55 protein-coding genes, 1 tRNA gene and 1 pseudogene (2 of these 57 only partly in view) are annotated in these 55,993 nt (G+C 57.6%); 44 read left to right on the plus strand and 13 right to left on the minus strand.

Annotated features, from left to right (window positions below; all coding sequences use genetic code 11):
- On the plus strand, positions 1–992 hold the 3' portion of the coding sequence (gene galE, locus AR306_RS00830; protein ID WP_101495657.1) for a UDP-glucose 4-epimerase GalE. It extends 25 nt beyond the left edge of the window; the window shows 992 of its 1,017 coding nt (coding positions 26–1,017); its start codon lies off the left edge, out of view; its stop codon occupies positions 990–992.
- Positions 993–1,231: 239 nt separating this feature from the next.
- Here the strand turns inward: galE and yjgA are convergent, their stop codons facing one another.
- Positions 1,232–1,744: a ribosome biogenesis factor YjgA gene (gene yjgA / locus AR306_RS00835; protein WP_101495658.1), complete on the minus strand. Its 513-nt coding sequence runs from the start codon at positions 1,742–1,744 to the stop codon at positions 1,232–1,234.
- Between the two features lie 184 nt (positions 1,745–1,928).
- Between yjgA and pmbA the strand changes: the two genes are divergently transcribed.
- Together pmbA and AR306_RS00845 are read left to right on the plus strand one after the other, a co-directional pair.
- Positions 1,929–3,275 (plus strand): metalloprotease PmbA, encoded by a 1,347-nt coding sequence (gene pmbA, locus AR306_RS00840; protein WP_101495659.1) that lies wholly within the window; start codon positions 1,929–1,931, stop codon positions 3,273–3,275.
- 16 nt (positions 3,276–3,291) lie between these two features.
- Positions 3,292–4,047, plus strand: a complete 756-nt coding sequence (locus AR306_RS00845) for a methyltransferase domain-containing protein (RefSeq protein WP_101495660.1) — start codon at positions 3,292–3,294, stop codon at positions 4,045–4,047.
- A gap of 600 nt (positions 4,048–4,647) precedes the next feature.
- Here the strand turns inward: AR306_RS00845 and AR306_RS00850 are convergent.
- Both AR306_RS00850 and AR306_RS00855 read right to left on the minus strand, forming a co-directional pair.
- Complete coding sequence (locus AR306_RS00850; protein WP_101495661.1) at positions 4,648–5,295, minus strand: DUF4124 domain-containing protein; 648 nt, start codon at positions 5,293–5,295, stop codon at positions 4,648–4,650.
- Positions 5,292–5,834 carry a DUF4124 domain-containing protein gene (locus tag AR306_RS00855; RefSeq protein WP_166627861.1) on the minus strand — a complete coding sequence of 181 codons (543 nt, stop codon included), beginning with the start codon at positions 5,832–5,834 and terminating at the stop codon, positions 5,292–5,294. The genes AR306_RS00850 and AR306_RS00855 overlap by 4 nt, the downstream gene beginning before the upstream one ends.
- 179 nt (positions 5,835–6,013) lie before the next feature.
- On the opposite strand from AR306_RS00855, the gene glnA reads away from it, so the two are divergent.
- The 3 genes from glnA to AR306_RS00870 all read left to right on the plus strand — a co-directional run bounded on the left by glnA (position 6,014) and on the right by AR306_RS00870 (position 8,893).
- Complete coding sequence (gene glnA, locus AR306_RS00860) at positions 6,014–7,417, plus strand: type I glutamate--ammonia ligase (protein WP_101495663.1); 1,404 nt, start codon at positions 6,014–6,016, stop codon at positions 7,415–7,417.
- A 93-nt stretch (positions 7,418–7,510) separates the two neighbouring features.
- Entirely contained in the window at positions 7,511–8,380 is an 870-nt protein-coding gene (locus AR306_RS00865) for a DMT family transporter (protein ID WP_101495664.1), read from the plus strand.
- Positions 8,381–8,509: 129 nt separating this feature from the next.
- Positions 8,510–8,893 carry a DUF3127 domain-containing protein gene (locus AR306_RS00870; RefSeq protein ID WP_101495665.1) on the plus strand — a complete coding sequence of 128 codons (384 nt, stop codon included), beginning with the start codon at positions 8,510–8,512 and terminating at the stop codon, positions 8,891–8,893.
- 18 nt (positions 8,894–8,911) lie between these two features.
- Here the strand turns inward: AR306_RS00870 and AR306_RS00875 are convergent, their stop codons facing one another.
- Both AR306_RS00875 and AR306_RS00880 read right to left on the minus strand, forming a co-directional pair.
- Positions 8,912–11,278, minus strand: a complete 2,367-nt coding sequence (locus tag AR306_RS00875; protein ID WP_101495666.1) for a restriction endonuclease-like protein — start codon at positions 11,276–11,278, stop codon at positions 8,912–8,914.
- 24 nt (positions 11,279–11,302) lie between these two features.
- Complete coding sequence (locus AR306_RS00880) at positions 11,303–12,877, minus strand: McrB family protein (RefSeq protein WP_206167933.1); 1,575 nt, start codon at positions 12,875–12,877, stop codon at positions 11,303–11,305.
- Between the two features lie 328 nt (positions 12,878–13,205).
- Here AR306_RS00880 and tnpA point away from each other — a divergent pair, with 328 nt between their 5' ends.
- Both tnpA and tnpB read left to right on the plus strand, forming a co-directional pair.
- Positions 13,206–13,517, plus strand: a complete 312-nt coding sequence (gene tnpA, locus AR306_RS00885) for an IS66 family insertion sequence element accessory protein TnpA (RefSeq protein WP_101495667.1) — start codon at positions 13,206–13,208, stop codon at positions 13,515–13,517.
- Positions 13,518–13,549: 32 nt separating this feature from the next.
- Positions 13,550–13,864 (plus strand): IS66 family insertion sequence element accessory protein TnpB, encoded by a 315-nt coding sequence (gene tnpB / locus AR306_RS00890; protein WP_166627862.1) that lies wholly within the window; start codon positions 13,550–13,552, stop codon positions 13,862–13,864.
- Between the two features lie 161 nt (positions 13,865–14,025).
- On the opposite strand, the gene AR306_RS00895 is transcribed toward tnpB, so the two are convergent.
- The gene (locus AR306_RS00895) at positions 14,026–14,352 is read right to left on the minus strand and encodes a PepSY domain-containing protein (RefSeq protein ID WP_101495669.1); all 327 of its coding nucleotides are present in this window, start codon (positions 14,350–14,352) and stop codon (positions 14,026–14,028) included.
- A 121-nt stretch (positions 14,353–14,473) separates the two neighbouring features.
- Here AR306_RS00895 and AR306_RS00900 point away from each other — a divergent pair, with 121 nt between their 5' ends.
- The 4 genes from AR306_RS00900 (at position 14,474) to AR306_RS00915 (ending at position 18,406) form a co-directional block, all read left to right on the plus strand.
- Positions 14,474–15,151 (plus strand): response regulator transcription factor, encoded by a 678-nt coding sequence (locus AR306_RS00900; protein ID WP_101495670.1) that lies wholly within the window; start codon positions 14,474–14,476, stop codon positions 15,149–15,151.
- The gene (locus AR306_RS00905; RefSeq protein ID WP_206167935.1) at positions 15,144–16,469 is read left to right on the plus strand and encodes an ATP-binding protein; all 1,326 of its coding nucleotides are present in this window, start codon (positions 15,144–15,146) and stop codon (positions 16,467–16,469) included. The genes AR306_RS00900 and AR306_RS00905 overlap by 8 nt, the downstream gene beginning before the upstream one ends.
- A 209-nt stretch (positions 16,470–16,678) precedes the next feature.
- A complete protein-coding gene (locus AR306_RS00910; RefSeq protein WP_101495672.1) occupies positions 16,679–16,948 on the plus strand; it encodes a PepSY domain-containing protein in 270 nt (89 codons plus the stop codon).
- 159 nt (positions 16,949–17,107) lie between these two features.
- A complete protein-coding gene (locus AR306_RS00915; RefSeq protein ID WP_101495753.1) occupies positions 17,108–18,406 on the plus strand; it encodes a ferredoxin reductase family protein in 1,299 nt (432 codons plus the stop codon).
- Between the two features lie 122 nt (positions 18,407–18,528).
- On the opposite strand, the gene AR306_RS00920 is transcribed toward AR306_RS00915, so the two are convergent.
- Positions 18,529–19,029: a hypothetical protein gene (locus AR306_RS00920; RefSeq protein ID WP_101495673.1), complete on the minus strand. Its 501-nt coding sequence runs from the start codon at positions 19,027–19,029 to the stop codon at positions 18,529–18,531.
- Positions 19,030–19,246: 217 nt separating this feature from the next.
- Here AR306_RS00920 and AR306_RS00925 point away from each other — a divergent pair, with 217 nt between their 5' ends.
- From AR306_RS00925 to AR306_RS00945, 5 genes are read left to right on the plus strand one after another with little or no spacing between them, the layout of a single operon-like run.
- Positions 19,247–19,855, plus strand: coding sequence for a TetR/AcrR family transcriptional regulator (locus AR306_RS00925; protein ID WP_101495674.1), 609 nt, complete (start codon positions 19,247–19,249; stop codon positions 19,853–19,855).
- The gene (hlyD, locus tag AR306_RS00930; RefSeq protein ID WP_101495675.1) at positions 19,852–20,856 is read left to right on the plus strand and encodes a secretion protein HlyD; all 1,005 of its coding nucleotides are present in this window, start codon (positions 19,852–19,854) and stop codon (positions 20,854–20,856) included. The genes AR306_RS00925 and hlyD overlap by 4 nt, the downstream gene beginning before the upstream one ends.
- Positions 20,849–22,600, plus strand: coding sequence for an ATP-binding cassette domain-containing protein (locus AR306_RS00935; protein WP_101495676.1), 1,752 nt, complete (start codon positions 20,849–20,851; stop codon positions 22,598–22,600). The genes hlyD and AR306_RS00935 overlap by 8 nt, the downstream gene beginning before the upstream one ends.
- On the plus strand, positions 22,597–23,715 hold the full coding sequence (locus AR306_RS00940; RefSeq protein ID WP_101495677.1) for an ABC transporter permease: 1,119 nt from the start codon (positions 22,597–22,599) through the stop codon (positions 23,713–23,715). The genes AR306_RS00935 and AR306_RS00940 overlap by 4 nt, the downstream gene beginning before the upstream one ends.
- A gap of 2 nt (positions 23,716–23,717) precedes the next feature.
- Entirely contained in the window at positions 23,718–24,833 is a 1,116-nt protein-coding gene (locus tag AR306_RS00945) for an ABC transporter permease (RefSeq protein ID WP_101495678.1), read from the plus strand.
- 214 nt (positions 24,834–25,047) lie between these two features.
- On the opposite strand, the gene AR306_RS00950 is transcribed toward AR306_RS00945, so the two are convergent.
- Both AR306_RS00950 and AR306_RS00955 read right to left on the minus strand, forming a co-directional pair.
- Positions 25,048–26,484 carry a Fic family protein gene (locus AR306_RS00950; protein ID WP_206167936.1) on the minus strand — a complete coding sequence of 479 codons (1,437 nt, stop codon included), beginning with the start codon at positions 26,482–26,484 and terminating at the stop codon, positions 25,048–25,050.
- 597 nt (positions 26,485–27,081) lie between these two features.
- Entirely contained in the window at positions 27,082–27,249 is a 168-nt protein-coding gene (locus tag AR306_RS00955; RefSeq protein ID WP_101495680.1) for a type II toxin-antitoxin system HicA family toxin, read from the minus strand.
- 298 nt (positions 27,250–27,547) lie between these two features.
- Here AR306_RS00955 and AR306_RS00960 point away from each other — a divergent pair, with 298 nt between their 5' ends.
- The 27 genes and pseudogenes from AR306_RS00960 to AR306_RS01085 all read left to right on the plus strand — a co-directional run bounded on the left by AR306_RS00960 (position 27,548) and on the right by AR306_RS01085 (position 50,981).
- The gene (locus AR306_RS00960; protein WP_101495681.1) at positions 27,548–28,972 is read left to right on the plus strand and encodes an undecaprenyl-phosphate glucose phosphotransferase; all 1,425 of its coding nucleotides are present in this window, start codon (positions 27,548–27,550) and stop codon (positions 28,970–28,972) included.
- Entirely contained in the window at positions 28,973–30,427 is a 1,455-nt protein-coding gene (locus tag AR306_RS00965; protein WP_101495682.1) for a mannose-1-phosphate guanylyltransferase/mannose-6-phosphate isomerase, read from the plus strand.
- On the plus strand, positions 30,427–31,338 hold the full coding sequence (locus tag AR306_RS00970; RefSeq protein WP_101495683.1) for a glycosyltransferase family 2 protein: 912 nt from the start codon (positions 30,427–30,429) through the stop codon (positions 31,336–31,338). The genes AR306_RS00965 and AR306_RS00970 overlap by 1 nt, the downstream gene beginning before the upstream one ends.
- A gap of 11 nt (positions 31,339–31,349) precedes the next feature.
- Complete coding sequence (locus tag AR306_RS00975; protein ID WP_407071170.1) at positions 31,350–32,144, plus strand: polysaccharide biosynthesis/export family protein; 795 nt, start codon at positions 31,350–31,352, stop codon at positions 32,142–32,144.
- A 158-nt stretch (positions 32,145–32,302) separates the two neighbouring features.
- Positions 32,303–34,294, plus strand: coding sequence for an exopolysaccharide transport family protein (locus AR306_RS00980; protein ID WP_101495684.1), 1,992 nt, complete (start codon positions 32,303–32,305; stop codon positions 34,292–34,294).
- Positions 34,294–35,469 carry a glycosyltransferase gene (locus tag AR306_RS00985; protein WP_101495685.1) on the plus strand — a complete coding sequence of 392 codons (1,176 nt, stop codon included), beginning with the start codon at positions 34,294–34,296 and terminating at the stop codon, positions 35,467–35,469. The genes AR306_RS00980 and AR306_RS00985 overlap by 1 nt, the downstream gene beginning before the upstream one ends.
- Positions 35,454–36,779 (plus strand): cellulase family glycosylhydrolase, encoded by a 1,326-nt coding sequence (locus tag AR306_RS00990; protein WP_101495686.1) that lies wholly within the window; start codon positions 35,454–35,456, stop codon positions 36,777–36,779. The genes AR306_RS00985 and AR306_RS00990 overlap by 16 nt, the downstream gene beginning before the upstream one ends.
- A gap of 5 nt (positions 36,780–36,784) precedes the next feature.
- On the plus strand, positions 36,785–37,984 hold the full coding sequence (locus AR306_RS00995) for a glycosyltransferase family 4 protein (RefSeq protein ID WP_101495755.1): 1,200 nt from the start codon (positions 36,785–36,787) through the stop codon (positions 37,982–37,984).
- Positions 37,981–39,084: a glycosyltransferase family 4 protein gene (locus AR306_RS01000; RefSeq protein WP_101495687.1), complete on the plus strand. Its 1,104-nt coding sequence runs from the start codon at positions 37,981–37,983 to the stop codon at positions 39,082–39,084. The genes AR306_RS00995 and AR306_RS01000 overlap by 4 nt, the downstream gene beginning before the upstream one ends.
- Positions 39,072–40,460, plus strand: coding sequence for an O-antigen ligase family protein (locus AR306_RS01005; protein ID WP_101495688.1), 1,389 nt, complete (start codon positions 39,072–39,074; stop codon positions 40,458–40,460). Before AR306_RS01000 ends, AR306_RS01005 begins: the two co-directional genes overlap by 13 nt.
- Entirely contained in the window at positions 40,457–41,269 is an 813-nt protein-coding gene (locus AR306_RS01010; RefSeq protein WP_101495689.1) for an acyltransferase, read from the plus strand. The genes AR306_RS01005 and AR306_RS01010 overlap by 4 nt, the downstream gene beginning before the upstream one ends.
- Before the next feature lie 4 nt (positions 41,270–41,273).
- Positions 41,274–42,683, plus strand: coding sequence for a murein biosynthesis integral membrane protein MurJ (murJ, locus tag AR306_RS01015; protein ID WP_101495690.1), 1,410 nt, complete (start codon positions 41,274–41,276; stop codon positions 42,681–42,683).
- Positions 42,684–42,868: 185 nt separating this feature from the next.
- Positions 42,869–43,060, plus strand: a pseudogene (locus AR306_RS13675) (integrase core domain-containing protein); the annotation flags it as partial.
- Complete coding sequence (locus AR306_RS13280) at positions 43,041–43,211, plus strand: hypothetical protein (RefSeq protein WP_166627859.1); 171 nt, start codon at positions 43,041–43,043, stop codon at positions 43,209–43,211. The pseudogene AR306_RS13675 and the gene AR306_RS13280, both read left to right, overlap by 20 nt.
- Before the next feature lie 271 nt (positions 43,212–43,482).
- Positions 43,483–44,817, plus strand: coding sequence for a tyrosine-type recombinase/integrase (locus tag AR306_RS01025; RefSeq protein WP_101495692.1), 1,335 nt, complete (start codon positions 43,483–43,485; stop codon positions 44,815–44,817).
- A gap of 97 nt (positions 44,818–44,914) precedes the next feature.
- Positions 44,915–45,634, plus strand: a complete 720-nt coding sequence (locus AR306_RS01030; RefSeq protein ID WP_101495693.1) for a hypothetical protein — start codon at positions 44,915–44,917, stop codon at positions 45,632–45,634.
- A 110-nt stretch (positions 45,635–45,744) separates the two neighbouring features.
- Positions 45,745–45,993, plus strand: coding sequence for a hypothetical protein (locus AR306_RS01035; protein WP_101495694.1), 249 nt, complete (start codon positions 45,745–45,747; stop codon positions 45,991–45,993).
- Between the two features lie 3 nt (positions 45,994–45,996).
- On the plus strand, positions 45,997–46,188 hold the full coding sequence (locus AR306_RS01040; RefSeq protein ID WP_101495695.1) for a hypothetical protein: 192 nt from the start codon (positions 45,997–45,999) through the stop codon (positions 46,186–46,188).
- Complete coding sequence (locus AR306_RS01045) at positions 46,185–46,565, plus strand: hypothetical protein (protein WP_101495696.1); 381 nt, start codon at positions 46,185–46,187, stop codon at positions 46,563–46,565. The genes AR306_RS01040 and AR306_RS01045 overlap by 4 nt, the downstream gene beginning before the upstream one ends.
- Positions 46,566–46,567: 2 nt before the next feature.
- The gene (locus AR306_RS01050) at positions 46,568–46,999 is read left to right on the plus strand and encodes a hypothetical protein (RefSeq protein WP_101495697.1); all 432 of its coding nucleotides are present in this window, start codon (positions 46,568–46,570) and stop codon (positions 46,997–46,999) included.
- Between the two features lie 338 nt (positions 47,000–47,337).
- The gene (locus AR306_RS01055) at positions 47,338–47,949 is read left to right on the plus strand and encodes a hypothetical protein (RefSeq protein ID WP_101495698.1); all 612 of its coding nucleotides are present in this window, start codon (positions 47,338–47,340) and stop codon (positions 47,947–47,949) included.
- Between the two features lie 1,304 nt (positions 47,950–49,253).
- Positions 49,254–49,442: a hypothetical protein gene (locus AR306_RS01065; protein WP_240622445.1), complete on the plus strand. Its 189-nt coding sequence runs from the start codon at positions 49,254–49,256 to the stop codon at positions 49,440–49,442.
- A complete protein-coding gene (locus AR306_RS01070) occupies positions 49,429–49,662 on the plus strand; it encodes a hypothetical protein (protein ID WP_101495700.1) in 234 nt (77 codons plus the stop codon). Before AR306_RS01065 ends, AR306_RS01070 begins: the two co-directional genes overlap by 14 nt.
- Positions 49,663–50,067: 405 nt before the next feature.
- Entirely contained in the window at positions 50,068–50,238 is a 171-nt protein-coding gene (locus AR306_RS13285; protein WP_166627863.1) for a hypothetical protein, read from the plus strand.
- Positions 50,235–50,450 (plus strand): hypothetical protein, encoded by a 216-nt coding sequence (locus tag AR306_RS01075; RefSeq protein WP_101495701.1) that lies wholly within the window; start codon positions 50,235–50,237, stop codon positions 50,448–50,450. Before AR306_RS13285 ends, AR306_RS01075 begins: the two co-directional genes overlap by 4 nt.
- Positions 50,447–50,680, plus strand: a complete 234-nt coding sequence (locus tag AR306_RS01080) for a hypothetical protein (protein ID WP_101495702.1) — start codon at positions 50,447–50,449, stop codon at positions 50,678–50,680. Before AR306_RS01075 ends, AR306_RS01080 begins: the two co-directional genes overlap by 4 nt.
- Positions 50,673–50,981 carry a DUF3077 domain-containing protein gene (locus tag AR306_RS01085; RefSeq protein ID WP_101495703.1) on the plus strand — a complete coding sequence of 103 codons (309 nt, stop codon included), beginning with the start codon at positions 50,673–50,675 and terminating at the stop codon, positions 50,979–50,981. Before AR306_RS01080 ends, AR306_RS01085 begins: the two co-directional genes overlap by 8 nt.
- A 955-nt stretch (positions 50,982–51,936) precedes the next feature.
- Here AR306_RS01085 and AR306_RS01090 read toward each other — a convergent pair.
- From AR306_RS01090 to dnaG, 4 genes are all read right to left on the minus strand, one after another.
- Positions 51,937–52,013: transfer RNA gene (locus AR306_RS01090), tRNA-Ile, on the minus strand.
- Between the two features lie 97 nt (positions 52,014–52,110).
- Positions 52,111–53,586 carry a DUF3360 family protein gene (locus tag AR306_RS01095; protein WP_101495704.1) on the minus strand — a complete coding sequence of 492 codons (1,476 nt, stop codon included), beginning with the start codon at positions 53,584–53,586 and terminating at the stop codon, positions 52,111–52,113.
- Positions 53,587–53,933: 347 nt separating this feature from the next.
- Entirely contained in the window at positions 53,934–55,793 is a 1,860-nt protein-coding gene (rpoD, locus tag AR306_RS01100; RefSeq protein WP_101495705.1) for an RNA polymerase sigma factor RpoD, read from the minus strand.
- A 65-nt stretch (positions 55,794–55,858) separates the two neighbouring features.
- Positions 55,859–55,993: the 3' end of a DNA primase gene (gene dnaG, locus AR306_RS01105; RefSeq protein ID WP_101495706.1), read on the minus strand. It continues 1,761 nt past the right edge of the window; 135 of the gene's 1,896 nt are visible here — the last part of the coding sequence; its start codon lies beyond the right edge, outside the window; the stop codon is at positions 55,859–55,861.

Here is a 55,993-nt window from a genome sequence, read left to right on the forward strand (position 1 = left end):
CCGGCGGTGCCGGTTACATTGGCTCGCATACCTGTGTCGAACTGCTGGAAGCCGGTTACCGGGTTCTGGTGCTGGACAACCTGTCCAATTCGTCGCCGGAATCCATGCGTCGCGTACAGCAGATTACCGGCAAGACGCTTGAGTTTGTCGAAGGCGACATTCGCTTGCTGGCGGATCTGGAAGCGGTGTTCGAGCGCTTCCCGGTCGAGGCAGTGGTACACTTTGCCGGACTCAAGGCGGTGGGTGAGTCGGTGGCCCAGCCGCTGCGCTACTATCAGAACAACGTCACAGGCACCCTCAACCTGTTACAGGTGATGGATGCCCACAACTGCCGCCGGCTGGTGTTCAGCTCGTCGGCCACTGTGTACGGCGATCCGGCATCAGTACCGATCCGTGAGGATTTTCCGCTGTCGGCCACCAACCCCTATGGCCGTTCCAAGCTGATCATTGAGGACATGCTGCGTGACCTGTGCCGCGCTGACGAGCGCTGGTCGGTGGCGCTGCTGCGCTACTTCAACCCGGTCGGAGCCCATGTGTCCGGGCTGATCGGCGAAGACCCGCGCGATATTCCCAACAACCTGATGCCCTATATCACCCAGGTCGCGGTCGGCAAGCGCGAGCGCCTGCAGGTATTCGGTGGCGACTACCCGACACCCGATGGTACGGGCGTACGTGATTACATCCATGTGGTCGATCTGGCCAAAGGGCACATCAAGGCACTGGCTGCGCTCGACCGACCGCGTCTGCTGACGGTCAACCTGGGTACCGGTCGCGGCTATTCGGTGCTGGAAATGGTTGCCGCGCTGGAACAGGCATCCGGCTGTGCTGTGCCCTACGAGATTGTGGCCCGTCGCCCCGGTGATGTCGCCCAGTGCTATGCCGACCCTGCGCTGGCGCTGGAATTGCTCGGTTGGCAGGCCGAGCTGGATCTGACCCGCATGTGCGAGGACAGCTGGCGCTGGCAAAGCAACAACCCGCAGGGCTATATGTAGGTGTGAATTCATTCGCACAAATACCGGCCGTATGCCTGGCCATACCGGGCAATGTTCGAATGAATTCGAACCTACAAAACCGGGCTGTTGTGTAGGTGCGAATTTATTCGCACAAATGCGGCCATGTTGCCCGGCGATGCCGGGCGCTGTTCGAATGAATTCGAACCTACAAAACCGGGCTGTTGTGTAGGTGCGAATTTATTCGCACAAATGCAGCCATGTTGCCCGGCAGGCGGGTTTTACAGGTTCTGTTCGGCCATTTCGCGCAGGTACTTGAACAGCTTGCGTGCTGCCAGCGGCGGCTTTTCGCGGGCGCGTTCGTGCTGGGCCTGACGGATCAGGCCGCGCAGGTGCTGGCTGTCAATGTCGGGATATTCCAGCATCAGCTCTTGCAGGGCATCGTCGCCCTCGTCCAGCAGGCGTTCACGCCAGCGCTCCAGCTGGTGAAAGCGGTTGTTGTATTCACGGCTGGCGCTGTCAAAATTGTCCAGCACGCTTTGGATGGCCTCGACGTCGTGGCCGCGCAGCAGCTTGCCCAGATACTGGTTATGGCGCTTGCGGGCAATGTGCTTGGTATGACGGGGGCTTTCTTCCAGCGCCTTGAGCAGGGCGTCATTGAGGGGCAGGCGGTTGAGAATGTCGGGTTTCAGTCCGGCCAGCCGTGCGCCCAGATCCTGCAAGGCAAGAAATTCGCGCTTGACCTGGGTTTTGCTTTTTTCTTCGATGAAATCGTCTTCAAGATGTTCGGACATGGTGCTTCCTGTGATTGAACAGCAACCGGGTGCATGGCCCGCGCCATGGCTCTGGGCGTCGTGCCATGCATGACAGTACCGGAAAAACGGTGGAACGCAGCATGCAGCCGATACGACTGTCGCGCCATGGTCCGGTATTTCTGGTAGTCTTTCCCGTTATTTTCTTTGCGGTGGAGTATACAGCATGAACGGCATTGAGCAGTCCGGCCCGGATGCAATTCCCGGCTTGCAGGCACAGGTTGAGCAAATTCTGGCCGAAGCCCGGCGTCAGGGTGCCAGTGCCTGCGAGGTGGCGGTCAGCGTGCAGGACGGCCTCACCGCCAGTGTGCGCCAGCGCGAAGTGGAGTCGATCGAGTTTATCCGCGACCAGGGCTTTTCCATTACGGTGTACAGCGGGCAGCGCAAAGGCTCGGCCAGCACCACGGTGATGGGCGATGCCGCCGTGCGTGAAACCGTGGCCGCGGCGCTGGCGATTGCCCGGCACACCTCGGAAGACGATTGCGCCGGCCTGGCCGATGCCTCGCTGATGGCCACAGAGCTGCCCGAGCTGGACTTGTGGCACCCCTGGGACGTATCACCGGAACAGGCCATCGAGCTGGCGCTGGAATGTGAAGCCGCCGCTTTCGCCGCCGACCAGCGCATCACCAATGCTGACGGTACCAGCGTGGACACCAGTCGGGGCTGCACGGTATATGGCAACAGCCACGGCTTTATTGGCGGCTATGCCGGCACCTCGCACAGCATCAGCTGCGTGATGATCGCCGGTGAGGGCGAGCAGATGCAGCGCGATTACTGGTATGACCACGCCCGCCGTGCCGACCTGCTGGCCAGCGCACAAAGCATTGGCCAGCACGCGGCGCTGCGTACGGTCAGCCGGCTTGGTGCCCGTCCGGTACCGACCTGCAACGTGCCGGTGCTGTTTGCCGCTGAAGTGGCTGGCGGCCTGCTTGGGCATCTACTGGGCGCGATTTCCGGTGGCAACCTGTACCGCAAATCAAGCTTCCTGCTGGATGCACTGGGCGAGCAACTGTTTCCTGACTGGTTCACCCTGGACGAGCGGCCCCTGTTGCCGGGCGGGCTGGCCAGCAGCGCATTCGACGGTGATGGCCTGGCCACCCGCAACCAGCCGTTCGTCAAGGACGGCCAGCTGGTCAGCTACCTGCTTAGCACCTATTCCGGCCGCAAGCTGGGCCTGCCCAGCACCGCCAACGCCGGCGGCGCACGCAATGTCTTTGTCAGCCATGGCCAGCAGGATCAGGCGGCACTGCTCAAGCAGATGGGTACTGGCCTGCTGGTCACCGAACTGATGGGGCAGGGTCTGAACATGGTCACTGGCGATTACTCCCGTGGTGCTGGCGGTTACTGGGTGGAAAACGGCGAGATCCGGTTTCCGGTGCAAGAAGTGACCATCGCCGGCAACCTGCGGGACATGTACCGCAATCTGGTCGCCATCGGCTCCGATCTGGACACGCGCGGCAGCATCCGTACCGGCTCGGTCCTGCTGGAACAGATGAAAGTGGCCGGCAGCTGACCGGGCAACAAACTCCATGCAAGACCAGCATTTTGACGACCTGGCGGTGCGCTTTGCCCGCAAGATCTACGGCAACAACAAGGGAGCCATCCGCCTGGCCGTGTTGCAGGCGGATTTACAGGAAGTGCTGCCGCAGCGGCCGCTCAGGGTGCTCGATATTGGTGCCGGGCTGGGCCACATGGCGTTATGGCTGGCCCGGCAAGGGCATCAGGTAACCCTCGCCGAGCCCAGTGCGCCGATGCTGGCAGCGGCACGTAGCAGCTTTGCCGAAGCAGGCATCAAAGCGCAATTCATCCAGTGTGACTGGCAGCAGCTGGTGGCGAGCAAGCCGGAGCCCTACGACCTGGTCCTGTGCCATGCGGTACTGGAATGGCTGGCCGAACCGGCGGCCTTGCTGGCGGCGCTGAAGCCGGTTCTCAAGGCCGATGGCTGGCTGTCACTGGCGTTCTACAACAAGGATGCGCTGGTGCTGCACAACCTGATCAAGGGCAACCTGCGCAAGCTGGCCAAAGAGCATTTTGCCGGTGACCAGGGCGGCTTGACGCCGCAACAGCCGCTTGACCCGCGCGAGCTGGAACAGCTGCTGGTCGGGCATGGCTGGCAGGTTGACCAGCGCAGTGGCATCCGGGTGTTTCATGACTACATGCAGCCAAGGTTTCGCGACAAGATCGCCGACAACGAGCTGGTGGCAACCGAGTTGCTTTACCGGAAACACCCGACGCTGGGGCCGCTGGGCCGTTATCTGCACTGGCTGTGCCGTCACTCCGCCTGAGCAGGTTAAACCTGTAGGTTCGAATTTATTCGAACAATTCCGGCTCAGCCGGGTTATAGGGCCATGTGCGAATGAATTCGCACCTGCACAACAGCCCGGTTTTGTAGGTTCGAATTCGTTCGAACAGCGCCCGGCATCGCCGGGCAACATGGCCGCATTTGTGCGAATAAATTCGCACCTACACAACGGCCCGGTTTTGTAGGTTCGAATTCGTTCGAACAGCGCCCGGCATCGCCGGGCAACATGGCCGCATTTGTGCGAATAAATTCGCACCTACACAACGGCCCGGTTTTGTAGGTTCGAATTCGTTCGAACAGCGCCCGGCATCGCCGGGCAACATGGCCGCATTTGTGCGAATAAATTCGCACCTACACAACGGCCCGGTTTTGTAGGTTCGAATTCGTTCGAACAGCGCCCGGCATCGCCGGGCAACATGGCCGCATTTGTGCGAATGAATTCGCACCTACAACGACGGGGTTATCCGAATAGGTGGGCGTGCCGGGGGGCGTTTGTGCGAATAAATTCGCACCTACAGAGTGCGGCTTGGTACATGCTCTGTGCGAAGGGGCTTGCCCACCCTTGTCGGGGGCAAGTCTGCTTCTATAATCCCAGCCGCCACCAGCTCTTCTTTTCTTCCGGCTTGTCAGCCAGCGGGCATTCGGGACGCTTGCCGTAATCATCCTTCTCGCAAGGACGAATCCGGCGACGCTCGGCCAGGCTGGTCTGCTTGACGTGGATGGTGATCGCGGGGGTTTGCATCAGTGTCTTTCCGTTCTCGTCCAGCAGTTGCACGGCAAGCTGGTGGCTGCCACGCTCCACATCGCGGATTTGCCATTGGGCTTGTGTGCTGGCGCTGCCATGGGCGGCTCCATCCAGCCATGCCTGATAATGATGGCCAGGCAGTAGCTGCGGCGTACTGCTGGCGTGGATATCGATGACGGTTCCGGTATTGCGCAGGGTGTCATCCTGTACCGGACTGACCAGCTGCAGGGCCTGATAGAGCGGTGGTGGCGGAGCCAACTGCTGCTTCAGCTCCGCCGGTGCCTGCAGTTTGATGATGCGCTGGCCGGCGGGCATGCGGTTGACTGGTGGGATCTCGACTTTTGTGCTGTCGGCAGTTGCCGGAGGGCGGTCAGTGAACACGCGCTGGCCGCTTTCGTCCACGTAACTGTAGATCTGTGCCAGGGCGGCATGCGGCCCGGCCAGCATTGTCAGGGTAAGCAGAACGGCCAGGATTGCAGGCTTCATTGGCGGCGACGTGCGGGCGCGTTGACGTGGGTGCGTTGAATGGTAATCGGGTAGGTGGCGCTTTGCTGCAACACCCGCTCACCGGACAGAACCTGCACGGCAAGACTGTGCTCGCCACGGTCCAGATTGCTGGCCCGTAGCAGAATGCTGCGCACCGGCTGGCCGTGGGGCTGGCCGTCCACCAGCAGTTGCAGTCTGTGCTGCAGCATCAGGCGTGGCTGCACCTGTACCTGTACCTGGATATCGCCACTGTTGGCGCGGAAGGTGCCATCCTCGGGCAGTCCGGTGAGCGCCAGCTGCCGGTAAGGCGGAGCGGCAGGTGCATCATCGGCCGCCTCCTGTTGCCCCGCCGGACGTGCTGCCGGGGCCGGCATTTGCGTGCGGTTGACTTCCGGCAGGTGTACTTCCTCGGCATCCACATGCAGTGGCGGCTTGTCGGTAAAGACACGGTTGCCGTGCTCGTCGATGTACTGGTAAACCTCGGCTGCCTGACTGGCACAGGCCAGACTGGCAAGCAGTAATAACCATGGATGACGCATGCTTGACCTCCGCCGGTACGGGCAGTACCTGATGTTGATAACGGGGGCGGGCAGAAGTGCAGTTGCTTCCTGTTCGCCATTTTTGGCAGCAGACCTCTGGTATTTGGCGCTGTCAGGGTCCAGAATATCACGATTGCTGCCCGCTCTGTTGTGGGCCGTTAGTCGTTTTGGAGACCCAGATGTTGAAGTCGCTCGCATTAATAGAACAACACCATGTGAAATGGATTGACCTTCGTTTTACCGATATTCGCGGGCAGCAACATCACCTCACCCTCCCGGCACGCAACCTGGATGAAGACTTTTTCGAGCAGGGTGCCATGTTTGACGGCTCTTCCATGCCCGGCTGGAAAGGTATCGAAGCCTCCGACATGCTGTTGCTGCCGGATGACGACAGCGCGGTACTCGATCCCTTCACCGAAGAAAGAACCCTGATCCTGATGTGTGACGTGATCGAGCCTTCGACCATGCAGGGCTATGACCGTGACCCGCGTGCGTTGGCCCAGCGCGCCGAGGACTACCTCAAGGCCACGGGCATCGGCGACAGCTTCTGGGTCGGCCCGGAGCCGGAGTTCTTCATCTTTGACCAGGTGCAATACAAGGCTGAAATGTCTGGCGCCATGTTCAAGATCCACTCCGCGCAGGCGGCCTGGAACAGCGATGCCGAGCTGGAAGGTGGTAACCGTGGCCATCGCATTGCCGTGCGCGGCGGCTACATGCCGGTAGCGCCCAACGACCCCGACCACGAAATTCGCACCGCGATGTGCAACGCGCTGGAAGAAATGGGCCAGGAAGTCGAGGTGCACCACCATGAGGTGGCCACCGCCGGCCAGAACGAAATCGGCGTCAGGTTCAACACCCTGGTGACCAAGGCCGACGAGGTGCAAACCCTCAAATACGTGGTGCGCAACGTCGCTGATGCCTACGGCCGCACCGCCACCTTCATGCCCAAACCGCTGCACGGCGACAACGGTTCCGGCATGCACGTACACATGTCGATCACCGCCGACGGCAAGAACATCTTTGCCGGCGAAGGCTATTCCGGCCTGTCCGACGCGGCGCTGTACTTCATCGGCGGCATCATCAAGCATGCCAAGGCGCTGAACGCCCTGACCAACCCCTCGACCAACTCCTACAAGCGCCTGGTGCCGGGTTTCGAAGCTCCGGTGATGCTGGCCTACTCGGCACGCAACCGCTCGGCTTCCGTGCGCATTCCCTACGTCACCAGCCCGCGTGCCCGCCGCATCGAAGCCCGTTTTCCCGACCCGTCCGCCAACCCCTATCTGGCCTTTGCCGCGCTGCTGATGGCCGGGCTGGACGGCATCCAGAACCGCATCCACCCCGGTGATCCGGCCGACAAGAACCTGTACGATCTGCCACCGGAAGAGTCACGGCACATTCCGCAGGTGTGTGGCAGCCTCAAGGAAGCGCTGGATGCGCTGGATCAGGATCGCGACTTCCTGCTGCGCGGCGGCGTGTTCAGCAACGATTTCATTGATGCCTACATCGAACTGAAGGCCGCTGAAGAGCTGCGCGTGCGCACCTTCGTTCACCCGCTGGAATACGAGCTGTACTACAGCTGCTGATACTGCCACAACCGGTCTTGCAGGCCGGTAACTGATCCGGCCTGCATTCACTTGCGCCCGTGCGGTGCTGCTTTGCTGTAATACCCTATCCTCATGCATTACATTTTTCCGTTGCTGGCCGTGCTGTCCTGGGCCGGCAACACTGTCATCACCAAAATGTCCGCCAGCAGCATCGAGCCGACCGAAATCGGCTTTTACCGCTGGCTCCTGGCCTGGCTGTTGATGACTCCCTTCATGCTGCGCCCGACGCTGCGCAACTGGTGGCGCATCCGCCCGCACCTGGGCAAGATCTTCATCATGGGCACCCTGGGCATGGCCATGTTCCAGAGCCTGATGTACTTTGCCGCCCAGTACACCACAGCGGCCAACATCGGCATCATCCAGGCGCTGATTCCTGGCATCTCGCTGGTACTGGCCCTCATGCTGCTCAGGCAACGGCTGACCCCGGCGGCCATCGTTGGTGCCGCCACCGCCTTTATCGGCGTGCTGCTGGTGGTGTCCAACGGCCAGCTGGGGCAACTGGTGCAACAGGGGCTCAACCGTGGCGATGCCCTGATGGTTGGCGCGGTGTTGTCCTATGCCCTGTACAGCACCCTGCTCAAGCACTGGCAGGTAGCAATCTCCGCCATGCAGATGATGTACCTGCAAATGCTGGCCGCCATCATCGTGCAGCTGCCATTGTTCTTGTTGCAGCCGAAAACCGGGCTGAACATGGACAACATCCCGCTGGTGCTCTACGCCTGCCTGGCCGCCTCGATGATCGCGCCGCTGGCCTGGATGCATGGCGTGCGCCTGATGGGCCCGAGCCGCATTGCCATCTTCTTCAACCTGATGCCGATCCTCAGCCTGTTCATTGCCGCCCTGACGCTGGGCGAGGCGATCGAGCTGTACCACTGGATCGGCACCGCCATCATCCTGCTGGGCGTGTTCCTTGCCGAACGCTGGAAGGGCAAGCCGGCCTGAGCCAGCGCGACGCGGCGGCAATCTTGCATGTTGACGCATGGCTTGTTAGGGTTCACGGCAAAACACCCGCAACACCGACGTGCGGGTTTTTGTTTTAAACGCGACTGATATCAGGTACTGGAAAACAGCATGGCAAGTTTTGATATTCAAGGTGAAATACACAGCATCGACGAAACGCGCACCTACGGCCAGAACGGCTTCACCAAGCGTGAATTTGTCATCAAACTGACCGGCGAGGGCGAAAACCCCAGCTACCCCAACTATGTGGCGCTGGAGCTGGTCAAGGACAAATGTGCGCTGCTCGACAGCTACCGGCAAGGCGACGAGGTCAAGGTGGCCTTCAACCTCGGGGGCCGGCTGTGGAGCGCACCGGGCAAGCCGGAAAAATGCTTTGTCAGCCTGCAGGCCTGGCGTATCGAAAAAACGTCTGGAGTGGCCAGCCAGGATACGGCTGATGGCTGGGGAGGCTTCGATCAGACGCCACCGCCGAATGATGATGATTTTCCGTTCTGATGCGGCGAAACAGGCGGATCAGGGCTGGTTGAGGGTGTGGGGGTAAACCGCAGGCAGCTGGCTGAACAGGCTCTGCTGCTCCAGCAGCTTGAGCGTGGTCAGCTTCATAGAAGGCCGAATGGCGTGCGGGACTCTGTAGATCGGCTGATGCAGGGTCAGCGGCCGGCCCAGTTTGAACAGGTAATAGGCAGTGTCCGAGGTTGATGCCTTGCCGGCCATGGCCGCAGTAATGGCATGACGTGGTCCGAGGCGGACCCCCAGTACCGGCCAGATGCGGTCAATCTGTTTGCTGTTGCTATCGCTCGGAGAAGTACGGGCCAGCGCCAGATAGCGGATTTCCTCCACCACATGCTGCTCGAATTTGCCGACAAAGGTTGCTTGCGGCATGTGATACCAGCCAGCCGTTCCCTGCTCAAAACGCTCGAAATAGTCCCGGTCACGCTCTCTTGCACCACCCAGCGAAATCGTCATGCACAGGTCGGGGTAAAGCACCTGCTTCATGCCATGCACTGGAATACGGGCGGCATCCTGTACAAACAGGGCATCAGCCATTTCATGGGTGTAATTGCCGGTATCACCGATCTGGCTGCGCAGATAATCCAGCAGCCAGCCATCACTGGACGCGCCGGGCAGCAAGGGAAACGCGCCAATGCCAATTTCTTTGATGGCATCAGCGTAAGGGTTGTAATCGTCTTGTGCAAAATGCCCCGGATAAAGCGCGAATGCGCCAAATACAGGGCGGCTTTTGCGCTGATTGTCGGTGGATGAATCATGCAGGGCGATCAGCGCATCACGATAGCGGTGCATCTGGTTGATGGCGTCGTCCGGTACAAAATCCGTGCTGTCGATATCATCTTCTTCGTATTGATTTCGTTCAGTCTTGATACGGTATTTGGCGTCGAACAGCCAGATAAAACGCCGCTCTTTGTCGCGAGTACCGCCAGGCAGGCATACCTCCAGCACGATATCCGGCTTCTGTGTCACCAGGTAAGAGCGGATCGAAACACCTTTGCGCGTGAATCTCGGCTCGTGGGCCAGAGAGGCGGTTACGCCATCCGAACGCTTGAAGCGGAATGCACCGGCAAAGCCGTCTTGCAGGCGGTATTCAAAAAACTCGTTGAGCTCCAGGCCGGACTTTTTGGCTGCCACTTCCTCAAAGCCCAGGTCATCCAGCAGCATCTGGCGGATACGCAGAAAGCACCAGATCTCGTAAATTTCCGCTACCGACTTCATCGACACTTCGGACTGGCCGGCCAGCACGTCCAGATAAAATTTCAGCTCCTGCCAGACGCGGTAAACACTGCTGTAACCGGTTTTTTGCTGCAACACCAGTGACTCGCCGTTCATGCCGGTGTAGTCACCAACTTCCTGCAAAAAGCTGCGATCGAGCATCTTTTGCATCGGTTTTTGCCAGTTGTTCAGTTCCTGCAGAAAGGCATCCGACAGGCGCTGGCGGTCCGGTACCTGATTGCCGAGGCGCAGGCGCTGTTCAAGTCCGGCCAGTTGCTGGCGGCTCTTGCTGACCACCATCTTGATGAAGCGGTTTTCCGGCGTGTCCACGCTGAGCCGTTTTTTCTCCACTCGATAGCGGCGGTCAGTGCGCTGGCTGGCCAGATCATCACGTACCCGCTCGCCCAGCCGATGCGGAATACGGCCCTTGAGCCGGTCAGCACGGCTGTAGCGGACATCTGCCTGCAAGCGGCTGTGTGGTGCCAGGCGGATGACCTGTAACCCCTGCTCGAACTTCTCGCGCAAACGGGCAAACTGGGCCAGCCACAACAACGGAAAGTTGCCGCGCTGGCGGCTGCTGGCCGCATCCTGGCCGGTTTTCTCTACCAGGCTGAAACGCCACAGCGGAAAGCTCTGGTCGATTACCTCATACATGGCGGGCAGATCACGCTGCAGCAGCATCTTGGTGGGCAGCACCTCGACCGCCAGCGCATGCTGGAGCGCTCTGCCGTGGCGCGTATAGCTCACGGGCAAGCGCAGCCAGCCGACATCATTGCCGGTTTGTACATTACCGGTTAGTCGCGCCGGCATCGAGCCGCGTGCTGGAGCAAAGCGGAAACCGTCATTCAGTTGCCGGCTGCGATGAGTCAGTTCGGCACTGGTCACGTCCTCGTGGAAGATCCACTCAAACTGGTATTCGGTATTTTCGAAAAACAGAGGCCGGGGCAGCTCTAGCACAGACACTGGCTCGCCTTCGACTTCTTCACCCTGAACGCGCAGCGTCAGCGCCGCTGACGACAGGCGCACGCCGGCTGCCTGACTTTGCTGGCCATGGTTTTTTAATGTGTTGTCATGGGTTTGCTGGCGTGCAGAAATATCCCTGCTCCAGACAGTCAGCTCGAAGTCTTCAGTGATGATCTGCAACAGCTCGGGCATGCATCAGCCTCCAGGCGAAAACCGTTACGGCCAGAAGCTGGTAAAGCCGGAGCTGTTAAGACGATCCAGCATCCACTGTAATTTGATTCTGGAACGACAGGCTGTACGTGCTGGCTGGTCATTTTCCAGACGGTAAAAATCGGTGCGGATCTTGTCATCAGCCCAGATATCAATTAGTTGTACTTCCAGAACTTCGTGCAAACGGGTCAGCAGGTTATGGTCGCCATTGCTCTGCAACTTGTCGGCATCACCCTCGATACGGGGCAAAACCTTCTGCATCAGGAAGTCATCCCACACTGCCTGCAGGTCTGCGCCCGGCTTGGGCGTGCCATGGCAATGTACCGCCAGCAACAGCTCGTTGAGTGCGCGGTAAGCTAGCTCAAACGGTGAGCCTTTCAGCACGCTGTTGACGGCCTTGAGAAACTCGATGCTGGCTTCGGTATCGATTTTTTCAATAGCCTCTTTACCGCTGGAATGACGGGGGAACGTCAGCGGAACATGGCTGATGCTGCCTGCATAAAAGTCGTCAAAGTCGTTGGGGAAGAACTCGCCAAAGTCAAAACTCATGGCGCGATCGATCACCTTGCGTGAAAAACCATGGGTGGTTTCGTCCATGTTTACCGTGCCGGCCACGATCAGGTTGGGCGGAATGGCAATGCCATGTTCGAGAAAGTGCTGCCACAGTAAATGATCGGTGCCGGACTCGTCTTCCGTTTCTAGCTGCAGCGTGCGGGCTAGTGCCTCCTGTTGTTCCGGCTCCAGCTCACCAAGTGCCGAGGCATTGAGCAGGGCATCGCAGCCGTATTCGAAGTCGTCTGCGTCCCAGCTCCAGTCACGGGTTTCGGTTAGGGCCAGATAGTCGGCAAAGTACTGCTCCACAGGCGCTAGGTTCATTTCATCCAGACACAGCCAGAAGGGCACTGCCGCATCCAGTTGGCTGCTGTTTCCCGTCAGCAGGGTGCGGCTACCATCTCCCTCCAGTGCAAAGCCCTGTTGCAACAAATCGCGCCATGCCGCTACCAGAAAGCGCAGCACATCCGTGGCTACATACTCGGTTTTGCCCGATAGCCGCGAACTGTAACCCAGCAAATCACTAGGTTCGTGCCAGTCGGGACGTACCGCAACCAGACAGAAGTTGTTGTTTTGTGGATGAAATTTGGCTTGTTCGCGTACAAAGCGAGACTTGCCTGTGCCGGAGATTCCGGCGAGGAGCAGGAAGGGTTTGGGTACAGAAACTGAGTTACTAGAACGGCTTTCTATGAACAGGTCTGCCTCTGCGGGGTTCTCTAGAATGTATTCGCAGAGCTTTTGAAAGGTAGCATCATAGCCAAGTGCAAACTTATCGTAGTTTAGTTTCAACTCATCGAATAAATGAGGTAGCCCAGCGTCAGATCGATATTTTCTAGAAATATCTTGAATGGTGATTTGGTTGGTCCTGAGTGCTTCGACGAGATCGCGCAGAATAGCGGTTGGAATAAACCGCAGCGGGTTGTTTTCCTGCGATGTTCGAACGTGAATTAGTTCGTTTGTTGCTTTTTCAACCACAAAGGAGCGAGCACCATCGCCAATGGTGAGTCCTGGCTTCAAATTGAATTTCATCTGTCGGCCTGAGTGCGGGGCTTGGCTATCGAAGTTTACCAGGGTAATAGGTGTGCGATTAGCATGCAAATTTTGAAAGAGCCTCAAATTAGTGATTGTTTCGGTTTAGATTATTTCAGGGAAGCGCTGAATAAAACCGCTCAAGTCAGAGGATTCATGTAATTTCAAAAATCAGCACTGAAAACTCGGCTCCAGAGCCAAAAATACAGTTTTTATTTACGGTTTTACCCGTTTTGCTGCTTTTCCGTAAGCGCCCCTAAATCCGCATCTTCCCCTTCGGCACTCTGCTGCCCACACTGGCCTCCGTACTTTTTTCGGAGGTTTTTCAATGTCCAACCAAGAGCTTCGCGCCACCTGGCAGCAGCGGATTGAGCAACACCAGGCTTCGGGCCTGTCCATCAAGCAGTTTGCCGAGCAGAATGCGCTCAACTATCACCAGTTTTGCTATTGGCGCAAGAAGTTTGCGGATGAGCAGCAGGCCGGTGCGGCGGGCTTTGCCCGTGTGACACGCCGGCATGATTTATCCGCTGGCCAGCCCGGTGGCCATGGTTTGTGCATTCACCTGGCCGGCGGCCTGAGCATCACCGGCATCGGCCATGACAATCTCGGTGTATTGCTATCCCTATTGAGGCAGCTGTGATGAGGCCGCGTTATCTGAGGCCGGCGCAGAACATGCCGCAGATTTATCTGTACCGCGCGCCGGTGGATTTTCGCCTGCAGGCCTTTGGGCTGGCCGCACTGGTCGAGCGCGAGCTGGGCCACAACCCGTTTTCCGGTGCGCTGTACGCCTTTACCAACCGCCGGCGCAACAAGATCAAGTGCGTGATGTGGGAAGACAACGGCTTTGTCCTCTATTACAAGATGCACTGCTGCAAAGCTGGCCGCTGGCGGCAGGATTTCTGGACTATTTGCATGGCAATACACAGCAGACAGGCTGCGAGTCCGTCGACAAGGATCAGTAGTTTCCTGATGCAGCTTGGCGGCTGAGTGCCATCGCTCAAGCGCCAATGCCGCCAGCCAGTCATGGGGCTGGAAAAAGCCGGGAATGATGCTGGTCATGAACAGTACCGGTCCGACCATCAGAGGCCTGTCCAGCATTTTGTGCCGGACAGACGCTGTTTGTTGCCACAGCCGGATGCGGCCAACTGCTATTGGTTGCCGGTGACCTGTTTGCGTGGCAGATAGCGGGAAATGTCGGCATTGGGCTGAAAGCTGACTTCGAGCTTTTGCACGGCCAGCGTTGCCGGTTCAATCTCCAGTTCCACCCGGTTGCCGTCCACATCGCGGCCGTGGATTTCATAACAGCCATCATCCACCTTCAGGCGCTCTGTGGTTATGCCCAGCTCGCTCACGAAGGCGGTAACGCTTTCGCGCGGATGCCATTCGGACATCGGGCTGCGACAGTCATCATCTGCATGGGCAAGGCCGGAAACCGTCAGGGCTGTCACTGCCGCGGTCAGCACTAAAATGTTCATTGCTATTCTCCTGCAAGGTTGACAGCAGCATACTCGCTCTCCAATCTGACAGCACCCTGAAGAAATGAAAAAATTTCAGTCCGGGACAAAACATCATCTCGTTCAGCCGGGAGATTGAACGATGCGCATATTACTGATTGAGGATGATCTGGTTCTTGGCTCGGCCATACAGGACCAGCTGGCAAGCGAGGGCTACTCAGTTGATCGCGTGGAGCGTCTGGGGGCGGCAGAAAGCGCGTTGTCCGTTGCCTCCTATGATCTGATCCTGCTGGACCTGATGCTGCCTGACGGTCGGGGTATTCCATTCCTGCGCACGCTTCGCAAGCAAGGGCAGAACACTCCGGTGATCATCCTCACGGCCATGGATCAGATATCCGATCGTATTGAAGGGCTGAATGCCGGAGCAGATGATTATCTGGTCAAGCCGTTCGATCTTAGCGAGCTGACTGCACGCATTGGTTCTGTGGCCCGCCGTTACAGCGGCAATCCCAACCCGCTGATCACTGTTGGAGAGCTGCAGATTGACCTGGCGGCACGCAAGATTTTGCGCAATCAGCAGCCTGTTGCCCTGACCGGTCGCGAGTGGGCACTGCTGGAGGCGTTCCTTGGCAGTCCGGGGCAGTTACTGTCCAAGGCCAAGCTGGAGGACAAGCTGTACTCCTTCGATGCGGAAATCGAAAGTAACACCATTGAAGTGCTGGTCAGCCGTTTGCGCAAGAAACTCGGGGCGGGCCTGATTCTTACCGAGCGCGGACTGGGCTATCGCTTGGGCCCGGCTCAGGATGCAGCCAGTGAATAGTTTGCAAGGTCGCATCGCCCTGTTGCTGGGCGTGTTGTTTCTTGCACTCTGGGCGGCTTCTGCAGTGTTGACCAGCCGGCAGATACGTACCGAAATCGAGAGTGTATTCGATTCGGCCCTGCAGGAAACGGCACAGCGTATTTTACCGCTGGCGGTGGCGGACATCCTCGAAAACGAACAACAGGATACACCCAGGCGCCTGGCCACCATTCACAGCCACAACGAGCTGCTTACCTACCTGGTTCGCGACCCGCAGGGCAGGATTCTGTTGCGATCCCATGATGCCGTGCCGGAGCAGTTTCCCGCCTGGGACGGTTCTGGTTTTCGGCAAACAGAGACGCATCGCATCTATAACGAAGACAGCCTGCAAGGCTCGATCCGCATCAGTCTGGCCGAGCCGCTGGCGCATCGACAGGCAATGATTCGCAACATACAGCTTTCCCTGGGACTGCCGGTGTTGATCTTCATGCCGCTGGCCCTGCTGGCCATCATCCTGGTCATACGTACCAGCCTGGTTTCCCTGAACAGGTTCCGTGATCGGCTGGCGCACCGGGATGAGCATGACTTGTCCCTGTTGCCAACCGACGGGCTGCCTGCCGAAATTACACCCATTGCCAATACCCTGAATGAAGTGCTGGCCAAACTGGCCAGTGCCTTTGCTGCCGAACGCGGTTTCACCGCCAATGCGGCACACGAGTTGCGTACTCCCCTGGCTGGCGCAATAGCACAGGCACAGCTGTTGCAACGCGAGACACAAGAAGACCGGAGCCGCCAGCGCGCACTGGATATTGAAAGTACCCTGAAACGCCTGACGGTCATGTCCGAGCGGCTGATGCAGCTGGCCCGTGCTGAAGGCAGTCAGCTGTTTCTGGACAGGGCCGGGGATTTGCGTCCGGTCATGGAGCTGCTTGGCATGGATCTGACCCGCAATGGCAATGCGGGGCGGTTGATTCTGGATCTGCCAGAGCGGCCGGTGCAGTCGAATCTGGATCCGGATCTGTTTGCCATCCTGTACCGCAACCTGCTGGAAAACGCACTGCGTCACGGCACGGCAGGAACTCCCGTGCATGTCCGTCTTGATGACAGTGGGCTTCTGTCGGTCAGCAACGACTGCGACATCATTCCTGAACAGGTATTGCAGCAGCTAACCCGGCGTTTCGAGCGTGGCCAGGCCAGGGCCACGGGTAGTGGTTTGGGGCTGGCCATCGTTCAGGCCATCTGTTTGCGCATAGGTACCCGGCTGGAATTAAGCTCCCCGGCACGGGACCGGGAGCGCGGCTTTGAAGCACGTCTGATGCTGCCGGTACAGGCAGGCTGACTCCAGCTTTCGACACTGAAAAGCAGCCAATCGAATTTATTTTCACTCTGTCAGCTTGCTGTCAGCTTGCGACGATAAATTGAAACTGCCCACCCAAAGTAGCCCGGAGCTGATAGCCAGCACATCTTTCCGGCCTTGGTCCGGGCACTCGATGGCTTGCAGCAACCACTGCTGTATGCCGGGTGAATTTTCCACTTAGGAGCTTTGTCATGAAAACTGAAATTTTTGCTATCGCTGTTGCCGGTCTGATGTCCGTTATGCCTCTGGCCCATGCCGGTGAACATCCGGATGCCCAGCAACGTGCGGCACTGGAAACTGCCCTGACCACTGCCGGCTTTGTCAGCTGGGGTGAGATTGAAATGGAAAAAGGCTTCTGGGAAGTCGATGGCGCCCGCAAGGAGCTGGGTGCCAAACTGAAGTTCGAGCTCAAGCTGGACCCGACCACCATGCTGGTGGTTGAAGAGAAGGTCGACGACTGAGTCTGTACCAAAGCCTGTTGCACAGGTCGCACCCGAGTTCAGGTGCGACCTGGTTATACCGATTCCATGTGCCTGCCTTAAACCAAGTTGAATTGCCCATTAAGTTTGCTTTAAGGCATGGCTTTTATCCTGCAGCCATCTGAAGAGAGGATGTTTGCCATGAAAAAACTGATTTGGGGCACTGTACTGGTTGGCATGGCCGCCTGGCTGCTGCCTTCCATCGGACTGCTGCCAGACTGGGATGTGTGGGCCTGGCGCAAACAGCTGATCTATTTCAGCGGGCTGGCTTCTTTTATGTTGATGACAGTGGTCATGCTGCTGGCCATCCGTCCGCACTGGCTGGAAAAACCGCTGGGCGGTCTGGACAAGATGTACAGCCTGCACAAGTGGGCCGGCATCTGGTCGGTGGTGTTTGCGTTGTTGCACTATGGCATCAAACTGGCCAAGGGGCCGATGCTGATGCTGTTTGGCGAGGCAACCAAAGGACCGCGCATAGAGACTTTTCTGGACGTGTTCCGTGGCAGCGCCAAGGATCTTGGCGAGTGGTCACTGTGGATCTTTGCCGCCATGGTGCTGGTGGCCCTGTGGCAGCGCTTTCCGTATCACCTGTGGCGCTATGTGCACAAGGCGCTTGCCGTGTTCTATCTGATTATCGTGTTCCACAGCATTGTGCTGACTCCGGCACAGTGGTGGTTGCAGCCGACCGGCATGCTGATTGCGCTGGCTTCGGTTCTGGGTACCTACGCAGCATTGGTGAGCCTGAGTGGCCGCATTGGCCGCAGCCGTACTCACAGTGGCAAGCTGCTGGAAGTACGTCACCTGCAGTCAGACATGGTTGAGCTGGTGTGCCAGCTGGATGGTCGCTGGCAGCATGAGCCCGGTCAGTTCGCCTTTGTCCGCTTTGAGGGCATTGCAGACCCGCACCCCTTCACCATTGCCAGCGCCGACCAGGGCAATGGCCAGCTGCACTTTGCCATCAAGGCGCTGGGTGATCATACCCGTCAGCTGGTGCGCGAGCTTCAGCCCGGTCAGTCAGTGCGTGTCGAAGGTCCCTATGGTCGCTTCGATCTGCCGCAACAAAAAGGTGACGAGGAACAGGTCTGGGTGGCAGCCGGTATTGGTGTGACTCCTTTCATTGCCTGGCTGGAAGGTCTGCAAGAGCGGCCGGAACAGGCACCAGTAGCCAGCCTGCATTACTGCGCCAACAATGAACAGGAAGCGGTGTTTGCCGATCGACTGCAGCAGCTGTGCGAGAAGCTGCCCAGCATCCGCCTGCATGTTCACCTCAGCCAGCGTGATGGCAAGCTGGACTCCAGCCAGCTGTTGGCCGGACGGGGTGACAACACCAGGGTGTGGTTCTGTGGGCCGGAAGGTTTTGCCGACAGCATTGCACAGGCTATGAACCAGCTGGGCATGAACCCGCACAACCTGCACAGGGAGCTGTTCAGAATGCGTTAACCACTCGGCTGTTCATCCAGGCGCATACAGTTTGGGTGACTGCCAGCTAAAACAAAGCCCGGATTAGATAAGAGTCCGGGCTTTGTGTGTTTTGGGCAAGGTTGTTGCGATCAGCGTAGATATCAGTGTGACAGGTCGATCGCTTGCCAGCCCTGGTGGTCGAAGAAGTCGCCGTAGCTGTTCAACATCTGTGCAATGCTGACTACCGCATCGGTAGGTGATTTGTCTTCGGCCTTGCCTTCAACGGCTTCCAGGTCATGCATGACATTGGCCAGCACTATATGCAGCTGGGCATCAGCATCTGCCGGCAGCTCGCAGTTTTCGAAGATATACGCCAGCTGTTCGTTGATCTCTGTGGTCAGCTGCTGATAGCCGCTGGCTGACATCTGGTTTGCGTGGATTTGCTCAATTGCACCGGCAACACTGCCGTGAATTGCATTCATGCCCTGGCGCAGCGGCGCATCAATGGCCCATTTTTGGCCCTGATTCAGTTCCAGGGTAGCGCTGGACAGGTCGTGGTGGTCATGTGCGTCGGCATCTGCCCAGACAGGCTGGGTAGCAAAAGCGAAAAGCAGTGGAGCAGACAAAATGGTTGTCCGGGTAAAGAGCTTGATGTTTTTCATTGGTACTCCTTGAGTAGTCAAGTAAGGGGTGCTTGATATTTCGGGTTCCGGTTAAAGCCAGGCTGGGCCTTTGCAGAAAATAACACAATGATCTGAGCAATCAGTTGTTTGTGCGCATCCATCAGGGTGCGCTTCATTTTCTGACCGGTTCGTATTGCAAAAACCTGGTATCACCGATAAGTTAGTAATAGCTTACTTACTTTACTATGAAGACCATATGAATACCAAACCCAGACAGCTTACTGCCGCCGAGCGCAAAGAGCTGACCATAGAGACGGTGGTCGAGCTGGCGGCCGAACAGAACCCGGCAGAAATCACCACCACTGCAATTGCCCAGCGCATGGGGCTGACTCAGGGAGCACTATTTCGGCACTTCAGCAGCAAAGAGATGCTGCTGGAAGCCACCATGCAGTGGGTCAGCCAGCGCTTGCTGGACCGGGTGGACCGCGCTGCCGCCAAAGCAGGTTGTCCACTTGCTGCACTGGAAGCGATGTTCATGGCTCATACCAGCTTTGTTGCCCGGCACCCGGGTGTGCCGCGCCTGTTGTTTGGAGAACTGCAGCGTCCCGGTAAAACGCTGATCAAGTCCATGGTGGAAACCCTGCTGCAGGAGTACAGCCAGCGCTTGCAACTCCATTTGCAGCAGGGCATTGAGCAGGGTGTCTTTTATCCGCAGCTGAACACCCGGGCCGCGGCCAGTCTGTATATCGGCAGCATTCAGGCGCTGGTCATTCAGGCGACGGTAAGTGGTGAGGCACAGTTGATCAGCCAGCAGGCCCCTGCAGCTTTTGCACTGTTTCGACGTAGCCTGGAGGTTCACCCATGAGTGCTGTCAAACGCAGGCTTCCCGTTGTTTTATTGATACTGCTGGCAGTTGCGGCAGTGCTGTTTTATCTGTGGCAGCAGCAGGCTGAGGACCGCAGTGATCGTCTGTTGCTGTACGGCAATGTGGATATCCGTGAGGTGCAACTGGCGTTTCGTCAGCCGGGCCGCTTGCAGACCCTGAATTTTGATGAGGGTGACCGGGTTGCCGAAGGCACCTTGCTGGCCGAGCTGGATGCCCAGCCCTACCGGGAGGCGCTGGCGGTTGCCAGTGCCAATACCTTGCTGGCCCGTACCGAGCTGAACAAGCTGCAGGCCGGTTTGCGCCCGCAGGAAGTCGAGCAGGCGCGGGCTGCGTTGAACCAGGCACAGGCGGTTGCCCGTGATGCCCGGGCCAATCATCAGCGCCAGCAGGTGCTGGTCAAGGATGGGGCTGTCAGCCGCAGCATGGCGGATGCGGCACAGGCTGCCCACGAGCAGGCGCAAGCCCGGGTCCATTCCGCACAGGCAGCTTTGTCGCAGGCGATCGAAGGCTTTCGACAAGAAGACATTGCCGCGGCGCAGGCCCGGCTGACCGCTGCCGAGGCTGCCGAGGCCCAGGCAGAAACCGCCCTGGCTGATACCCGCCTGCTGGCACCGGCCGATGGCGTTATCCTGGCACGGGTACGGGAAGCCGGCAGCATGTTGGTCAGCCAAGCTGCTGTGTATACATTGAGCCTTGAGCATCCGGTGTATGTACGTGCCTATGTGGGCGAGCCCGATCTGGGCCAGGTAGTGCCCGGACGCCAGGTGCTGATACACAGCGATAGCAGTGAGCGTGTCTATCAGGGCCAGATCGGTTTTGTTTCGCCACGTGCCGAATTCACCCCGAAAACGGTAGAAACCACTGACCTGAGAACCGAGCTGGTATACCGGCTGCGGATTGTGGTCAGTGATGCCGATGATGCCTTGCGTCAGGGCATGCCGGTTACCGTCGAGCTGCAGAGAACCGGCGCGGATGAATGATCTGCTGGCGAGCAACAGTGCACCTGCGGTGCAGCTGACGGAGCTGAGCAAGAGTTTTGGCCCCGTGCAGGCCCTGCATAGCCTGAGTGCGCGAGTGGAATACGGACGTCTGACCGGGCTGGTCGGGCCGGATGGCGCCGGCAAGACCACCCTGATGCGCATCCTGATCGGCTTGCTGCATCCTGACAGTGGCCAGGCCAGTGTCGCCGGTCTGGATACGGTGCGTGAGGCCGAGGCGATCCATGCGGCAACCGGCTACATGCCGCAACGCTTTGGCCTGTATGAAGACCTGAGCGTGCTGGAAAACCTGCGCCTCTATGCGCGGCTGCGTGGTCTGGATGCGGGTCAGCAGAGCGGCTTGTTCAAGGAGCTGCTGGACTTCACCCGGCTGGCACCTTTTACCGCCCGTCTGGCCGGTCAACTGTCGGGTGGAATGAAACAAAAGCTGGGACTGGCCTGTGCCCTGATGGCGCGGCCACGGGTACTGTTGCTGGATGAACCCGGCGTTGGTGTGGATCCGGTCAGCCGTCAGGATCTGTGGCGCATGGTGCAGACGCTGACCGATGAGGGCATGGCGGTGATCTGGGCGACCGCCTATCTGGATGAAGCGGAGCGCTGTGAGTCGGTGTTGCTGCTGGATCAGGGCCAGCTGCTCTATCAGGGCGCGCCTGAACAATTGACCCGGCGCCTGCGTGGTCGCAGTTATCGGCTGGAAAATCTGGACAGCCAGCGCCGGCAACTGCTGAGCGAGGCGCTGGATTTGCCATCGGTCAGCGATGGCGTGATCCAGGGGGCTGGTGTGCGTGTGGTACTGCGTGATGGAGCCGGGCGCACGGACATTGAAGCGCTGGCCAGCCGGGCAGGGGTGCCGTTGCAAGCTGTCGAACCCCGTTTTGAAGATGCCTTCATTGATTTGCTTGGCGGCGGACCAGGTGGAACCTCAGCGCTGGCCGAACGACTGGAACCGGTCCGGCTGGCTTCGGACATTGCCGTATCCTGCAATCAGCTGACCAAGCGCTTTGGCAATTTTACCGCCACCGACGTGGTCAGTTTCGAGGTACGCAAGGGCGAAATCTTCGGTTTGCTCGGCCCCAATGGGGCCGGTAAGTCCACCACCTTCAAGATGCTGTGCGGACTGCTCAAGCCGACTTCGGGCGAGGCCCGGGTGGTAGGGCTGGACCTGCGTCGTGCCAGCGGTGCCGCCAAGGGGCAGCTGGGCTACATGGCGCAGAAATTTTCCCTGTATGGCCTGTTGTCGGTCCGGCAGAACCTGGAGTTTTCAGCCGGCGTGTATGGCCTGGAAGGCAACGAAAAGAACCAGCGCATTGCCCAGATGGTGGAAACCTTTGATCTGGAGCCCTGGCTCGACAGCGCGCCGGATGCATTGCCACTGGGCCACAAGCAGCGCCTGGCACTGGCCTGCGCCTTGATGCACCGTCCGCCGGTGCTGTTTCTGGATGAGCCGACTTCCGGTGTGGACCCCATCACCCGGCGTGAGTTCTGGACCCATATCAACGGGCTGGCACGCAAGGGCGTCACCATCATGGTGACCACCCATTTCATGGACGAGGCGGAGTATTGCGACCGCGTCGCCATGCTGTCCCAGGCACGGCTGATTGCCCTGGATACGCCTGATGCGCTTAAACGTCAGGCCGCCACGACCGATAACCCGGACCCCAGCATGGAAGATGCCTTCATTCATCTGGTTGAAACCGCCGCGCAGGCGACGCAGGTGCAGCCATGAGTCATCGTCGTTTATGGGCGCTGGTGCACAAGGAAAGCCTGCAGGCAGTGCGTGACCCGTCCACCCTGTTGATTGCGCTGGTACTGCCGCTGATCTTGCTGCTGCTGTTTGCCTATGCCGTATCGCTGGACGCGAAAAATGTGCCGGTTGCAGTGGTCAACGAGTCAAGCAGTGCCAAGGCGCAGCAGTTGGCCGCTGCGCTGGCGGCAACAGCCTATTTGCAGCCGGAGTTTGTGCAGGACCGGCGCACGGCAATGCCTGCACTGGTCTCGGGGCAGGTGCGTGGCTACATCGTCATTCCCGCCGACTTCGAACAGCGTTTGTCTCAGCGAGGCGAACAACCCTTGCTGCAGGTGCTGACCGACGGCTCACAACCGAATACGGCCAACTATGTCGAAAACTACACTCTGGGCGTGCTGCAAAGCTGGCGGGCCGGTTTGCCGGAAGCTGCCGCGGCGCAGCAGGGCGGTATTCAGCTGGAGCCAAGATTCTGGTTCAACCCGGAGCTGGAAAGCCGGCGGGCGCTGGTGCCCGGCGCCATTGCCATTGTCATGACCATTATCGGCACCCTGCTCACCGCGCTGGTGGTCGCCAGGGAATGGGAGCGCGGCACCATGGAGGCCATCATGTCGACACCGGCCTCGGTCAACCAGATCCTGATCGGCAAGCTGCTGCCGTATTTTGTGCTGGCCATGCTCTCCATGCTGGGTGCTACCCTGCTGGCGGTGCAGGTGTTTGACGTACCGTTACGCGGTTCACTGTGGGCGCTATTGCTGTTGTCGGCAGTGTTCATGATTCCGGCGCTGGGACAGGGATTGCTGATTTCCTCGCTGACGCGTAACCAGTTTCTGGCTTCACAGATCGCCCTGTTTTCCGGCTATTTGCCGGCCTTTATCCTGTCGGGCTTCTTGTTTGAAATTGATGCAATGCCCGCTGTCGTTCGTGCTCTGACCTATGTGATTCCGGCCCGTTATTTCGTGGATTCGTTAAAGACAGTGTTTCTTGCGGGTGATGTCTGGGCGGTATTTTTGCCCAATCTGTTGGCCATGGCAGGCATAGGGCTATTGTTCTTCGCCCTGGCCAGGCGGGCCACCCGCAAGAATCTAGAGGGTTGAATATGCGAGGCATCATTGTCTGGCCGCGCTTGCGTGCCCAGTTCATCAAGGAAGTGCTGAGTATCCTGCGTGATCCGCGCAGTCGCATGGTGGTGTTTGTCCCCCCGATTTTTCAGCTGCTGGTGTTTGCCTTCGCGGCCACCCTGGAAGTACGCAATATCGAGCTGGCGGTATATAACCAAGACCACGGCCGCTGGTCGGTCGAGTATCTGCAACAGCTGCATGGGGCCGGTTTTGTCAGCCGCATCCATCAGGCACAGAGCCAGCAGCATCTGGGCCAGATGCTGGAGCGGGGGGAGGTGATTGCCGCGCTGAGTTTTCCGGCGGACTTTTCCCGCTCCATCAGTGCCGGCGAGCCGGCCAGCGTACAGGTGCTGGTCGATGGCCGGCGCAGCAACGCAGGGCAGATCAGCCTGGCCTATCTCAACCGGATCGCGGCCTCGGTCAATGCACAAACTCAGCACGAGCTGAGCGTTCCCGAGCCGGCCGCGGTGCGCCACCTGTTCAATCCGAACCTGATCTATCGCTGGTTCACCGTACCCGGGCTGACCGGTATTCTGGCGCTGTTCAGTGCACTGCTGATCACCTCGCTTTCCATTGCCCGCGAGCGGGAAATGGGCACCTTTGACCAGCTGCTGGTGTCACCCACCACAACCACCGAAATCATCCTGGCCAAGTCATTGCCTGCCTTGCTGATCGGCACCCTGCTCGGGCTGGTAATGATCGCCGCCGGGGTCTTCCTGTTTGGCATTCCCTTTACCGGATCATTTGGCTGGCTGCTGTTGAGCCTGACCCTGTTCATCCTGTCGGTGGTTGGCATCGGGCTGATGCTGTCGGCCATCAGCATGACGCAGCAGCAGGCGATTCTGGCGGCTTTTGCTGTTGGCATTCCGGCTGTGCTGATGTCAGGTTTTGCCACCCCGGTGGAAAACATGCCACAGGTATTGCAGTGGCTGGCCCAGCTGATTCCGTTGACGCACTTTCTGATCATTGTCGAGGGCAGCTTTCTCAAGGGGCTGCCCACGCGGGATGTGCTGCACAGCCTGTGGCCGCTGGCCTGCATTGCGGCAACCTGCCTGGGAGCCGCGGTATGGCTGGTGCGCGGGCGTCTGCAATAAATGCATCAAGCCCGCTACGCTTGCTTGAGGAAGCGCTGAATAATGTTGGCGAGGCAGTCAGGGCAAGGCAAAAAATGGCGAAAAAGCGCAGTTTACAAGTTGTAAATGAGCATTTTATTCGCTTCGCTCACTGCTACGCAGCCGTGCTAAAGCACGTTCAACCCAAGGGTTGTGAGTCAGTTTTTAACACAGCCCTGACAACGCAGGTAATTATTCAGTGTTTCCTCAGAAAAATCCTTTGCCAAGCCGCCTCTATCATCTCAACCTCGCTGGCCGTCAGTTTGGCAAACTCTTTGTTGTGGGCACGTTGTGACAGCTTGCCCTCGCCTGACTGCAAAAAGCGCAGCAGCAGGTTCATCAGCGATGCAGGCATATCCAGGGTCTGGCTGACTAGGCCGACAAATTCATCGTGTTTTTCCAGATAGGCGATTTCTTCAGGCAGGGTTTTGTCCACGGTCGTAGCAATGCACTGGTACAGGAATTCCGCCTGCTGTGTGGCATCGAAATATCGATACAAATCCAGCGTTTCGTTGGTGACGGCCACGTTGTAGCGTTCGGTAGGTTGCCAGTCGATACATTCAAGCCGCGGCAGGGAGTAAGCCTGCAAGACATGGCGATAGTCTTCGATACGCTCAAGCAGCACACTGGATACCGGAAAGCGGACTTTTTCGGGCACAAAACGGGTTGCGGCCAGAGCGTGGTGAATCAGATAGCGGTGCAGTCTGCCGTTACCGTCTTCGTAGGGGTGAATAAACACGAAACCAAAAGCCAGGGCGGCGGCAGTCAGCACTGGCGGATAATCAGACTCGCTCAGCAGCTGCCAGGCATCCAGCAAGCCTTGCATAAGTTTGGGCAGGTCTTCAGCTTTTGCCGAGATGTGTTCCGGTAAGGGAAGCCCGCTGCGCCGGTCGTGCTGGCCAATAAAACCGCCTTCTGTACGCAGACCGGCGGTAACAAAGCGATCATCGGCAAGGACAATACGCTGCAGGTTTTCCAGGTGGACAAGGCTGAGGGGGTGCTTGCCGGCCTCGCCCAAAATGCGACCCCAGCGTTCAATACGGGTATGCGGAGGTTGCTCGCCCTCAATGACATAGGATGATTTGGAGTCAGCCAGCAGCAAAAACGCGGCGGCTCTGGCCAGAACATCCGGATGGCATTGGTTGGCAATGGCGTTGGCCTGTTGCGACAGATCCCGCTCCAACCACTTTTCCAGTTCGGCTGTACGATCAATCATGGGACAAAAGTTCTGCACGCCGGGCAGGTTGTTGTTGATGCGTTGTCGCTTTGCCTTGCGGACAGGGCCGGGGAATTGCAGTTTATCGTCCACAAGGGAGACATAATTTCCGCCTTGGCAGTCATCCAGTGGTAGCAGGCAATCCATCAGCCATTCATACAGGAACCAGATACGTCTGCTGTAGGCACCGGTAGGCTGGTCTTTGACCCATGCAACGATTTCACTGGAGTTCAGCTGCTGAAACAGGGGCCGCAAAATGTGCAGCTGGATGCCTTGATATTTCAGGGCAAAGGTAAGCTGACCACGCAGGTCGTTGCTGGGTGCATAGCGTGGCGATAGCACCGTGCAGCCGGGCTGCTGCCGAACGCTCTGTGTGCTGCCTGTGGCATAGGTCTTGGTCAGTGCGGGTACGCGCAAGGCGTAATGCCCAACCAGGGCGGCGTAACCAGCAGGGACTAGGGGTTTAGGATTCGGCATATTTATGAAAAACGATTATCTGCTGTGAAAAACGATTATATTTGTCGAAATCTATGGAAATCAATTTGAAGTGATATTTTTTGGGTTATCGCTAAGAAAGCGATTGGGCGCAGCGAAAATGCTACGGCAGCGGAGGAAGAACTGGAGGAAGGGCGCAAGGGCGGCTGTCTGGTTTAAGTCCAATCATGTTGACGGTCGTGCATGCAGTTCGATGTCCAGCGCCTGTATCACTAGCGGTTACGGCATTGGGTATATCGGGGACGGATGCCATATGTGGTTTCATCGCTGCCCCGTTCGATCCAGCTTGGATATTGCATGTTCGCCTCCACTGACTGGATCTGTGCGTCATACACAGGGTTTGTCATACCAGACCTGCCTGATTTTTGATTGATTTAGTGGCCTGTTTGGTTAATTCCATTAGTCAGTTTCGGCGTCTGAGATTCCGATGCTACGTTGCTATACCTCGCAATAGCCCCGCTATGATTCGTCACAGCGCCTTGTCTCGAAACCTCAGTCATCCGAACTCGAATTAACGAACTAACCGCACAGGCCACTAGCTGTTCCGGCTGGTAAATCTTTCTTCGGACGCGGCTCAGGCAGGGGCAGCTTGTGATCCGGATGTCTAAATATGTGATGACTCCCCTTGGTGCGCTGAAGGGGCCAGCTGGCTGGTTCCAACTCCTTGATCAATTTCCTGCTGTGCATTGGCTCTTCCTTGGCTCGATTACTATTTTGGATGGTAACTCTAGGGTTATGTGTTTTCAATGCGTTTGGGTTTGTTTGCACTTGGGTGATTTACTGAGTGCTGTGTTTTTGACATAAACTTGAACTGCTTACTTATTTTTGACATTGATGGCTGGTATGATGGCGCGCTCGTATCGCAAGATGCCCGGGGCTCGGGGTATCGTGCAGGGTCGCCCTTTTGTCGGTCAGGATGGGCGCATAGCGGATTCAGTGACAAACAAGGCTCCATGGAAGGTTATGGGGCAGTGAGGCAGGCTTGATGAAGGCGTTACAGTATAAAACATCACGGCTGTCGGGCAATAGTCTTGCGCGGTATGCCCTTTTTTTGTCCAGGCTGCTGCATGCCATGGCAGTAGGGTTGCCAGTTTGCTTGCTGCTTCGTCAGGCAGGCACCGATGTTTACTATGCGTTTTATGCGGGCCTCAGTTTTTCCGCAATAGCACTGCTGGTTTTTCAGGTGCTGGGTATTTACTCCAATAGTTTTTTTACCAATAACTATCGCTTCAAGAAGACCGTGCTGTCCTGGAGTGCCGCGTTTTTGGCATTGGTCATCCTCATGCAGGGTGTTGGCCAGGCTCAGGGGCTTGAAACGATGCATTATGTCATCTGGTTTGTTGTCACCCTGATTGCACTGGTTGGTTTGCGCCTGCTGACCTTGCGTGTGTTTCGGTGGTTGATGCGTGCTGGTGCTTACCTGCACCGCTCGGTGATCTGGGGATGCACCCTGAGCGGGTGCGAGCTGGCCAGGTATTTGCGGCAAAAGCAGGATATCCGTTCAGGCTTGCTGGGCTTTGTTGACGACAGGATAGGGCGACTTGACCCCGTGGTTGAAGGGATTCCTGTGCTGGGTGATACGAAAGAGCTGGTCAGTTTGATACAGGGCAGAAAAGTAGATCAGGTGCTGGTGGCGCTGCCGTGGGCAGCGGCGCACCGGATGGAGCAAATCATGGCTGTTTTACGCAGCTATTCCGTTGAGGTTTTGCTGGTGCCGGACATGTCGGCATTCCGCTATGCCGGGAACCGGATTTCGGAAGTGGGTGGCATGCCGATGTTCAACGTGTCCGACTTTCCGCTGCGCGGCTGGTCGCCTGTTCTCAAGAGGGCTGAAGACCTAGTGATTGGTTCGATCATGCTGGTTGCCCTGATGCCTTTGTTACTGCTTATTGCCTTGTTGATCAAGCTGGATTCAAAAGGCCCGGTGCTGTTCAAGCAAAAGCGCTATGGCTATAACAATGTCCTGATCAAGGTGTACAAGTTCAGGACGATGTATCACGCCGAGCGTGACATGGACGCCAGCCAGCAAACGGTCAAGGGTGATGCCAGGGTTACCCGGATTGGGCGCTGGCTAAGGCGCAGCAGTCTGGACGAGTTGCCGCAATTGCTTAACGTGCTGAGTGGAAGAATGTCGCTGGTGGGGCCAAGGCCGCATGCAACAGCCACGAAGGCTGCTGGAGTGCTGTTTGAAAATGCCGTGCAAAACTACGCCGCCAGGCACCGTGTAAAGCCCGGCATTACCGGCTGGGCGCAGGTTAACGGTTATCGCGGTGAAACAGACACCCTGCAAAAAATTGAAAAAAGGGTTGAGTACGACCTTGAGTACATAGAGAACTGGTCTATTCTTTTTGACCTGTACATCTTGCTGCGAACCATTCCTTCCGTACTGTTTTCCAAAGAGGCTTATTAAGTGTCGAGTAATCTTGTTCCATGCATTATTGCTGGTGGCTCGGGCACCCGTTTGTGGCCGGTTTCACGCTACACCATGCCCAAACCTTTTATCCGGTTGCATGATGACGAAACCCTGCTGCAAAAAACCTTGCGCCGGGCCGCAGCAGTTACCGACAGCGGCAAACTTCTGACTGTGGTCAATCGCGAGCTCCTGTTCAGGTTTCTGGATGATTACCGAGCGTTGCAACTGCAGGAAGATTGCGAGCTGGTGCTTGAGCCTTTTGGGCGCAACACGGCAGCTGCGGTATTACTCTGTGCTTTGCGTGTGCGTGAATTGTGTGGCGGGCAGGCGCAGCTGCTGGTTTTGCCGGCAGATCACCTGATACAGGACGAGCCGGCCTTTGCTGAAGCGGTCAGGCGTGCGCAGGAGCTGGCAGGGCAGGGCTATCTGGTTACTTTTGGCTTGCAGCCGGAGTATCCGGAAACCGGCTTTGGTTATATCCGTACCGGAGATGCTCTTGGCGAGGCGGGTTATCAGGTAGCCGAGTTTTTGGAGAAACCTGAATTGGAGCTGGCGCAGGAGTTTGTTGCCAGCGGTAGCCATCTGTGGAACTCGGGCATGTTTTGTATGAGCGTTGACACCTTGCTGACCGAAGCAGAGCGTTATGTGCCCAGTTTGCTGCAGAGCGTGGAGGCCTGCTGGCAGCAGGGGCAGCATGCAAGCGGCCAGGATTATGAGCAGGTTGAGCTGGATGCCGAAACCTTTGCCATGGTGGAAGATGTTTCCATTGATATTGCGTTGATGGAACGTTCAGACAGGGTGGCAGTTGTACCCTGCCGCCTGGGCTGGAGCGATATCGGCTCGTGGCAGGCGGTAAGCAGCCTGGCACCGGCGGATGAGCAGGGTAACCGTATCCAGGGCGAGGTCATACTGCATGACACCCGTAACTGCTATATCGACAGCCCGTCACGCCTGACGGCGGCTGTGGGCGTAGAGGGACTAATGGTGGTGGATACGCCCGATGCGCTACTGATTGCGCATGAAGACCGGAGCCAGGAAGTCAAGGTCATAGCCGAGCGACTCAAGGAGAAGGGGCATCCGGCTTTTCTTGGGCATCTGACTACGGTTCGGCCATGGGGCACCTATACAGTTCTCAGAGACGATGACGGCTACAAGATAAAAAGAATTGTGGTTAAACCCGGGGCTTCGCTGTCCTTGCAGGCTCATCACCACCGTAGTGAACACTGGATAGTGGTCAGCGGTACTGCAGAGGTGGTCAATGGCGAGCACAGTTTTTTGTTGCGCACCAATGAGTCCACTTTTATCCGTATTGGTGAAAAGCACAGGTTGAGCAATCCCGGGCTGATTGAGCTGGTACTGATCGAGGTCCAGTGTGGTGAGTACCTTGGTGAAGATGACATTGTCCGCTATGAAGATGTGTATGGACGTGACACTTCGGGGGAGCCGGTTTGATGCGTGCTGCACTGATTATCCCCGTGCGTAACGCCGGGCCCTGGCTGGATCGCTTGCTGCCGGCGCTGGCTGCGCAAACGGTCCGGCCGGATCAGTGGTTGGTGGTGGATAGCAGTTCGTCGGACGATACGGTCGAGCGTTTTGAAGCTGCGGGCGCAGACGTGCATGTAATTTCTGCCAGCGAGTTTAATCATGGTGGTACCCGGGAGTGGGCACGGCGGCAGGTTGCTGCCGATGTGATTTTCATGCTGACCCAGGATGCCATTCCCGAGCCGGACTGCTTTGAACGATTGCTGGAAGCGTTTGAAAACCCCGAGGTGGCTGTTGCCTATGCACGCCAGCTGCCCAGGCCGGGAAGCGGATTGTTTGAACGGCATGCGCGGCTCTACAACTATGGAGCAGAGAGCCGCCTAAAAAGCCTTGCGGATGCGGCTGAGCTGGGGGTGAAAACCTGCTTCAGCTCGGACTCCTGCTCGGCTTATCGCGCAAGTGTTCTGGAGCAGCTGGGCGGCTTTCCGCAGGATGTCATTGGCAGTGAAGATGCATATGTGGCTGGCAAGGTCTTGCTGGCCGGGCACAAAGTGCATTACGTGGCGGAAGCCAGGGTGGAGCACTCACATCACTACAGCATTCTGGAAGAATTTCGGCGCTATTTTGATATTGGCGTGTTTTATGGGCGTGAGCGCTGGATTGACGAGCACTTTGGTGCAGCTACCGGAGAGGGGCGCCGGTTTGTTTCAAGCGAAATGAAAATGGCACTGCAGGATGGGCAGTGGTACTTGTTGCCGAGCGCATTTGTGAGAAATGGTTGCAAGCTGATTGGATACAAGCTTGGCCGGACTGAGGCGTATTTGCCGAACTGGCTGAAACGCAGGGTTGGCATGTTTTTTGGTTATTGGGTGAAGCAATGAAAAGAACGATAATGATGGCGTTGTTCGCCGGTGCGGGCCTGGTGCTTGCCGGCTGCAGTACACCGGCGCATGTGTCGGTTCCTGGCGGTAAAACTGCGGATGCATATCAGCAGGAAGGCATGGCCTTGGCCGACTTGCCGCCGCCCCGGCTGGTAATTCTCAGTGGCGATACGTTGCGCATAGTCCGTGATGCTCGCGAGCCGGCCGAAGCCGATGACATGACATTGTTCCAGGTTCGGCCCGACGGTTACATTTCCGTTCCCGACGTGGGCACACTGAAGGTTGCGGGCCTGTCACCGGAGGAAGTGGCCGAGCTGGTAACCCGTGAATATGCAAAGGTTTATCGTGAGCCCAGGGCCACGGTAAATATCGCCATTGCACCCAGCAACCGGGTTTTTGTCGGGGGCGCAGTTCCCAATCCGGATTTCTTTGACCTGACTGGTACTGCAACCATTGAGCAGGTGTTGATGTCGTCGGGCGGGGTACTGCCCACGGCGGACATGCGCAAGGTGGCTTTGCTCAGGCTGGATGAAGAGGGCCGATACGGCATGTACTTTTTTGACATGTCGGCAATGCTCAAAAAACCGGGCCGTCAGGCGGTTGTAATGCAGCGTGGGGACCTGATTTATGTTCCCCAGTCGGGCATCGGGCGCACGGTTGAGGCCATCGATATGTACTTTACGCGGCTGTTCCCGATCAACAAGGGAATTGGTGTGGGCTTCAACTACGACCTGAACAACAAGGGCGTCAAGAATAGTGGTAATACCAACTACATAAATAATGGGCCTGTAAGTGTTACTCCCTGATTATGCTGTTATAGAAAACAAGAAAGCCTGATTGTTTGCCGGTTTGGTGGCGTGACTGCCGGACCGGCACGGCTAAGATGAAGTTGGTCAGCATGTTTCGCTAATGCGGGCTTTGTTGGACAGGGCTTTTGTCCTGGTTAATTGATGAGACAAAAATCATGATAGAAATCCGTTCGTTCAGAGACCTTCTCAGGCTCTTTTTCATCTTCCGGCGCGAGGCCCGTACGGCGTTTCTGGTAACGCTGGTCATAGTGGTGCTGGGGGCATTTTTGCTGCCTTCGAAATATGAGGCCAATGCACGTCTGCTGGTCAAGCCCGGGCGGGACAACTCGACCATGCCGATTGAGGTTTCCAACCGCCAGGCGCTGATTTCGCCCAGCACCCAGAGGGACCCTGTGGTCGATGAAGAAAAATTGCTGACGGGCAAAGGGCTGGCCCGCCTGCTGGCCCGGGATGTTTTGGCAGAGCTGGATAAGTATGAACCTGAAGGAACCTGGGAAGCTTTCAAGTACAAGTTGAAGCAAGTGGCCGGTTCGGCCAAGGAAGGGGTGCGCAATCTGTTAGTGCTGGCCCAGATACTGGAGCCCAAGCCTGTGGAAGAGCGTCTGGCCGAGCGCTTGCTGAAAGGCTTTACGGTCAGTCATGACACAGGTTCCAACGTGATGGAACTCAGGCTGGTATGGGGCAACCCGCGTCTGGCCGGGTATATTCTGGAGCGTTGGGTTGACCTTTATCTCGAGGAGCGTACACGCAGCCTTGGGCGAACCAGTCTGCAGGGGTTTTATGAGCGTGAACTGGCGCGACAGGATGAGCACATCAAACAGCTGAAAGCCCAGTTGCAGGAGCACTACAGAGGCATCAACTCTGCGGGCGTAAGGGAGCGCATTGAGCACCTGATGGATCAAACCCATCGCTTGCGTGACCTGCGCATGGAAAAAACCAATGAAATGGCCGGCCTGACCCGCCTGATAGCCGAAGCCACCAACCAGATTGGCCAGCACCCTGGAGAGGTTGTTGTTGAGCGCGAACTGTCACTTAACCCTACCCAGCTGGACCTGAAACTGAAACTGAACCGCCTGCAGGAAGAGCGTACGGCAATGTTGCGTACCTACCTGGAGGATGCGCCGCAAATCAGGCGGCTGGATGAAAGCATTGCCAGCATGCGCAAGCTGGTTGCTGGCGAAGCTGAAAGGCTTGAGCGTTCCCAGAACCGCGCCCCCAACAGCCTGGTGGTGAACATTCGTCAGGAAATGCTGGATGCGGGCCTGCGGCTGGAGCGCCTTAAACAGGAAGTCGAGGATATTGACCAGCAGCTGCAGACCCTTGCGGAAGAGCGTAATGCAACGTTGGCAAAGGAGCCTGAAATCACCCGTCTGGCCATGCAGCTGGAAACGGCAGAAAAAAGCTATGTGCTGTATTCCGACAGTCTTGAACAGGCGCGTATTGATAAAGCCCTGGACGACAGCCTGATCAGCAACATCAGCATTGTAGAGCGGGCCAACAGCAGCGCCGGGCGCATTTTTCCGAAAACACTTGTTTTGTTGCTGCTTGCAGTGCCGTTTGCGGCCAGCTGTGGTTTGTTGACCATTTATCTGTGCTATCTGATTGATCAGCGTATTCATGATGGCAGCAAGCTTGAGGAGCGCTTTGGTGTGCCGGTGTGGGGTGTTTTGCCGGAGCTGGATAACCCGCAGCGCTCTTCTGCGGTTTTTGAGGCAGGCCTGTACCGGATCCTGAGCATGCTGTCGTTGCAACAGCTTCGCGAGCAGGGAGGTTCACTGGCTGTTGCTTCGGCGCATGCTGGCACCGGCTCCAGATTTGTCATTGAGCGTTTGAAAGAGCTGCTGAAAACACAGGGGTTGGAAGTACTGGATGAAGTGCCGAGAGGACAGCTGCAGCCTGGTCAGATTGCTGTTGTTGATGCCGGTTCGCTGGTGGAAAACCCGGAAGCCTTGCTGGTGATGAATAATGTGCAGAAGAGGGTTGTCATGATCCGCGCACGCCGGACTACCGTCCCTATGCTGGGTAATGCCCTGTCGGTACTGTCGACAGCTTTTGGCAAGGTCGATGGTGTGGTGCTGAATGGCCGGCAGTATGAAGTGCCGGCGTCCGTATTGAAGCGCTTTGAGGGGGCCAGGGGGTCGGTCTGATGAAAATTGCGCTCTTGTCTCCACTGCCGCCCGAACAGTCAGGAATTGCTGACTATGCGCAGGTTTTTAAGAACCACTTGTCGGCTTGCGGTGTAATTGTTGAAACACCCTTGAAGGCAGTAAGCCGGGACGCGCTTGAGAGTGCAATGAAAAAAACGGACTGGAGCCGCTATGACGTGGTCCATGCAGAGCTGGGCGGCGGAGGCTTGCAGGAGTTTGCCGCTTTGCAGTGGCTGATGCGCAACAGGCCAGAACTTGCACTGACTGCCACTGTGCATGATCCGGAACGTTTGGTGTGGCGGCCGCTACGCTTTCCTCTCGGGTTCGATAAGCTGGCACAAAACTGGTCTTTGGCAGACAGGCTGTTGACGGTGCTGCTCGACCCCTTGACGTTAAGGGCAGAAAGAGCGTTGGCAGGACACTTGAAAAAGGTGATTACACTGACGCACACGGGCGGACAGGTTTTACGCAAACGCATGCGGATTGATGAGTCGGCCAGTGTTGTCATTCCTCACGGCGTGGTACAGGTGGAAAATCGCCCGCCTCCGCCTATAGATACTTTGTACCTGCTGTATTTCGGTTTCATTTATCGTGGCAAGGGGATTGAAGATATTCTTCAGGCCCTGGCGCTTTTGCTGGAGCGTCAGCCAGAGCTGAAAAAAAAGGTACGCCTGACCCTGGCTGGTGGCACAGAACCGGCAATGGCCTTCAAACCAGGCGGAGCTTACATTGATGGCCTGGCCGAGAGCATCCGGCAGCTTGGGCTGGAACAAAACATTGACTGGCAACTGGACGTGCCTGAACAGCAGATAGCAGAGCTGATCCAGGCTCATCACTGTATGGTGTTGCCGTACCGCGAGTCACGAAAACTGGCCTTGCTGGGGCAAATGAGAGGGACCAGTGGTGCGCTGGCGTGGGCAACTGCCTGTGGACGCGGGGTTCTGGCCTCGGATGCCAGGGCATTTGCCGAAGAGCTTTCATATGGAAACGGGCAGGTATTTCCCCAGGGGGATACAGCGGCTTTGGCTGCGGAGCTGGAACGGCTGCTGGATACTCCCCAAACCTGCCTGGACTGGGTTGACGCTGCAGAGTCGCGGGGAAGGAAGCGGGCCTGGCCCCAGGTGGCGGAGCAGTTTGCCAGTCTGTTCAAGGAGGCGGCATGCACGTCTGGTTAAAAAGTCGAAGTTTTTTGGTAGCGCTGGCAGCGTTGTTTGGCCTCGCATGCAGCAGCTTGCAGGCTTCCGGCTTGCAGCTGGTACCTGAGCGAAGCCTGGCCTGGAAAGACTTTCTTGGCGTTAATGCACATTTTTTGTGGTTTGAGCCGCAAGCCTATCAGCAGCAGATGAGCATGCTGCAAAAGCTTGGGCTGGAATGGGTGCGTGTTGACATTCACTGGGATCGGCACGAAACCAGTGAAGAGGTGTACCGGCTGCAGGAACTGGACCTGCTGATGGATGAAATCAGCAAGAAAAAGCTCAAGTCACTGGTTTATGTGGTGGGTTCTGCCGGCCATGCCACCAGCGCCCCCCCGGGCTCGCCGACGCCGGACCAGTATCCGCCGCGCAAGCCGGAAATGTTTGGCAAGTTCATGTACCGGCTGGCAAGCCGTTATCAGGGCGTGGATGCCTGGCAGGTATGGAATGAACCAAACATCCCTGCTTACTGGCGCCCGGCAGAAAACCCCAAGGCTTACGGTGAACTGTTGCTGACATCGGTCCAGGCCTTGCGATTGGTGGATCCGGACAAGCCGGTTGTCATGGGCGGAATGGCCTACTATAGCCAGATGCCTGTTAAGGGTGGGCTGATGCTGGAAGCGCTGGGCGGGCTCGGCGTGCAAAAACTGGATACTGTGGTGGCTTACCACCCTTATACCCAAAAGCCCGAAGGCAACGAGGCAAAGCTTCCGGATTTTGTGCAGCACGCCCGTCAGCTCAATGCAATGTTGCGTGGTGCCGGGGTCAAGGAAATATGGGCTACAGAGTGGGGCTGGTCGAGCTACGAGGGACCGAAGGAAGAGCAGGCCATTATCGGGCGTGAAGGGCAGGCAGACTATGTATTGCGACGGCTTGCCCTGATGAGTGCGCTTGATTACGACCGAATTTTTTTATTTGCGCTTAGCGATCTTGATTCACGGGCCACCGTCAGGGACCGCCAGTACGGGCTGCTGGATTTGCAGGGCCGGGCAAAGCCCGTCTATACAGCGCTGGCCAGCTTTCTACGAACCATGGGGCCAGAACTTGAGCCGGGCAGCTTGCCTGCCATGGCCACCGCGCCTGAGGACTTGTACAGCATAAGCTGGCAAAAACCGGACGGTAAACAATTGTTGGTTTTTTGGGGAAACAAAAGCAAGAAGCTTGTACTCAAGAATATTGCACAGGCCACTTTGCATAACCCGTTTACAGATGACCGGCTGCCACTTGAAAACAGTGCTACAGGGCTGCTGGAAGTTCCCGTAGCCAGCCATGTACAGATTCTTGAGTGGTGAGCCCGGTGCGTGTTTTATGGATCTTGCCATACCTGCCTTGGCCGGCCACCAGTGGTGGCAAGACACGTCAGTATCATTTACTGAAAAACCTTGCGCGACAGGGTTACAGGATTACTCTGCTGGTGCAGTCCAAGCAGCCTGCCGATGAAGCCTGTCGCAGTGAGCTGGAGAGTTTTCTGGAGGCCTTGATTGTGTTTCCGCGTCGTCCGCTCAGACATCCGCTGACACTGCTGATGGCCCTGTTCGGGCGCTGGCCGTTGTTGACCAGTATCAATGGACACGCGCCAGAGCTTGAGGCCGAGTTTTCCAGGCTGCTGGAAAGCAGCTGGGACATTGTGCAGATTGAGCACAGCTACAGTTTCCAGCCCTATGCGCGGGAGCTCAAGAAGCGTCAGCAGCCTTTTATTTTGACTGAGCACAATCTGGAGTCGTCTCTGGGTGGGGCTACCTACAATCGCTTTCCGCGCTGGATGCGTCCGTTTGTTGTCTGGGACCAGTGGCGTGCCAGACGCTGGGAGCGGGAAGTCTTTGCTGCTGCAACACGGATTGTTGCTGTTACAGAGGAGGATGCGACGGCCATTCGGCAACTGACACAGACTCCGGTGGACGTAGTGGTTAACGGGGTGGACTGTGCAGCGTTTTCTACTGTTTCGCCATCCCCGGAGGAACAAAGGCTGTTGTTTCTTGGCAACTACGAATACCCGCCCAATGTGGATGCGGTGACCTGGTTGCTGGATGAAATCATGCCGTTGTTGTGGCAGAAAAGGCCTGATGCCAAGTGCACCGTTGCCGGTTATGCGATGCAGCAGGAGTGGGCTCTGCGCTGGCCTGACAGCCGTATTGAGTGGGCTGGCTTTGTAGAAGATTTGGCCGGTTTGCAGCGTACCAGCAGCGTCTTTGTTGCCCCCTTGCAGGACGGGGGCGGCTCCAAGCTTAAGGTGCTGGAAGCCATGGCCGGCGGATTGCCGCTGGTAACTACCAGGCAGGGCGCATCAGGACTGCAGATTCAGGACGGTCAGGAGTACTTGCATGCAGATGATGCGGAAAGCTTTGCGGAGGCTGTTGCCCGGCTGCTTGAACATCCTGCACAAGCTGCATCGCTGGCAGCAGGGGCGCGGCATTATGTGCGTGACAGGCACGATTGGCAGGCAGCTGCTGATCAGCTTGCAGGGGTATACCGCAGCATAAAAGGGGCAAGCGAATGAAAGTGGCAATCGACTTCAGGCCGGTGGTTGTGGCTCCATATTCGGGCATAGCCCGTCAGGCCAGCGCACTTTATCAGGCGTGTCGGGGCATGCAGGATGTAGAGGTGATTACCTGTACCGAGGCGCCATTGGATCATCCCGTGCGGGCTATGGCTCTTTGCCCGGCTCGGCCAGCACCGGCAGGCATGCAGCGGCCCCGGGCCCGGTTGAAGTTTGAAGCGGGCTTTTTGCCCGGGGCCCTGAAAAAGGCAGATGTGGATCTTTATGTGGCCACTGCCAATATGGGGTTACCGCTGGGGCGGAAAGGGCGGCGTAAACAGGTTGTGCTGATTCATGATTTGTTTCAGCTGACGGAAAGCAACTTTCACCGGTCCAGGATCAAGGCTCTGGCATACAGGCTTATTGACCGGCTATCCATTGCCTGGTCGATACGTACTGCAGATGCGGTCTGGTGTCCGTCGGAGTTCAGTGCCGGTGAGGTGGCGCGTCTGTTTCCCCGGGCGCGGGGCAAAACCCGGGTCCTGCCCAATCATGTTGCACAGTTGCCAGCGCCTGACGGGGCAGGGCTGCCAGAGATTGAGCAGTCTTTCTGGCTTCTGGTCGGAACCAGGGAGCCGCGCAAGAATATCGTTTTTTTTGTTGAGACATGGCTGCGATTGCGGAAAGAGCTGCAGTTGCCAGCGTTGGTCCTGGTTGGTGATTCCGGTGATTTTCCTGCCCTGCAAGGGGTGGAGGATATTTACTGGGTATCCGGATTGACGGATGCCGGACTTGCGAGCCTTTATCGGCAGACGCAATGCCTGTGGCAGCCCTCTTACGCTGAAGGGTTTGGCATGCCGGTTGTAGAAGCACTAAGTGTCGGTACGCCGGTTGCTTTGGCCAGGGGATCGGCTCTGGATGAAGTGGCACCAGACTATTTGCCCAGGTTCTCTCCTTTTGATTCTGCAGAGCTGGAGGCTTGCATGCGGCAATTGGTGCAAAAGCCGCTGCAGAAGGGTTTGCGGGAATATGCTGACTGGTGCCAGCGTTATGCTGTTGAAGCTTATGCTGCAAGGGTGCAGGAACTGGTACGGGAGTTATTTCAATCATGCAACGGCTAGGTATTTTGTTGGCTGTGTTGCTTGGAGTGCTGCTGGGTGGTCTTGCGCTGGCAGTTAGTCCCGGCAAGTGGTGGCTGGTTTGCAGTGCTGTAGTAGTTTCCGTACTGGTGATGTTGCAGCCGCTGCGGGGCTTTTTGCTGTTTGTTTTTTGTGCGGCATTTATTCCCTACACCACGGTTAATCTCGGGGTGCGAACAACAGTCAGTGAGGCCTTGCTGCTGTTGACTTGGGCAGGCGTTGCCTGGCAGATGTTTACCGGGCATATGCAGCGCAGCGGTGTGTGGCACCCTGCCGAACGCAGCATGGTATTGCTACTGTTTTATAGCCTGATTCCTCTGGTGGCCGGTGTTTTTCTGATCAGCGTATCAGGCAGTGCGTTATCCAACTGGGTTCGCTGGGCAATGAACATGTCCGTTTTCTTTTTGGTGCCGTTGCTGCTGGCAGGTGAGCGTGAGCGTGAACTTGTGGTGCAGGCATTTTTGGCAGGTAGCCTGGCAATGCTTTTTCTGTCGGTGGGCTACTTTCTCAAAGACCGTGATGCCAATACCTTCATACCTGTCCTGACCAGTCTGAAATACGCACACCCTGAGGCAGTTAAAGATATTTTTTCTGCCAACTATACGCGGATGGCATCGCCCTGGGTGCACCCGAACCTTACTGGCGGGATCCTGGCCCTGACAATTCCCGTGGCCTTCATGTACGGCTGGACTCGTACTGGCTGGGCAAGGTGGCTGGGGATGACGGTGGCCATTCTGGGCTGTGCCGGCCTGTTGTTCAGTATTTCCCGCGGCGCCATAGTTGCGCTTGCACTGGTACTGTTCTGGCTGGCTCACAAAAGGGTTCCGTTGAGCCTGCGTCTGATTATCTATGCGGCTGTCCTTGGTACAGCATTGATTGCGTTTTACCCGCCGTTGCAAGAACGCCTGCTGACCATGTTCCTGACCAGTAATGCCAGTACTACAATTCGTTTTGAGGAGTACCGGCTGTTTCCACAGGCCATGGCGGCTTATCCGTTGGGGATTGGTTTTGCTGTTGATCCGCCGGTCCCGGGATCAGGTTTGCTGGGAATTTCCAATTTGTGGCTAAACGTAATCTATAAAATAGGAGTGCCCGGGCTGCTTATATTTGCAGTGCTGACCCTGAGATGGTGGCGTGCGGTTCGTCCACTCGGGGCGGTGCCGGTTTTGAATCGTGAAAATGCACTTTGGCTTGGAGCGCTGTCCGGCGTGTTGGCTGCATTGCTGACCGGGCTGTTTGATCACTATTACAGTTTCACTAACGTCATCATCGCTCTGTTCTGGTTGTTTGCGGCAATGGCCTTGCAAACTGCGACGCCAGACAATCGGCAGGGTCAGGTCGTGGAGAAAAACTCATGAAACACAGGATAAGGCTGGGCTTCAACGTTCGTGAACAGCTGCCCGTGCATGCGGTGCAACTTGGTTGCACGGATGAAGAGCTTGAACTGGCCATTGACCACATGCTGGCCAATAACCTGTTGTTTGAGGACAGGGCAGGTGAGTTCAGCTTGTTATCCATTGATGTTGAAAGCAAGATTGATCTGCCGCTGGTAAAACGGTTGTTTGCACTGTACAGGGATACTTTGCCTACCACTCTGGTGCCTCTATACGGGAAAAACCTCCGGACCTTGAAGGATCGTTGGCTAAGGGCATGGGAGCAGGCATACAACATTTTGATCAATAAAATACCAAGTCATCACGTGCGCATCTGGTGGCTGCGGGCGGGTGGTGCCAAGATAGGCAAGGGCTCTTCGGTGTGGCGCAATACCGAAGTGCTTGGAGTTGAAAACCTGGTTATCGGTAATGACAGCGTGGTTGCCTGGCACTGTTTGCTTGATGCAAGGGCGGGCCTGATTATTGGTGATCATGTGGCCATTGCCTCCTATGTGCACATTATTGCCGGCTCACACGACTTGCAGGCCCCCGAGTTCTGGTCGGTTTCTGCACCGATTTATATTGAAGACTATGTATGGGTGGCCAGCCGTGCCCTGATCGGGCATGGGTCAAAACTGGGCCGCGGATCTGTGGTTACGGCCTGCACAGTTGTTGCCAAGGAAATACTGCCATATAAGATCGTGGGCGGTACAGGTGCCAAGCCTATGGGTGAGCGCCCGCACGACCTGAACTACCGAGTGGGCGGGAAAGGGTTGTTCACCCTGTTCCATTGAATTTATGCTGAACTCAGCACTGCTTTTGACGCTGGTAACGCTGGCGGGGTTGGTACTCGGCTTTGCGCGAGAGTGGCTCCTGATTGATGCATGGGGTGCTGGTGAACAAACAGATGCCCTGGTGCTGGCACTTTTTTTGCCGGACATGGTGCGCATGACCTTGGCGGCGGGCTTGCTCAATGTTGCTGCTGTGCCCCTTTTTCATCAGCAAACCATGGAGGCAGGGCGTCAATGGCTTAATTCGCTTGGCAGCTTGCTCTCTTTATTTGCCCTGGCGCTGGCCGGTGTTTTTTATCTGTTTGCTCCGTTCTGGCTAAAGCTGCTGGGCCCCGGAATGGCCCCGCAGTCAGGGGCTATTGCCGTTTCTGCCTTTGAAATACTGGTTTGGTGTTTGCCCGGCATGTTTTTGCATGCTGTTTGTGGCATCTGGCTGCAACTGCGAGAACGCTATGTGTTGTGGGGAATGGGCAGCTTTCTGTTCAATCTTTTTCCGGTTGGCTGGCTGATGATCCGGGGGGCGGAGACGATGGCGGACGAGTTCGCTCTGGCCTGTGTGCTTGGCAGTGTGCTTATGGCTGCCGTAGTGCTTCCGGCAGCCTGGCGCGGAGGCTGGCGCCCTTTGGCATTTACGGGAATGTCGGCTGCTGGCGGGCTATTTATGCGACGTATTGGCCCGGTTTTGTTGAGCAATATCGGTAGCCACTCGGTTACGCTGGTTGAGCGGATGGTTGCCAGCCTGCTGGGCGAGGGAATGGTTACCTGGGTAAACCTGGCCCGAAAGTTCATTAACCTGCCGTTGATTGCCCTGCCAGCATTAAACCAGGTTTTATTGGGCAAGCTCAGTGCAGGCCATGAGGGCGAGCGTCTGGTAATTTTGCGTCAGGGCCTGGCGCTAACCAGTTGTCTGGTTGTTCCTGCTGCCGTATTCATCATGGCCAGCAGCCCCACACTGGTGTCATATTTGCTGCCAGAACAGGCGACAGGGGTGCTTGCGGGGTTGCTGGGATGGTTTTCACTACCGTTGCTGATGGGCGCGTGGAATGCTTTGCTAGCAAGGTATGCTTATGCAAACAATGATACCCGCCTGCCATTGATGTGCGAGCTGGCTGGCACAGGGTTGCATGTGATCGGACTTGTTTCATTGCCGTTTTGGCTTGGGGTTCCGGGCTTTGCATTGGCCAATCTGGGCGCAGTCATGCTTACTTCTTTGTTGTTGTTGCACCGCCAGCAGCTATGGCGGCATGTGGGCTGGCGTTTGCAGTGGGCGGGCGGCGCGGGTTTCCTGCTGGGCGCTGCAGTCTTGATTCAGCCGATGGGGGCCGGAGTTGCGCAATTTGCTGCCGGTGTCGGTGCGGGGCTGTTCAGTTTTGTTGTTATGTTGACTGTACTCAAACCGTGGAAAGCAGCTGTATAGGTGACAAGTGTGTCGATGAACAGCCGGATGACCGCAGAGCTGGTCTGTGATGCGCTGCAGATGGCCATTAACAATGGCGATACAAGCGTCGACCCGCTGCTGGCTTGCTGGTACATAGTGACCGGGGCAGTCAGTACGCCGCGGACAGTTTCCAGAGACTGCTCTAAGCCAATAGATTCAGGTTCAGCATGAGTCGCAAGGGCAACTGTTGGGATAACGCTCCATCAGAAAGCTTCTTCCATACTTTGAAGACCGAGCTGGTGTTTCACGAGGGCTTCAAGACACGGGAACAGGCGCAGAAGGCATATCGACGAGGTATTTTACAACCGGGTGCGGCTGCACTTCTGCAACGACTATATGAGTCCGGTGGACTTTGAGTTGAAACTGGATGAGGCTGCGCAAAAAGATGTTCGGAAAACCGTTGCCAGATCAAACGCCACGATTGAGCTGTACCGCTGGCGCAAGTTTACCGGCATTGCAGGTAGGCAGGCAAAGGCTGCCGAGCAAGCGGATATTCAGCCCGTGTAAGCACAAACCACAGCGCAAAGAAAAAGCCCCAAACCTGCATGGAATGGGGCTTCGAATGGTGGGCCCACACGGACTTGAACCGTGGACCAAGGGATTATGAGTCCCCATATTATAGCCTTTGCCTTGCTTGATTAGAATAGATTAAACCTAGTAAAATCAAAGCATACAGCCGGAATAGCAGCAAAACGGCATTGATTGGAATTGACCTTGTTTTGACCAAATTGGTTCCAAGCGGGTTCCAAGCGGGTTCCAAGGAAGCAGGGGGAAGACTATGGCTAAAGTTTCGTTCACAGGGCCGAGAGTGCAGGCGTTCAAGTGCCCGCCAGACAAAAAAGAATCATTCCTTTGGGATGCCAGCACGCCAGGACTTGCGCTAAGGGCAACCATTGCCGGAGCCAAGACATATATTTTCCATGCCAAGCTAAAAGCCAGAACGGTACGAATGGCCATTGGTAGCCCTGAGACGTGGGCAATATCGGACGCCCAAAAAGCCGCCCGCGAATACCAGCGCCTAATTGATTTGGGCATTGATCCAAGGGAACAAAGGCGGGAACAGGAATCAGAGCGGCAAGCCCAGCGCCAGCAACAGGAAGCGCAAGCCGTAACCTTTGGCGAGGCATGGCAGCAATATATGGCCGCTCGCTGGGACAAATGGGGCGAGCATCACCGCAATGACCACCAGCGGCTGACCCGCGCCCCGGGCGTAACCAAAGCAGGTAAGCCAACCATTGCCGGCCCGCTGTATGAATTTTGGGGAAGCCGTCTAGCCGACCTGACCCCGGAAGCGATTCAGCAATGGGCAGAGTCACAAGCACAGGACCGCCCGACCGTGGCCCGGCTAAGCTGGCGATTGCTGCGGGCATTTATGTCGTGGTGTGCAGAGCAGTCCGAATACCGGGAGCTTATCACGGACAACCCAGCCAAAACCAAAGGCACGCGGGAAGCATTGGGCAGCGGTAATGCAAAGCGGGATACGCTGGAAGATAACCAGCTTGCCGAATGGTTTGCAGCCGTTCAGGGCAGCGCCAGCCCGACCATGGCCGCCTATATTCAGGCCATGCTTTTGACCGGTGCCCGTCCGGGCGAGCTGCTGGCGCTCAAGTGGGACGATATAAACACCCGCTGGCGATCTATTACCCTGAGGGACAAGGATGAATCCAAAGGCGGCAAGGACGGCACCCGCGCCATACCCTTGACCCCTTATGTCTGGCACCTGCTGGCCAACTTGCCGCGCCGCAGTCAATGGGTGTTTGCCAGCGCCAGCACCACCGATAACGGGGTACTGCTGGACGCACCTATCAGCACCCCTTACAAGGCATTGCGGATAGCCAACCAGATTGCAGGCATTGAGCACGTCACATTCCATGGCTTGCGCCGGTCATTCTCGAGTTTGTCCGAATGGCTGGAAATACCGGCAGGCGTCATTGCCCAGATACAGGGCCATAAGCCCAGCGCAACAGCTGAGAAACATTACAAGGTGCGACCGTTGCGAATGCTGGCGCTCCACCATGAACGGTTTGAAGCGTGGATGCTGGAACAGGCCGGCATTGTCTTCGACCCGCAACAGCAGCCGGGCTTGCGACTGGTGGCAGGCACCAAGGTTTAACGAGTTAGGCCGGCATAGCCCGACGGGGCGAAAAGCGGACTTCCCATCCGCCTTGCCGGCCATCTATTTAACGGGAGCACCTGGGAGGGTGTGAAACATGAAAGCAATTACTGATGAAGAGCTTGCTCGCTTAAAAGGAGAGGCAGCAAGAGGAGAACCGAACGCAGACTGGCGCAAGGCATTTGCGCACCGCACTGTTTTTGACCTTGACCACGTAGCCATGATTCTAAGCGGGGGCACCCCGTGTAGTGTTGGGGGGGACACGAAAGGCAGCGTCAAGGATTGTGACACTTGGATGAGTCGGCTAAAGAACGATATTCACGAACTGCTAGCACCGAGCGGGCTTCACTCAAATTGGCACTTTCATCAAGTATCACATGCAAAAGTGCGTGAATGGTGCAAAAGAAACGGCATTGAATGGCCTATACCGCCATCACCCTGGGGTGACACATGCGGAGAAGCTAAGGCAGCCGCAGCAGACAGCGAGACCGAGCAGTTGCGCAAGCACATTGCAAAGCTTGAAGCGCAGGTCGAGCAGCAAGCCCAGCGCATAACGGAGTTTGAAGCCGAAGCCGAGCGCACAATAGCCACGGGCGGCCTGATGTTCCCCTATGCAACGCCCGAGCTGCTGGCAATGCAGGAAGCCGCCCTGAAGCATTGGGCAGGGTACAACGCAGAAACCGACCGGAAACCGCTACAAAAAGAAATTGGCCTAGAGCTAACCGAAGCGCTCGCACTAAATGGCAGCAGCGGGCAGCCATCGAGGCAAGCCGCCGTTCTTGCGTCCGCTATACAGCCGGAGAAATACAGAGGATGAAGTACGACACAGGGCCATGACTTGATGGCGCGTCACCAAGTCATGGATTCCCGACATGCTCATAAGCCCCGCAACCTAGCCCCGTCAATTCAAACCGAGGGGGCTAAACCATGCCACAGCAAAACACCGTCACCACCAACAGCCAGCCGCAGCACGGGGCCCCGGCCTTCATCCCATTGGATCAGGAAACCCGCGCCGGTATCCCGACCCGCGAAGCAGCGCACCACCTAAACCGGCAAGTGCAGACCCTGCACATTTGGGCCAGCAAAGAGAATGGCCCAATCCGCCCGACCCGCATCAATGGCCGCCTTGTTTGGTCAGTGGCTGAAATTAAAAAGCTGCTGGGTATGGAGGGCTGAATCATGCAGACCGTTTACCAATACCCGAAAGGCGGCACGATCAAGGTAGACCAGGAGCAGGCCCGCATCATCATCACGACAGAGGGCGGCACCAGCGCCAGCTTGGGCATAGGCCCGCAAGGTGTTATCGAGCTGGCGCAAGTTATGGATCAGCTGGGGCAAGACTGGCTGAGGGCGTGGAGGGCTGAGCAATGACAGACAAAAGAAAAGCCGCCCCGGTTAAGGAGGCGGCCAATCAGAATGCTTTGCGAGAGCACGCCAACGGTACCACAGGCCAGCCGGTGAAGGACAACAAGATTACCCGAGTGTTGGCGCTGCTGGTGGCCGGACGATCAATCAACAGACTGGAAGTGCTGGCGCATGGTGACACGGTACTCAATAGCACCATATCGACATTGCGTAACAGCCACGGGCTGACCATTGCAGACGAATGGGAAACGCACACCGGCCCGAACGGGTCCGCCCCTGTTAAACGCTACTGGATACCAGAAGGCGAAGCCATGGAGCAGGCGCACAAGCTGCTGAACCACTGGCGGGCCAAGGCAGCAAGGAAGGCGGTCAAAGGTGGATAGTCATGGCACGACGACCCAAGGGGAAATCTGGAAGCGGTAAGGGGCGCTTTGTTGGCGTCCCGCACCATGTAGCAAGTAGCCCGCAATGGTGCGGATTATCAGCGCATGAGCAAAAGTTGTTGTTTGATTTGTCGTATTTTTACAACGGATCGAACAACGGCAATCTGACCGCAGCACATGCCATCATGGAGGTGCGAGGCTGGACAAACGGCACGCTACACAGGGCGCTGAAAGTCATCAAAGAAAAGGGGTTTGTTGTCGTGACTCGGCAGGGGTGGAAGCAGCGTGGCAAGGCAACAATGTTGGCGCTTACATGGCACGGCATCGACGAACCACCCCAGCATATTGAGTACGACGCAGGCATTAAGCCCGACCCGGTTCCGCTGAATTATTGGAACAAGCCGCCCGAGCATTGGCAGAACAAGCCGCCTTAAATTCGATTTCATCACTCCCACAGCGGGACGGGTAAGCCTGTATTCGTCCCACTGTGGGACAGGTCGAAGGAAAAGAGTGCCCGACCTGTCCCAGTGTGGGGGAGTAACTGGGGGTTTTTGGCGTTTTATCTGTCCCACTGTGGGGAGTCTATATATAACACCATACCCAGTAGCTTAAACAGAGCAGTTACACAGCAATAGCAGAGGTCAAAACCAGATGCAAAAGGGGGGCAAAACCGATGGCGGCGCACGGGCATCACGGAAATAAATCCGAGGTATAGCCCGGGCATGACCTAGGTGCTGCCTGGGCACAACCTAAGCAAACAAGGAACCGAAACATGGACATAAAAAAACTGACTCGCCTTGTGGAAATATGCGAAGCGACCACCGACCCTGTTATCCAGCTGATTACCCTTAAGCGCATGTGCCGGCTGTACTGCGAACACCTGGACGGGATTGCTGCCGAACGTCGCACGCTATCCAGGAAGGCCGCCCGGTTGCGCAGGTTTGAACCCTTTACCCGACTGGCTGCCGACACCCTGGAACAACAGGCGCGGGATCACAAGGCGGAGCAGCTGGCCGTGACGCGGACGAACCTTGCAAGCATTGGCGGCTTTCTGATGTTGTACGGCAACACAACCGGCGAGGCCATCAGCTTTAACCGGCTGTGCGACATTCTGAACATCAGCCAGCCACAGAGAGCTGAGGCGCGGCGAGAGGGTGCCACGACACTGACTGACCTGGTATTCATTCACCGGTTTGAGGATAGCGCCGCAGGGTACATGTTCCGTGCTTGCATGTACGCAGCTGCTGAAATCATCCGCACAGCGCCAGCAGGGACGCTACCTGACCCGTTTGCGCCGGGCGAAGTGTTTGGCCCCAAGTTGCCGCCCAAGTTGACCGTGGTGCGTTCCGAGGCAGCCGGGCAGGTGCGTGCTACCATTCACTGAGTGTGCGCCAACCTGAAAGCATCAGGCAGTCGCAGGGCGCATCACTGTAGCTAGCATGGGCAAATCAGGAGGCTGTATGGTTCCGGTTCAAACAGGGGAAAGGGCTGTAAGGCGTGGCGCAGTGGCTGCCATATCGCAACCGGTGACGCTGGATGGCGTGACGAAGCCAGCGGCGGTGTGGGCGAAGGAGCGGGGCTTGAAGTGGCAGACCGTAAAGATGAGGCGAATGCGGGGTGCTGGCTGGCGTGAGGCGCTGGAGCCTGGGCTCCGGGTGAGTGCGTGGCGACTCGGGCAGTGAGTTCAGGCCGTGGAAACATCAGCGCAAAAGCTGAATGGAACTCTGGAGCAGGTGAGGCGGCCCCCATGGTAAGCCCCCAGAGCAGCACCACTATACCGCAACTGAAGCCCGGCCCGTCAGGTCAAGCAGTGAACCCCGGTAGCCAGCGAAGGGAGGACTGGCGGCTTCGCTGGCGCTGAATCTGCGCCTCCCGCAGACCAGAGAACCGGGGCCGGGTTCAGCGTACCACAGACCGACCACATCGAGCCCTGGCACCTGCTGGGGCTTTTACGTTCAGGTCGTATAGCCCGAAGGACCGAACAGTTACTGTCCCAAAAACGGGACAGTCCCAAAAACGGGACACCTTGGTCAGTGGTGACAGTCTGTTAGCACCAGTGGTGATGACCGACCGGGCGAAGCTATGCAGACTCGCACAGCTTGAAGCCCACCAGCGGTGGAGATTGTCCGGGAATCACCGGAGATTATTTCCAGCTGGCCTGGCAGGTAGCTGCCGGAAAGCCGGTAGATTGATTCAGGAGGTATGCAAAAAAATTGCACCCTGGCACAACCAAGGCACGGGCAAAACACAGCCAAGGCGCGGCCCAGGCACGGACAAGGCTATGCAGGCATGGGCCGTTCATCGAATGTGAGGAGCGGCAGGTGCGAGCGCCGACCGGACACATTGGCCGCTGGCCTGTAGTTCGAGCCGAGTGCTGGCGCTGGGGTTTAACCCCGGAGATTCCCGTAGTTGTCCGCGACTGGCGCAGGCATAGAACTGCCCACATCGGGGTAGTTACGGCGACCGGGTGCCCTGGGCCAGCAGACCACCAGAATCAACGAGTGGGCGAAATCGCCCCATCGAGCGGGCAGGTATGCCAAGGCTGGGCTGCTTGCTTGTGCTATGTTTGGCTTGCCGCTCCGACCCCAGGGAGAAGGGGAGTTGCTTTCAGCAGCTGGCGCACTGGTCCCGGTGCGTTCCCGGAGTGGCTCCACATTCAAAGCATGGTTTGGGGCTGGGAAAATGGCAATGACCAAAGAAGAACGGGAGTCCTTGGAGCTGTTCAAGAACGGAGCAACACTTCGGGAAGCGGCAAAGGTACTGCCGGAGTTGACACCAGAACAACTGGCCCAGCTGGACGAGAATGGAGACTGGATTCAGACACCGGAGAACCCAGTAGATACCAACCAAGCAGGTGACACCAATGAGCCGCAGTAGCTTTACCCGATTGCGAGCCGCCTTTGCACGACTCTTTTCACGCAACCGCAGGCCGGCCAACCAGTACGAGCCGCCCCGATATCCTGATGACGAAGAGGAAGCCCAGGGCGCAGACAGTGAAACCAGAGGCGAGTTTTATTGCATCATGCTCAGGGACGGGACGTGCCGCAGTGGCTACATCATCGACGAGCCAGAGCCAGCAGAGGGCAAGGACGTTTGAGCGCCAGCGACCCGCACCCTACCCATGGCCCAAGCCGCCGAAGAAAAGCCAGCAGGCAGCAGCACAGGCGACCGGGTGCCCGGTTCGTTCGCCCCTACCCAACACATCGAGCGCAACAAAGGCAGGCCCAGTTGTTGACGTGGTGCCGGTTGCCGGATATTGTTTAGCCGTCGCTGCAAATTCAGTGACCGGGTTTAGCGGCCCGAACTATCCAAGGCGCACAAGCGCCGCACCACTGATAGCTGGCGCTTTTTTGTGCCCGCTGTTTGTTATGGCGGCTGTGCGTGGGAGTCCGAAAGGTCTGCCGGTGCCCTTGGATACCGGTCCGCTAACCTGCGTACAGCTGCCACCCTTTGATTGTTTAGCGGCAATCCGTGGCGGCTCCAATATCCAAGGAGCAACACCATGAAAAGCATCATCACCCGCAGCCGAGCAGCTGCCCATCGAGCTATGGCCCGTGCGGCCTTGTCTGCCGATACCAGCCTGACCACCAGAGTTAACCGGTACAACCATCACATGACCAAGGCCCGCTCACTGGAAGCAGTAGCAGGCAATCAGGCAGGGGGTGCGGCATGACAACGAAAACAGATATCGACCGCATAGACGAAATGACAGCCATTGCTGATTACCTTGGTTGGATGAATGCCATCACCTGGGCAGCAGCGCAGGCAGCAAAGGACGGCAGGTCTACCGTTGCGTATCAGCTGGCGAGTGCGGCGCAATACCTGACCATGGATCAACAAGCGTGGGTAGACGACGCTATCCGGAGGCAGGAGGGCATGGCATGAACAGACTCGAAGCCCTGACCCCAGGCAGCCACGCCAATTACCGAGCCGCTGGAACACTGGACGGACACAAGGCCGACATATTCGCCAGCAATGTTTGTGGCGACCGCATCAGCTTGCACATCGGCCCGCTGGGTATGACAGTTTCCTTTGAGGCGTGCTGCGAGCTTGTGGAACATCTAACCGCCGCCATCAAGGCGCAGATAAAAGCCGGAGGCACTGACCATGAATAATCCGAAAACCATCACGACAGCAGCCGGACACAGGTTTCACCCGGTCGGGCACATAGACGAAGGAAAGCATTTGTTCCAGGTGGTGGAAGGCGTGGACATACACGAAGCCCTGAGCTATGCCGCCGATCTGGTGAACATGGCGAAGACGCCAGCCTTTGAGGCCGGTATGGGCAATGTGCCGCTGGAAGGCAACCAGGCATGGCTGGTGTATCGCGTGCTGGAAGCCGCCGAGGCGGTTATATGTTCGGCAGTGGAATCACTCGAAGGCGAGCAAATGAAGCGCGAAACCGCAGGGCATTGAACACCTGCAAACAGATCAACAGCCCGGCACAGTCCGGGCTTTTTGTTGCCTGCTGCTGGCGCTGAAAAGTACGAGGTAGGTTCGAGACCCCAGCGCGAGGATGTGCGAGCCGGGGTTCGAGGGGGTAACGCGAGCGATTATGTAGGAACAAAAAGCCGTTCCGGATGTGGAGAGCCTGACTGTGCTGGCGCTTGCAGGGCAGCCGGTGCGTCCGGTGCTGCTGGTGTCCAGACATTCAGGTGACTGGTGACGGGTACAGATTAGGGCTATGAAAGGGCAAGGCTTTATCGGCTCATCCGCATCATGCACGCAGGGTATTGCTGGTGCTGGTATCGGCGCTGGTGCTGGCGAGCCGGGCCGGCTGACCTGTTGCCCAGCACGGCAACCGCACACACCCACATTGAGAAATATCATCACCGGCGACCGGGCATTGTCGTATCGGCACACGGCTTGCATTACCGGCCTAAGCCACAGCAATTGACGGTCATGGATGGAAAGCAGAAAACAGGCCAGCGCTGAAAGGCAGCCATGGAGCTGATGATATTTGCCTATTCACGCCATGCAGAGCGCAACCGCTGGCGCCGCTATGCGATCCACCAGCACCAGCCCAGCGCAACCAGCGCCGCCGCGTAAAAGGTTCACGCAGTCACATAGGCCACAGCATCACCCAGATGATTGAACGCCACCAGCGCCAAAACAGAGCGCGTGCCGGTCAATGTTCAGCCCAGCACCAGCAGCACCAGCCAAACAGGAGAACGCAGCAGGCCGGGGCAGGTGGCGCAGCCTGATAGCCCGGCAGGTATCGCCAGCAGCTGAACAGCCACAAGATCACCCCAAGGCGTATTCGCTGGCACCAACACCAGCCGGAACACTCGAATTTGGTTCCAAGCGGGTTCCAAGGGAACAGAAACAAAAAGGCCACTTCGTTAAAAGTGGCCTAAGTGCTTGATTTGTTTGGTGGGCCCACACGGACTTGAACCGTGGACCAAGGGATTATGAGTCCCCTGCTCTAACCAACTGAGCTATAGGCCCGAATCAGGCTGGCAATTATACCTGCGCATGGCAAAGACGCAACTGCCGGAGTGTGTAAACCTGCCGGTGGCCGGGGGCGTCCGGCAGGTTTGTCGGCTTATTGCAGCACGCGGAATGATTCCATGATGGCCGGGATGCCGGGCAGCATGCCGATCAGCGCCATTACTGTTACCAGGATGCCGAAGGTGATCGCGGGAATGCCCCAGCGGTCGGTGCGGCTCAGTTCCTGGCTGCGTTTCTTGTCGCCGATGATGCCCATGTTGTCCAGCAGCATGGTCAGCGACCAGCCGAATACCGGGTTGACCAGCGCCGAGCCGAACACCACGATGGCAGCAGACTGGGAGGTCTTGCCTTCGCGGGTCATCTGCATGCCGGCTTCCAGCAGCGGGATATATACGCCGACGATCAGCGCGATGCTGAGCACGGGCGGCCAGACGGCCAGGTCCATCGGGTAGCCGATGATGGCTGCCGCGATGCAGAGCACGCCGGTCAGTACCGCACCGGCCGGAATAGGGCGGCGGGCAATCGCGGCAGGCACCATGTAGGTACCCCATGAGGAGGTCAGGTTACCACCGCCGAGCAGGGTGCCGACAACCTGGCGGCCGGAGGCGATCACCATGGTGTCGTCGATTTCCATCAGTACTTTCTTGGCCGTTTGCGGGTAGTTGATCTTCTGGAAGATGCGGTGGCCAAGGAAGTCCGGTGACCACATGGCCACTGCCAGCACGGCAAAGGGCAATACCGCCATGAATTCGGCCGGGCCGGGCAGGCCCAGCTGCCAGCCGGTGTCTTCACCCCACCAGTAGGCCGGGTTCATGTTGGGCAGGCCGGGTTCGGTGCTGAACTGGAAGGGTGCGCCAAGAGCGAAGGCAATCACGCCGGCGAGCAGGCAACCGAGCGGGATGGCCAGCCATTTCTTGCCCAGGTGTTCCAGATAGGCGTACATGATCACGTTGGCCAGAACCACGACAAAGGCGATATGGGCGACGCCGTGGCCCTCCGCCCAGCTATACAGCGAGGCGATTTGCGAGGTGACGCCAATAAACCCCAGGTAGAGCAGCAGGCCACCGGCGACGCCGTCGCTGGTCAGGCGGGCGAGCAGGCTGCCACCACGGAAAACCCCGAGCATCAGGCCCAGCACGCCGATCAATATGCCCAGCGCCATCGGGTGGCCGCCGGAGGCGACAATCAGCGGAATCAGCGGAATCAGCGGGCCGTGCGTACCGGCCAGGTTGGCGCGCGGGTTGAGGAAGCCGGAAAACAGAATCACAAACAGCACGGCGGCAATGATCATCTCGAAGCGTGCGTTCTCGATGACGAAGCTGTCGGGCAGGCCGAGCGGACCGGCAAAGGCGCCGACGACGGCGGCAGCCATGACGATCTTGCCGATGGTGGCGGCAACGGCGGGTACCCAGTCTTCAAGCTCGAAACGGTAGTCGCGGTAGGGCAGGTTGATGCCCCAGCGCTTCGGATTCATGATCGAGAGTTCGTAGTCCAGGTAGTCCTGGCGGCGGGCAAACTCGCTGCTGGGGCGGTGCAGCTCCTGATAGGTTGTTTCGTTCGTATTGGTCATAGGCGTTAGCTTGTAGTTATTAAAAAACACACACACTCGCCCCCCGGTGCGCGAGCACCGGAGGCAAGTCATTCAACAACGCTTATTGTTTTTGTTATGGACGCGGCCGGAGCCGCAAAAGGCGGGAAGACTCGGCAGGTTTGCGGCGGGCGCAAACATGAGGCTTGCCTGTGCTGTCACCAGCACAAAAGTGCGGACATTCTGAAGATATTGGCGGTGCAAGTCCATGCCTTGCAGGGAGACTTAAGTTGTATGCCTTTTGCAGGCTTATTATGGCTTGGGCAATAAAAACCCCGCTTATGATGAGCGGGGTTTTTATCAGCCTGGTAACCAGATGGGTGTCGGGCTTATTCGTCAAGGAACGAGCGCAGATGCTCGGAGCGGGACGGGTGGCGCAGCTTGCGCAGGGCCTTGGCCTCGATCTGGCGGATACGCTCGCGGGTCACGTCGAACTGCTTGCCGACCTCTTCCAGCGTGTGGTCGGTGTTCATGTCGATGCCGAAGCGCATGCGCAGCACCTTGGCTTCGCGTTCGGTCAGGCCGCTGAGCACTTCGCGGGTGGCTTCCTTGAGGTTTTCCACGGTGGCCACGTCAACCGGTGACTGCATGCTGGTGTCTTCGATGAAGTCGCCCAGGTGGGAGTCTTCGTCGTCGCCGATCGGGGTTTCCATCGAGATGGGTTCCTTGGCGATTTTCAGCACCTTGCGCACGCGGTCTTCGGTCATTTCCATGCGCTCGCCCAGCTCTTCCGGGGTCGGCTCGCGGCCCATTTCCTGCAGCATCTGGCGGGAAATGCGGTTGAGCTTGTTGATCGTTTCGATCATGTGCACCGGAATGCGGATGGTACGCGCCTGGTCGGCAATGGAGCGGGTGATCGCCTGGCGAATCCACCAGGTAGCATAGGTCGAGAACTTGTAACCACGGCGGTATTCGAACTTGTCCACGGCTTTCATCAGGCCGATGTTGCCTTCCTGGATCAGGTCGAGGAACTGCAGGCCACGGTTGGTGTACTTCTTGGCGATGGAGATGACCAGACGCAGGTTGGCCTCGACCATTTCCTTCTTGGCGCGGCGTGCCTTGGCCTCGCCAATCGACATGCGGCGGTTGATGTCCTTGATGTCGGCGATGGTCAGCCCGGTTTCCTGCTCCAGTGTCAGCAGGCTGTTCTGGTGGCGCTGGATGTCTGCCAGCAGCTCGCCCAGTGCGCTGGCGTATTTGCTTTTGCCCTGGCTGAGTTTTTCCGCCCAGTCGAGCTGGGTTTCGTTGCCGGGGAAGTTTTTGAGGAAGTCGGCGCGGGGCATGCGTGCGTCACGCACACACAGTTGCATGATGGCGCGTTCCTGGGCGCGAACCTGCATCAGGGTGCTGCGGATCTGGTCGATCAGGGCGTCATAGACCTTGGGCGACAGCTTGATCGGCATGAACAGCTCGCCCAGAGTGTCCAGGGCGGCGGTGACACTCTTGGTGTTGCGCTTGTAGCGGGCCAGCAGCTTTTGCGTGGCGATCAGCTGTTCCTCGATAGCGCCAAAGCGCTGCTTGGCCAGCTCGGGATCGGGGCCGCCGTCAGTGGCTTCCTCTTCCTCTTCATCACCGTTTTCGTCTTCGTCCTCTTCGGCGTCATCATCGGCTTGCTTGTCGGCCTTGGTTGCCGGCTGGGCATCTGCCGGCGTGGTGGCCGGTTCGGGAATGCTGTCATCCGGATCGATATAGCCGTTGAACACGTCGGTCAGGCGGCCGTTTTCCTCGATCAGGCGGTTGAACTCGGCCAGCACGCCGTCCACGGCACCGGGGAAGTGGGCAATGGCGTGCATGACGTCACGGATGCCTTCCTCGATACGCTTGGCAATTTCGATTTCGCCTTCACGGGTCAGCAGGTCCACGGTACCCATTTCGCGCATGTACATGCGGACCGGGTCGGTGGTGCGGCCGATGTCGGTTTCCACGGCAGCGAGGGCGGCAGCGGCTTCTTCGGCGGCGGCTTCGTCAGTGTCGGCTTCGGCCATCAGCAGGGCATCGGCATCGGGTGCCGTCTCGAAGACGTTGATGCCCATGTCGTTGATCATGCCGATGATGTCTTCGACCTGCTCCGGATCGGAAATGTCTTCCGGGAGGTGATCATTGACCTCGGCGTACGTCAGGTAACCCTGCTCGCGCCCGAGCGCGATCAGTTCTTTCAAACGGGATTGCTGTTGTGCTGTAGCGGACATATTACCCTATCCAAACGTGGCCTGGGCTGGCGAAAAGACAAGTCGGGCATTATAGGCGATGCCGGTCACTGTTGGCCAGTTGCCAGAGGCTTGCGGGGTTTTTGTGCAAGCAGGTGATTGAGTTGTTGTTTCTCGCTGTCATCCAGGCTGCGGGTGCGGGCCAGTTCCAGAAGGCGGTTGAGCCTAGTTTCACGCTGGCG

It is taken from the genome of Thiopseudomonas denitrificans, assembly GCF_002866065.1.
Lineage (GTDB): Bacteria > Pseudomonadota > Gammaproteobacteria > Pseudomonadales > Pseudomonadaceae > Thiopseudomonas > Thiopseudomonas denitrificans.

Excerpts from the sequence above, each read along its gene's own strand:
- AR306_RS01010 (WP_101495689.1), top strand. The coding sequence starts at position 40,457 with ATGAAACACAGGATAAGGCTGGGCTTCAACGTTCGTGAACAGCTGCCC.
- AR306_RS01075 (WP_101495701.1), top strand. The coding sequence starts at position 50,235 with ATGACAACGAAAACAGATATCGACCGCATAGACGAAATGACAGCCATT.
- AR306_RS00975 (WP_407071170.1), top strand. The coding sequence starts at position 31,350 with ATGATGGCGTTGTTCGCCGGTGCGGGCCTGGTGCTTGCCGGCTGCAGT.
- hlyD (WP_101495675.1), top strand. The coding sequence starts at position 19,852 with ATGAGTGCTGTCAAACGCAGGCTTCCCGTTGTTTTATTGATACTGCTG.
- AR306_RS01025 (WP_101495692.1), top strand. The coding sequence starts at position 43,483 with ATGGCTAAAGTTTCGTTCACAGGGCCGAGAGTGCAGGCGTTCAAGTGC.
- AR306_RS00845 (WP_101495660.1), top strand. The coding sequence starts at position 3,292 with ATGCAAGACCAGCATTTTGACGACCTGGCGGTGCGCTTTGCCCGCAAG.
- AR306_RS00920 (WP_101495673.1), bottom strand. The coding sequence starts at position 19,029 with ATGAAAAACATCAAGCTCTTTACCCGGACAACCATTTTGTCTGCTCCA.
- AR306_RS00915 (WP_101495753.1), top strand. The coding sequence starts at position 17,108 with ATGAAAAAACTGATTTGGGGCACTGTACTGGTTGGCATGGCCGCCTGG.
- AR306_RS00865 (WP_101495664.1), top strand. The coding sequence starts at position 7,511 with ATGCATTACATTTTTCCGTTGCTGGCCGTGCTGTCCTGGGCCGGCAAC.
- AR306_RS00935 (WP_101495676.1), top strand. The coding sequence starts at position 20,849 with ATGAATGATCTGCTGGCGAGCAACAGTGCACCTGCGGTGCAGCTGACG.
- AR306_RS01065 (WP_240622445.1), top strand. The coding sequence starts at position 49,254 with ATGACCAAAGAAGAACGGGAGTCCTTGGAGCTGTTCAAGAACGGAGCA.
- AR306_RS01030 (WP_101495693.1), top strand. The coding sequence starts at position 44,915 with ATGAAAGCAATTACTGATGAAGAGCTTGCTCGCTTAAAAGGAGAGGCA.
- rpoD (WP_101495705.1), bottom strand. The coding sequence starts at position 55,793 with ATGTCCGCTACAGCACAACAGCAATCCCGTTTGAAAGAACTGATCGCG.
- pmbA (WP_101495659.1), top strand. The coding sequence starts at position 1,929 with ATGAACGGCATTGAGCAGTCCGGCCCGGATGCAATTCCCGGCTTGCAG.
- AR306_RS00900 (WP_101495670.1), top strand. The coding sequence starts at position 14,474 with ATGCGCATATTACTGATTGAGGATGATCTGGTTCTTGGCTCGGCCATA.
- AR306_RS00910 (WP_101495672.1), top strand. The coding sequence starts at position 16,679 with ATGAAAACTGAAATTTTTGCTATCGCTGTTGCCGGTCTGATGTCCGTT.
- AR306_RS01045 (WP_101495696.1), top strand. The coding sequence starts at position 46,185 with ATGACAGACAAAAGAAAAGCCGCCCCGGTTAAGGAGGCGGCCAATCAG.
- AR306_RS00970 (WP_101495683.1), top strand. The coding sequence starts at position 30,427 with ATGCGTGCTGCACTGATTATCCCCGTGCGTAACGCCGGGCCCTGGCTG.
- AR306_RS00945 (WP_101495678.1), top strand. The coding sequence starts at position 23,718 with ATGCGAGGCATCATTGTCTGGCCGCGCTTGCGTGCCCAGTTCATCAAG.
- AR306_RS00985 (WP_101495685.1), top strand. The coding sequence starts at position 34,294 with ATGAAAATTGCGCTCTTGTCTCCACTGCCGCCCGAACAGTCAGGAATT.
- AR306_RS01035 (WP_101495694.1), top strand. The coding sequence starts at position 45,745 with ATGCCACAGCAAAACACCGTCACCACCAACAGCCAGCCGCAGCACGGG.
- AR306_RS13285 (WP_166627863.1), top strand. The coding sequence starts at position 50,068 with ATGAAAAGCATCATCACCCGCAGCCGAGCAGCTGCCCATCGAGCTATG.
- AR306_RS00940 (WP_101495677.1), top strand. The coding sequence starts at position 22,597 with ATGAGTCATCGTCGTTTATGGGCGCTGGTGCACAAGGAAAGCCTGCAG.
- AR306_RS01095 (WP_101495704.1), bottom strand. The coding sequence starts at position 53,586 with ATGACCAATACGAACGAAACAACCTATCAGGAGCTGCACCGCCCCAGC.
- glnA (WP_101495663.1), top strand. The coding sequence starts at position 6,014 with ATGTTGAAGTCGCTCGCATTAATAGAACAACACCATGTGAAATGGATT.
- AR306_RS00855 (WP_166627861.1), bottom strand. The coding sequence starts at position 5,834 with ATGCGTCATCCATGGTTATTACTGCTTGCCAGTCTGGCCTGTGCCAGT.
- tnpA (WP_101495667.1), top strand. The coding sequence starts at position 13,206 with ATGTCCAACCAAGAGCTTCGCGCCACCTGGCAGCAGCGGATTGAGCAA.
- yjgA (WP_101495658.1), bottom strand. The coding sequence starts at position 1,744 with ATGTCCGAACATCTTGAAGACGATTTCATCGAAGAAAAAAGCAAAACC.
- AR306_RS01050 (WP_101495697.1), top strand. The coding sequence starts at position 46,568 with ATGGCACGACGACCCAAGGGGAAATCTGGAAGCGGTAAGGGGCGCTTT.
- AR306_RS01040 (WP_101495695.1), top strand. The coding sequence starts at position 45,997 with ATGCAGACCGTTTACCAATACCCGAAAGGCGGCACGATCAAGGTAGAC.
- AR306_RS00895 (WP_101495669.1), bottom strand. The coding sequence starts at position 14,352 with ATGAACATTTTAGTGCTGACCGCGGCAGTGACAGCCCTGACGGTTTCC.
- AR306_RS01000 (WP_101495687.1), top strand. The coding sequence starts at position 37,981 with ATGAAAGTGGCAATCGACTTCAGGCCGGTGGTTGTGGCTCCATATTCG.
- AR306_RS00875 (WP_101495666.1), bottom strand. The coding sequence starts at position 11,278 with ATGCCCGAGCTGTTGCAGATCATCACTGAAGACTTCGAGCTGACTGTC.
- AR306_RS00990 (WP_101495686.1), top strand. The coding sequence starts at position 35,454 with ATGCACGTCTGGTTAAAAAGTCGAAGTTTTTTGGTAGCGCTGGCAGCG.
- AR306_RS01070 (WP_101495700.1), top strand. The coding sequence starts at position 49,429 with ATGAGCCGCAGTAGCTTTACCCGATTGCGAGCCGCCTTTGCACGACTC.
- AR306_RS00980 (WP_101495684.1), top strand. The coding sequence starts at position 32,303 with ATGATAGAAATCCGTTCGTTCAGAGACCTTCTCAGGCTCTTTTTCATC.
- tnpB (WP_166627862.1), top strand. The coding sequence starts at position 13,550 with ATGCCGCAGATTTATCTGTACCGCGCGCCGGTGGATTTTCGCCTGCAG.
- murJ (WP_101495690.1), top strand. The coding sequence starts at position 41,274 with ATGCTGAACTCAGCACTGCTTTTGACGCTGGTAACGCTGGCGGGGTTG.
- AR306_RS13280 (WP_166627859.1), top strand. The coding sequence starts at position 43,041 with ATGAGTCCGGTGGACTTTGAGTTGAAACTGGATGAGGCTGCGCAAAAA.
- AR306_RS01080 (WP_101495702.1), top strand. The coding sequence starts at position 50,447 with ATGAACAGACTCGAAGCCCTGACCCCAGGCAGCCACGCCAATTACCGA.
- AR306_RS00850 (WP_101495661.1), bottom strand. The coding sequence starts at position 5,295 with ATGAAGCCTGCAATCCTGGCCGTTCTGCTTACCCTGACAATGCTGGCC.
- AR306_RS00960 (WP_101495681.1), top strand. The coding sequence starts at position 27,548 with ATGAAGGCGTTACAGTATAAAACATCACGGCTGTCGGGCAATAGTCTT.
- AR306_RS01005 (WP_101495688.1), top strand. The coding sequence starts at position 39,072 with ATGCAACGGCTAGGTATTTTGTTGGCTGTGTTGCTTGGAGTGCTGCTG.
- AR306_RS01085 (WP_101495703.1), top strand. The coding sequence starts at position 50,673 with ATGAATAATCCGAAAACCATCACGACAGCAGCCGGACACAGGTTTCAC.
- AR306_RS00925 (WP_101495674.1), top strand. The coding sequence starts at position 19,247 with ATGAATACCAAACCCAGACAGCTTACTGCCGCCGAGCGCAAAGAGCTG.
- AR306_RS00870 (WP_101495665.1), top strand. The coding sequence starts at position 8,510 with ATGGCAAGTTTTGATATTCAAGGTGAAATACACAGCATCGACGAAACG.
- AR306_RS01055 (WP_101495698.1), top strand. The coding sequence starts at position 47,338 with ATGGACATAAAAAAACTGACTCGCCTTGTGGAAATATGCGAAGCGACC.
- AR306_RS00880 (WP_206167933.1), bottom strand. The coding sequence starts at position 12,877 with ATGAAATTCAATTTGAAGCCAGGACTCACCATTGGCGATGGTGCTCGC.
- AR306_RS00955 (WP_101495680.1), bottom strand. The coding sequence starts at position 27,249 with ATGCACAGCAGGAAATTGATCAAGGAGTTGGAACCAGCCAGCTGGCCC.